This is a genomic window from Candidatus Binataceae bacterium (assembly GCA_035500095.1).
Classification (GTDB): domain Bacteria; phylum Desulfobacterota; class Binatia; order Binatales; family Binataceae; genus JAKAVN01.
This window is the reverse complement of record DATJXN010000005.1, coordinates 1-57671: the sequence shown is the minus strand read 5'-3', so window position 1 is coordinate 57671 and position 57671 is coordinate 1. Positions and strand designations below refer to the sequence as shown.

The following is a 57671-nucleotide window of genomic DNA, read 5'->3' as shown; positions in this document are numbered from 1 at the left end:
CTTCGCTTTTCCCTTACCCGTCCGTCTTGCGCGTCTATTCCGCTTCGCCGGCGGCCGCCTGTTGGCTCTTTGCCCCTGGCTCTTTTTCCGCGATTGGCCGCAGCATGTCAATCGCGCGGCGAAGACAAGGCTTTGGAAACCGGATGTGCTATGCATTTTTCGACAACCCTTGCGTATCGCGATGAAAGCGGTACGCAGGAGGAGCTCAGAGGTCGGTCAAATGGACTTCAACTACAGCCCCGACGATGAGACGTTCCGCGTCGAGTTCCGCGCCTGGCTCGAAGCAAACCGGCAATACGCAATTCCGCTGCGCGAGGCGCTCGCGGACGAAGCCGACGGCGATTGGGATGCGCGCCTGCGATGGCATCGCAAGCTCAACGAGGGCGGATGGATCGGTCTTAACTGGCCCAGAGAGTACGGCGGCCGCGGCGCCACCCTGATGCAGAACCTCATCTATGAGCAGGAGCTCGAACGCGCGGGCACCATCGTGCCTTTCGTCGGCTTCGGCGTCTCGCTGCTCGGCCCCACGCTAATTCATTGGGGCACCGAGGAGCAGAAGCGCCGCCACGTGCCGAAAATTCTCACCGCCGAGGAGATCTGGTGTCAGGGCTACTCGGAGCCCAACTCGGGCTCAGACCTGGCCTCGGTGCAGACGCGCGCGGTGGAGGACGGCGACTACTTCATCGTCAACGGATCGAAAATCTGGACCTCCGCGGCGCATCACGCCGACTGGATATTTCTGCTCACCCGCACCGACCCCGCGGCGCCCAAACACAAGGGCATCACCTACCTGCTGGTCGATATGAAGACGCCCGGAGTGGAAGTGCGGCCGCTGGTCCAGATGACCGGCGCGCGCGGCTTCAACCAGGTTTTCTTCGAGGATGTCCGCGTGCCCAAGACGAATATCGTCGGACAGAAGAACCAGGGATGGCACGTCGCGATCACCACACTGATGTTCGAGCGATCGGGCAGTCATGACCGCGGGATGATGCGGCAGGTGCATGAGTTGGCTGCGCTCGCGAAGCAGCTGGTGCGCAACGGGCGGAGCGCATGGGACGACACCGGCGTGCGGCAGCGAATCGCGCAGTTTGCGATGGAGGTCGAAGCGATAAAGTACACGGCCTTTCGCAACCTGACACGCCAGCTCAAGGGTCTGCCGCCGGGGCCCGAGGGCTCGCTGATGAAGCTCTGCGCGACCGAACTGGGATTGAGGATTGCGATGTTCGCGATGGAGCTTTTGGGGCCGTACAGCCAGCTCGAGAACGGCGCGGTGTTCGCAATTGACCACGGCGTGTGGTCGCATCGGATGCTGGCGGCCCGCGGGCCGACGATCTACGCTGGAACCAACCAGATTCAGCACAACATCATCGGCGAACGCGTACTCGGCCTGCCCAAAGGATAGGTCGCGTAGCGCTCGCGCAGCATCCGCGGCGAGCGCGATCGGACCCGGGTTCGCAGCGGTTCGGCCTTCTCCGCCGCGGATTACCTCGCGGTCTAGCTCTGGCGCGCGCGAGGCGCATCGGCTCTAGCGCGCGCGAGGCGCACCGGGGCCAGCGCCCGACGCCACGTGCTGCTGGAGCGCGCGGACGCTGATGCCCAGCTTGCGCGCGGCCGCGGCCCGGTCACCGCCGCAGACCATCAGCGCCTCCAACACCATCTCCCGCCGCATCCGGAACGGGCTCGACTTCCATATCGACGGCCCGAGCGGAGCGCCCGCCAGTTCAGGGCGAACGTCGGCGGCGTGGATAAGGCGGTTCGCCGCGTCGCGCTGCATGATCGCAAATCGCGTTACCAGGTTGTGCAACTCACGCACATTGCCGGGAAACGAATAGTTGGCGAGCGCCTTGAGCGCCCCGGGCGAGAAGCGCAATTGCGGCGCCGCCAGGCGCAGGAAGCTCTCCGCGAGCATCGCAATATCCCCGCGCCGCTCGCGGAGCGGCGGCACGCCAAGCGTCAACACGGAAAGGCGATCGTAAAGCTCGCGTCTGAACTCGCCGCCGAGCAGCATCGGCGCCAACGGCCGGTTGGTCGCCGAGACCAGGCGCGCACCCGTCCGCAACTGCCCGGCGGAATCATTCGCCTCGGCATTGCCGGCGTGCAGAATCGCGTGCAAGACGCGCGTCTGCGTAGCGCGCGAGAGTTCGGAGACCTGGTCGAGAAAGAGCGTGGCGTCTGCGGTGGCGCACAATTCGCAGAGCCGGCCTTCTTCGTCGAACCTTTCGGTGTCGCGCGGCGCATTCGTCAGGATCGCGCCGTTGAGCGCCGGACAGTTGACGGAAATCAATCCGCCCATGCCCGGCTCGCGGCGTGGATTCAGATGCACCAGCAATTCTTTGCCGGTGCCGGTCTCACCGGTGACCAGAATCGGCGAGTCGACCTGGCCGGCGCGCGCGGCCGCGCGAATGACCGCAAACATTGCCGGATCGGCGGTCAACAGCGGCGGCGAGAGCCCGAAAACCTGCGACACCACAAAGCTCGCCGCAGCCCAGACGCCGGGCCCGTCGAATTCGATCGCCTCCTTCAGATTCCGCGAATCCTGCAGATTCTGCACATCTTTTCCATGCGCCGGGCCGCCAACGCTCTCGATTCGCACGCGTCCTGCAGAGACGCCGGCCTCTCCGGCGGCCAGTTCCATCCGAATCGTCGCGCGATCGCGCTCGCCCGGTTCAAGCAACTCGATACCGAGGCCGGCCAGCAGCGGCTCCATCGACCGCGTCAACGCCGGCGCAACCCATATCCGCTCGGCGCTCGCCCGCGCCTCGCCGGTTGTGGCGATTTCCGTGTTCGCCCGATCTTTCATCCCGTCTTTCATCTCGAATCCCCGCCGAATCCCCGCCGAATCCCCGCAAAGCCTGTCCCGCAAATGCTCCGGGGCAGCGAATCGATAAGCGTGCAAGGCGGATACCAAGCGAGCGGAGCGGTAGAACCCAAACAAGCGGAGCAGGGGTCGCGTTTGCCCTTGCCCGCGACGAAAAGTTGAAACGGCGAAATTACTCATCCGTGCGCTCGGTACGGCAGAAACGACAGGAAGCGAATATTCCGTCGAACCGATCCGATGAACTGATCCGAGACATGTCCAATCCGCTCAATTTCTGTGGCTGCGAAGCGCAGTCCATGCGCATGGATGTCTCTCATCCGATCGGAAAACTCGCTGGCTTTTTTGCGAGCGGATGTTCTACATCCTTGGTTAAGTCCAGACCCGAACCGAAACAGCAGGCGCGTCCGAAAGTCGCCCGTGCAAAGGCAGCGACGCGCCCGCCGAGGCGACAACGATGGCGAATCCGAATCCGAGCGAACCGGTTTACAAGGTCCTGGTGGAAAGGGATCAGGCGATGCGCACGCGCGACGGCGTAACGCTTCGGGCCGACGTATATCGGCCCGACGCGCCGGGCCGCTTTCCCGTGCTGCTGCTGCGGACTCCTTATGACAAGGGCGCGGGGATGGCGCTGACCGAGAAGGATTTTTTCCCGCCGCGCGGCTATGTCGTGGTCGTGCAGGACACCCGAGGACGTCACAGTTCGGAAGGCGAGTTCTACCCGTTCATCCACGAAGCGCACGACGGTTACGACGCCGTCGAGTGGGCGGCGGCGCTGCCCTGGTCGGACGGCAAGGTCGGGATGGTCGGGCAGTCGTATCTTGCGCTGGTGCAGTATTACGCCGCCGTTGTGCGCCCGCCGCATCTCCGCGTCGCCGCGCCCGTCTCGGCCCCAGTCACCTATTTCGAGAATTTCGCCTACCGGCGCGGCGCGCTCGAGCTGGGATGGATGCTCGCGTACTTCATGTTCATGGCGCGCGACACGCTGGCGCGCAAGGGCATCTACGAGCAGCATCGAGCGCGGCTGGACAGCTATGTCTCGCGCCCGGACATCCCGATGGCTCCGCTCAAGCGCGAGGCCTATCACCACCTGCCGGTCCGCGATTGGGGCGAGCGCTTGAAGGACGGCGCTCCGTTTTTCGCCGACTATCTTCGTCATTCGACGGAGGGTCCCTATTGGGCCGCGACCGACTTGCGTCCGCGCTTCGGCGAGTTCGACACGCCGATGCTTCACGTAGGCTCATGGTACGACGCTTTCCAGTACGACACGTTTGCGATGTATCTCGGGATGCGCGACGGCGCGCGCAGCCCAAATACGCGGCGCGCGCAGAAACTGATGATGGGTCCCTGGGCGCATCTGCTGCCTTATTCGATTCCCACCTCGCGCGGCACCGGAGATATCGACTTCGGCCCGGAGGCGGCAATCGAACTGCACGCGTTCCAGTTGCGATGGTTCGATCACTTTCTCAAGGACGCGCAAAACGGAGTGATCGAAGAGCCCCCGGTACGGCTGTTCGTGATGGGCGAGAACCGATGGCGTGACGAAGACGAATGGCCGCTCGCGCGCACGCGATACGCCGAAATGTTCCTGCACAGCGGCGGACATGCCAATACCCTCGCGGGCGATGGAACGCTCGGCTCCGCGCGCCCGGGCGACGAGCCGGCCGACCGATACGTCTATGACCCCGCCGATCCGGTCCCGACGCGCGGCGGTACGACGCTGGGACTTAAGGCCGGAGTCTTCGATCAGCGCGAGATCGAGCAGCGCAGCGACGTGCTGGTCTATACCGGCGAGACGCTCGCAAGCGACCTGGAAGTGACGGGGCCGGTGACGATGGTTCTGTACGCGGCGTCGTCAGCGCCGGACACCGACTTCACGGCCAAGCTCTGCGACGTGCGTCCGGACGGCTATGTGCAGAATATCGTCGAGGGCGTGGTGCGCGCGCGGTTTCGCGACTCGCTCTCTGCACCATCGCCGATCGTGCCCGAGCGGGTGTACGAATACCGGCTCGACCTTTGGGCCACGAGCCATCTGTTCAAGGCCGGGCACCGCCTGCGGCTCGAGGTTTCGTCGAGCAACTTTCCCCGCTACGACCGAAATCCCAACACCGGGCACGAGCTTTTTGCCGACGCCGCGCTCGAGCGAGCGCATCAGGCAGTCTTCCACGACCGCCGCTACGGCTCGCGCGTCGTACTGCCGGTGATTCCTCGCTGAGAGCGTGCGTCTGCAACCAAATCGATGACCTGGGCGGGTGCGGGGGCGATTTTCCTCGCCTTCGCCAAGCCTGATAGTATCTGCAGGAGTTTGCGCGTAAAGCCGGGACTTCGAAGACTTCGCGAAGCTTGGACTACGGACTGCGAGGATAGACTTAATTTGACCGCACACAGCCTGTCGGGCCGACCGTGCTCGCCCGCTCACAATCACGGCAAGCCGATCCCGTTCGCCCTCGATCGAATCGCCCGCCCCGCCGGTCGATCGTTTTGCGTCGCGGCTCGCGCCGCCGCGGTCCTGCTCGCGATCGCCGCCAGCTTGGTCGGGTGCTCGAAATCGGACTCTCAGGGGGCAGGCGGCGGTTTCATGAGCGGGCCCGTCCCGGTACTCATCGCACAGGCAATGCTCAAAACCGTCCCGGTCCAGCTCCATGCGATCGGCACGGTCGAGGCCTACTCGACCGTCTCGGTGCGCTCGCAGGTGGACGGCAAGATCGCAGAGGCTCATTTCCACGAAGGCCAGGACGTGAAAAAGGGCGACCTACTGGTCACGATCGACCCCCGGCCGTTCCAAGCCGCGCTCCGTCAGGCCGAGGCTAATCTCGCCCGCGACCGCGCGCAGATGGCGCAGGCCGCCAACGACGAGAAGCGCTTCGCCTACCTCCTCGAGCAGGGCGTAGGCTCGCGCGAGCAATCTGACCAGGCCCATGCCACCGCGCAGGCCTTGCGGGCGACCGTGATGGCCGACGAAGCCGCCGTCCAGACGGCGAAGATCAACCTCGATTACACTGAAATCCGCTCACCGATCGACGGACGCACCGGCAACCTGATGCTGCATCCGGGCAACCTGGTCAAGGCCAACGACGCGACCGGCGCGATCGTGACGATCAATCAGATCAAACCCATCTACGTCGATTTCAACGTGCCCGAGAAGGATCTCGACGAGGTGCGCCGCGACATGAACGGGCATCAGCTTGCCGTGCTCGCGCGGCCGCGCAGCCGCGAACTCGAGCCCGCGCCCGAGAACGGCACGCTCAGCTTTATCGACAACACCGTCAACGCCACCACCGGCACGTTCGAGCTCAAGGGCTTGTTCGCGAACGCCGAAGAACGGCTCTGGCCCGGCCAGTACGTGGACGTCACTTTGACTCTCAGCGAGCTCCCGGACACAATTCTGGTGCCGTCGCAGGCGGTGCAGACAAGTCAGGACGGATCGTTCGTGTTCGTGGTCGAACGCGATATGTCAGCCAAGGCGCGGCCGGTGATCGTGGGCGATTCACTCGACGGCAAAACTGTGATCAAGAGCGGTCTGAAAGCCGGGGAGACGGTGGTCACCGACGGCCAACTGCGCCTCTTTCCCGGCGCCAAGGTGAAGGTCAAACAGGGACTCGATCAACCGGCGCAGCAGGTGCCTTCGTGAACCTGGCCGAAGGCTTCATCCGCCGCCCGGTGATGACGACGCTGATTTCGCTGGCGATCGTCTTCTTCGGACTGATGGCTTACCGGCAATTGCCGGTGAGCGATCTGCCCAACGTTGACTTCCCCACCATCGTGGTCAATGCCTCTCTGTCCGGCGCCAGCCCCGAGACGATGGCTTCGTCGATCGCAACGCCGCTCGAGCGCCAGTTCTCGACCATCGCCGGGCTCGACCAGATGTCCTCGACCAGCATGCAGGGCCAGACCAGCATCACGCTCCAGTTCACGCTCGATCGCAGCATCGACGCCGCCGCGCAGGACGTGCAGGCGGCGATCACCGCGGCACTCTCCCTGCTGCCGCAGGGGATGCCGAGTCCGCCGTCGTACGAGAAGGTCAACCCGGCCGACAAGGCCGTGCTCTATCTGGGGCTCAGCTCGCCGACCCTTCCGCTCTCGCAGGTGGACGAGTACGCCGAAACCTACCTCGCCGAACGCATTTCGATGATCAGCGGCGTGGCGCAGGTAGTGGTTTACGGATCGCAGAAATACGCGGTGCGCATCCAGGTCGATCCGCAAGCGCTCGCCTATCGCGGAATCGGCATCGACGAAGTTGCGCAGGCGGTCGAGAACGCCAACGTCAACCTGCCGACCGGCACGCTCTACGGCACGCATGAAGCGGTGACCGTCCATGCCAACGGCCAGCTTACCAACGCGGCCGCCTACCGGCCGGTAATCGTCGCCTACCGCAACGGCGCACCCGTGCGGCTCGAGGAAGTGGGCCGCGTGCTCGACGGCGTCGAGAACGACAAGGTGGCCGGATGGGTCGGCGACCAGCGCGCGGTGGTGCTCGCGATCCAGCGCCAGCCGGGGACGAACACGGTCGAGGTGGTCAACGCGATCTATCGCCTCTTGCCCTCGTTCCGCGAGCAGTTGCCGGCTTCGGTCAGCATCACCAACCTCTACTCGCGCGCGGATTCGATCGAGGCTTCGGTCTCCGACGTCCAGTTCACGCTGCTGCTGACCGTGTTCCTGGTCGTGATGGTGATTTTCCTGTTCCTGCGCAATCTCTCCGCTACCGTTATCCCCAGCGCCGCGCTGCCGATGTCGATTATCGGGACCTTCGCGGTGATGTGGGCGCTCAACTACACGGTGGACAATCTCTCGCTGCTAGCGATCACGCTGTCGGTCGGCTTCGTGGTTGACGACGCGATCGTGATGCTCGAAAACATCGTGCGCCACATGGAGATGGGCAAGAGCGTGATGGAGGCGGCGCTCGACGGCTCGCGCGAGATCGCGTTCACGATTCTCTCGATGACCTTTTCGCTGGCCGCGGTTTTCATCCCGGTGCTCTTTCTCGGCGGGATCATGGGCCGTCTGCTGCATGAGTTCGCGGTCACCATCGCGGCCGCCATCCTGGTCTCGGGCTTCGTCTCGCTGAGCCTCACGCCGATGCTGTGCAGCCGCTTCCTGCGCCCGCACGTGGGCGAGCGCCACGGCCGCCTCTACATGACGATCGAACGCGGCTTCGACCGCATACTCGAGGGCTACCGCCGCAGCCTGACCGTGGTGATGCGCCACCGCCGGGCGACACTCGCGCTGGCAGTCGGACTGCTGATGGGGACGCTCTATCTGCTCGCCGTGATCCCCAAGGGCTTTCTGCCCAGCGAGGATCAGGGCCAGGTGCTGATGTTCACCAAGGCGGCGCAGGGAATTTCATACGACGCGATGGTGAAGCATCAGGAGGCGCTCGCCGACATCATCCGCCGCGATCCCAACGTCACCACCTACTTCTCCAGCGCCGGCGCGACCGGTTTCAGCGGCGCCGGCAACACCGGCATCCTGTTCGCGCATCTGAAGCCGCGCCCCGGGCGCAAGCTGAGCGTGGACCAGGTGATGGACGAGATGCGGCCCAAGCTCGCCGCGGTCCCGGGGATCATCGCGTTTCTGCAGAATCCGCCGCCGATCCAGATCGGCGCCAAGTTCACCGAAGCCACCTACCAGCTTACGCTGCAAAGTCCCAACACCGATGAATTGTACAAGTACGCGCAGATCCTCGAGCACAAGATGCACGGGATGCGCGAGCTGACCGACATAACCAGCGATCTCCAGATCTCCAATCCTCAGGTCAACGTCGTAATCGACCGCGATAAGGCCCACTCGCTCGGCATCTCGGCCCAATCGATCGAGGACGCGCTGGACAGCGCCTATGGCGAACGCCAGATCTCGACCATCTACGCGCCCAACAACGAATACCACGTGATCCTGGAAGTCGAGCCGCAGTACATGGCCAATCCGGCGACGCTCGCGCTGCTTTACGTGCGCGCGCAAAACGGCGCCCTGGTCCCGCTCGATACCGTCGCGCGCCTGCAGCGCACGCTGGGGCCGCTTGCGATCAACCACTCGGGCCAGCTCACCTCTGTCACCATCTCGTTCAACGTCGCGCCCGGCGTCTCGCTGGGCAAAGCGCTCGCCGACGTCAAGGGACTCGCCACTGACACCGTGCCGGCGAGCATCAGCACCGGCTTCCAGGGCACTGCCGAGGAATTCCAGTCCTCGATGCGCAACCTCGGACTCCTTCTGGTGATGGCGATCCTCGTCATCTACATCGTGCTCGGCGTGCTCTACGAAAGCTTCATCCATCCGGTGACGATCCTCTCGGGATTGCCCGCGGCCGGCTTCGGCGCGCTGCTCACGCTGATGATCTTTCACATGGACCTCGACCTGCTCGCCTTCGTCGGCATCATCATGCTGGTCGGCCTGGTCAAGAAAAACGCCATCATGATGATCGACTTCGCGCTCGACGCCCAGCGCACCGAGGGCAAGAGCCCGGCCGAGGCGATCTTCGAGGGCAGCATCGTCCGCTTCCGGCCAATCATGATGACCACGATGGCGGCGCTGATGGGCACGCTGCCGATCGCGCTCGGGATCGGCGCGGGCGCCGACTCGCGCCGGCCGCTCGGCGTGGCGGTGGTGGGCGGGCTCTTCTTCTCGCAGCTGCTCACGCTGTACATCACGCCCGTCATCTACACCTACATGGAGTCGTTCCACGACTGGGTCACGTCATTGCGGCGCCGGCGCCGCGGCGAGACCGAACCTCATCTGCTGCCGGGCGGCAGGCGTACCGAAGAAGCGCCGCCGCGCCGGCGCGCCGCGTCCTAGCGCGCGCCGTCCGCCTCCACCGCGCTCTTTTTTGCCGGGCGCAAGTGCGCGATAAGTAGGGCCAGTCGCAATGGACGCCCGCGAAGGAGGCCACCGATGGCGCGGCTCAGTTCTCTCCCGTTCGAAAGGATCGATCCGGAGCTTCAAGCCGTGATGCACGAGTACGACGTGGAACTCGGCGGCTCCGGATTCGTGCAGGTCCTGGCCCACGCACCCGAGGTCTTCAAGGACTTCATCAAATTCTACTTCCCCCTGGTGAGCACGACGCGCGGCGCAGTCAACATGAAGCTGATCGAGCTCGCGCGGCTGAAGGTCGCGGAAAAGAACGAGTGCGCGTTGTGAATGGGCGCCCGATTTGCCTTGGCAAGGCAACAAGGACTGACCGAGGAACTGATCGCCGAGCTGCCCAATTTCGAAAGCAGCCGCAAATTGACTGACCAGGAAAAAGCGGCGATTCGCTTCGCCACAATATTAGCCGGCGACCATCGGCAGGCCTCGCAGGAGACCTTCGATGGCTTGCGCAAGCACTTTACCGAAGGCGAGATCATAGACCTGGGCTTCAGAATCGTGACCTTCGTCGGCTACGGACGGCTGATTCATGCGCTGGGGCTGGAGATCGGCAAAACTTGTCCAGTTTGGGAAGGCCAGTCCGATTTAGGAAGATCTGCCGGTTTGAGGAGGCCGGCCAGGCCCCCGAAGCTCTTTTTTGCTGCGCGCAAGTGCGCGATAAATAAGCGCGGCCAAAAGGCTCGCGGCGGGGGGCTTTGCGGGAGGTCCTTGTCATGGCGGTTCCGGCATATCCGCTCTTTATCGACGGCCAGGCGGTCGATACTTCCGACCATTACGACCTGCGCTATCCCTTCAACGGCGAGGTCGTCGGCACGGTCGCCCGCGCCGGCGAGGCCGAGATCGACGCGGCGATTGCGAGCGCAGCGCGCGCCTATGCGGAAACGCGCCGGATGGGACGCGGGCGGCGCGCCGACATTCTGAACGCGATGAGCCGCGGCGTGGCCGAGCGTCGCGCAGACTTCGAACGCGCGATCACGCTCGGCACGGGCAAGCCGATCGACTACGCCCGTGCCGAGGTCGGCCGCACGGTGGGCGTGCTTGCGCTCGCCGCCGAAGAGGTCAAACGTTTCGGCGAGAACGCCGAGCCGATCGATTTCGAGGCCGCAAATGCCGGCGCGGTCGGACTGGTCGAGCGTTTCCCGATCGGCCCTATCTCCGCGATCGCGCCGTTCAACTTTCCGCTCAACCTCGTCACGCATAAGGTCGCCCCGGCGATCGCGACCGGCAACACGATCGTGGTCAAGCCGCCGCCGCAGTGTCCGGGGCCGGCCCTGATGCTGGCCGAATTGGCCGCCGGCGCAGGATTGCCCAAGGGCGCGCTCAACGTGGTTTCGGCCGACCCGCCGGTCGCCGAGCGCCTGGCCACCGACGAACGGGTCAAGATGGTCAGTTTCACCGGCAGCGCCAAGGTCGGATGGGCGCTCAAGGCGATTGCCGGGACCAGGCGCGTGGCGCTCGAGCTCGGCGGCAACGGCGCCCTGATCGTCGATGACGGCGCCGACCTGGAATACGCCGCGACGCGCACGGCGCGCGGCGCGTTCGTCAACGCCGGCCAGGTCTGCCTCTCGGTCCAGCGCATCTTCGTCCATCGCAACGTCTATTTCGCGTTCCTCAAGCACCTGATCGATGCGACCGAGCGGCTCGGCGTTGGCGATCCGATGGACGAGCGGACGGTGGTCGGCCCACTCGTCTCGAGCGCGGCGGCCGACCGCGTGATGGAATGGATCGGCGAGGCCAAGGCGGCCGGCGCCGGAATCCTGACCGGCGACCGGCGCGTCGACAACGTGATCGCGCCGACGCTGGTCGAGCTTTCCGAGCCGAAGCTCCATCGGCTGCGCGTCTGGTGCGAAGAGATCTTCGGACCGGTCGCGACGGTCGAGCCGATCAATTCATTCGCCGAGGGAATCGCGCTGACCAACGATTCGCCCTACGGCCTGCAGTCGGGCGTCTTCACGCCCAATCTCGAACACGCCTTCAAGGCGTTTCGCGAGATCGAGGCCGGCGCCGTGATCGTCGGCGACACCGGCGTCTTCCGCGTGGACACCTATCCGTTCGGCGGCGTGAAGGGCTCGGGGCTGGGCCGCGAGGGCGTGCGCTGGGCGATGGAGTCGATGACCGAGCCGCGGATGCTGGTGCTGAGCCTGCGCGGCCGCTCCTGAAGCCTCCGCGCGGCAAACCGGGCAAGCTCACCCCTAACCCCTCTCCCTGAAAGGAGGAGGGAACCCTATGTTTCGGGCGGCGAGCCGCTTGCGGCATTTTGCGCCGCCCGCCTCGCGGCTTTTTGCGCCGATCGATGATTCTGTGCGAGTATTTTCGGCGGATTCCGCACGAGTATCGCGTTGGAATAGCGAGGCCCCATGGATTTCAAGTTCAGCGCAGACGACGAGGCTTTCCGCGCGGAGCTCAGGACCTGGCTCGAGGCCAATCTGCCGCGGCGCGAGCGCAGCGAGGACGCCGAAGAGCCCTTCGCCGAAGGAAACGAGAGCAACTGGGAACGCCGGCTTAAGTGGCACAAGCAGATGCACGCCGGCGGCTGGGTCGGCATCAGCTGGCCGAAGGAATACGGCGGCCGCGGCGCCACGCTTACCCAGCAGCTGGTTTATGGCGAAGAGATGAGCCGCGCGCACGCGCCGGCGCTGGTCAACCAGCTCGGCACGATGCTGGTCGGCCCGACGCTCATCCAGTGGGGCACCGAGGAGCAAAAAAAACGCCACGTGCCGAAGATCCTCGCGGCCGAAGAGATCTGGTGCCAGGGATACTCCGAACCCAACTCCGGCTCGGACGTCGCCTCGCTGCAGACCCGCGCGGTCGAGGACGGCGACTACTTCGTCATCAACGGGCAGAAGGTCTGGACCTCCGACGCGCATCACGCCGACATGTGTATCCTGCTCGTGCGCACCGCTCCCGACGCGCCCAAGCACAAAGGCATCAGCTACATCCTGGTGGACATGCACAGCTCCGGTATCACGGTACGCCCGCTGACCCAGATCACGGGCGAGCGCGGCTTTAACGAGGTCTTCTTCGAGGACGTGCGCGTCCCACGCAAGAATATCGTCGGCGAGAAGAACCAGGGATGGCAGGTCGCGATCACGACGCTGATGTTCGAGCGCACCGGCGTCGGCGACCCCAACATGAACACCAACCAGGTGCTGGAGCTGGCGCGCCTCGCGCAGGCAATGCCCCGCGGCAGCGGCAGCGCATGGGACGACACGGGCGTGCGCCAGCGGATCGCGCAATTCGCGGCCGAAGCGGCGGCGCTCAAGTACACCGGCTATCGCCAGATCACGCGCCGGCTCAAGGGACGCCCGCCGGGACCCGAGGGTTCAGTGATGAAACTCGGCTCGAGCGAACTTCATCTGCGGATGACCAAGTTCGCGATGGAGCTGCTCGGACCCTACAGCCAGCTCGAGCACAAGGCGCCTTTCGCGCTCGGGCGCGGCGTCTGGAGCTACCGGATGCTCGGCGCTCGCGCCTACACGATCGCCGGCGGGACCAGCGAGATCCAGCACAACATCATCGGCGAGCGCGTGCTCGGCCTGCCCAAGGGCTGAGCGCGGCGGGCGCCCGCGAAAAAGCAAGGCAAAAAACTAGATACGATGGATTTCAAGCTCAGCGCGGAGGACGAAGCGTTTCGTAAGGAGCTGCGCTCGTGGCTCGAGGCGAATCTGCCCGCCGGCGAACGGCGCAACCGATTCTCGCTCGAATTCATGCACAGCGAGGCCGGCGACGAATGGACGCGGCGCGTCGCCTGGCACAAGAAGATGCACGCGGCCGGATGGGTCGCGGTGCACTGGCCGAAAGAGTATGGCGGACGCGGCGCGACGCTCACCCAGCAGATGATCTACCAGGAGGAGCTCGAGCGGGCACGCGGACCGATGCTGGTCAACGCCCAGGGAATCGGCCTCGTCGGACCGACCCTGATGCTCTGGGGCACCGAGGAGCAGCGCCGCCGCTACATGTCGCCGATGCTCGCGGCGGAAGAAATCTGGTGCCAGGGATACTCGGAGCCCGGCTCGGGCTCCGACCTCGCCTCGTTGCAGACCCGCGCCGTCGAGGACGGCGACGACTTCATCGTCAACGGGCAGAAGGTCTGGACCTCCGACGCGCACCACGCCGATATGTGTTTTCTGCTCGTGCGCACGGACCCCGACGCGCCCAAGCACAAGGGCATCAGCTACCTCCTCGTGGACATGCACAGCCCGGGCATCACCGTGCGTCCGCTGACCCAGATGACGCGCGACACCGGCTTCAACGAGGTCTTCTTCGAGGACGTGCGCGTGCCCAAGAGGAACGTGGTCGGCGAGAAGAACAACGGATGGCTGGTCGCGCTGACGACGCTGATGTACGAACGGCGCTATCGCGGCCTGGACAACAGCATCGGCGAGCTGGCGGAACTGGCAAAAACGGTGAGGCGCAATGGCCGCGCCGCATGGGAGGACGAGGACGTCCGCCAGCAGGTCGCCAAATTCGCCTGCGATGTCAGCGCTCTCAGGCTGCTCAACCTGCGCCAGTTGACGCGCCAGTTGAAGGGCCTGCCGCCCGGGCCGGAGAGCTCGATCGTCAAGGTCGTGACGACCGAAGTAAACCTCGCGATAAACACCTTCGCGACCGAGCTGCTCGGCGCGTACGGCCAGATCGAACTCGACGCGCCGTTCGCGATCGCCGAGGGGCGATGGCTCTACCGGCTGCTCGCCTCGCGCGGGCTCACGATCGCGGCCGGCTCGAGCGAGATCCAGCGCAACATCATCGGCGAGCGCGTATTGGGATTGCCCAAGGGCAGCTAGAGCTTCACTACGCCGCGGTCAGGGCCTCGACCTCGTCGATCGTTTTCGGAATCGCCGCGGTAAGAACTTCATGGCCGTCCGCCGTCACCAGAACGTCGTCTTCGATCCTGATACCGACGCCGCGCATCGCCTCGGGTGCGCTCTCGTCGTCGGGCGCGATGTAGATTCCCGGCTCGACCGTCAGCACCATCGAGGGCTCCAGCGCGCGCGACTCTCCGCCGACGCGGTAGAGGCCCACGTCATGCACGTCCATCCCGAGCCAGTGGCTGGTGCGATGCATATAGTAGCGGCGGTAGGCGGCCGTCGCGAGCGCGTCGTCGAGCGGACCCTTGATGAGCCCCAGGTCGATCATGCCCTCGACCAGCACGCGGAGCGCCGCTTCATGCACGTCGTCGAAGCGCGCGCCCGGCTTTACCGCGTCGATTCCGCGGAGCTGCGCGGCGAGCACGACCGAGTAGAGCGCGCGCTGCGCGGAATTGAAGCGCGCGCCGACCGGGAAGGTGCGGGTCACGTCGGAGGCGTAAAAATCGACCTCGCATCCTGCGTCGATCAGCAGCAGGTCGCCGCCGAGCATGCAACGATCGTTGTTTATGTAATGAAGCGTAGCGGCGTTGGGGCCCGAGGCGATGATCGACGGGTAGCTCGGCCCGGCCGCGCCGCGCGAGCGAAACGTGTAGTCGACCAGCGCCTCGACTTCCCATTCCATCATGCCGCCCCGCGCCCGGCGCATCGCCTCCTTGTGTGCCTCGCCTGAAATCGCGATCGCGCGACGCATCGCGTCGAGCTCCTCGGGCCGCTTCTTAAGGCGCGCCTCATGAATCAGCTCGCGCGGATCGAGCATCGCCACCGGTCCAGAGCCGGTGCGCGGGCGCATTGCCTGCGCCCCCCGCATCAGCTCGAGCACGCGCGCATTCATCCGCTCGTTGATGCCGAGCGGGTAGTACACGCGCTCGACGCCTTCGAGGTAACGCGGCAGTACGCGGTCGAGCTCGTCGATGACGTAGGCCTTGTCGGCGCCGTACTCGAGCATCGCGCCCTCGATTCCGGCGCGCCGTCCGGTCCAGGTTTCGCGCTCGCGGTCGCGCGGCCGCACGAACATCACGACCTCGCCATCCTTGTGACCGGGCGCGAACAACGCCACCGACTCGGGCTCGGCGAATCCGGTCAGGTAGTAGAAATCGCTGTCCTGGCGGAAGATGAATTCGACGTCGTTGGAGCGAATCGCGACCGGCGCGCTCGGGAGAATCGCCACCGCCCCGGCGCCAATTCCGGCCATGAAGCGCGCGCGCCGATCCCTTAAGATTTCCGCCCGGCCGTTTTGATTCGCCGCACTCAAGCCGCCGCCCCTGGTTTTGCGGCGCCGCCTACGGAAGGCCCGCGCCGCCGACCTCGACCTCGGTCGTTTCGATCCGCGAGTTGCGCTTGGCGCGCAGCACTTCAGGATCGATCGATTCGGAGGTCAGCAAAAAGAGCATGCGGCGCGCGGGACCGCCCAGCATGCACGCGATCGGCATCTGCTCGCGCTTGATCCGCTCGGCGACATGCCCGCCCTCTTTCACGCGCAGAAGCTCGTGCGTGAACGGCGAGGCCACCCAGATCGCTCCTTCAGCGTCGAGCGCGATTCCGTCGGGCACGCCCTCGCCCAGGTCGGCCCACACGCGCCGATTGCTGAGTGAACCGTCGGCGGCGACGTCGAACGCGGTCAGCCGATGGCCCATCGACTCACCCACCACCAGCGTCTTGCCGTCGGGCGTGATCACCGTGCCGTTGGGAAACGCGAGATCGCGCGCGACCACGCGCGCCGCGCCGTCGGGCTCGACCATCACCATTTCCGCCGGCTTCTGCGGTGCGTTGGCGATGATGTCGTAGCCGAAGTTGCCGACATAGGCGCGGCCGCGGCTGTCGACCACCATGTCGTTGCAGTGATGGGATGCAAGCCCGGTCAAGTCGGCGTGCATCTTGAGCCCGCCGGCTTCCTGGCGCAAGAGCTTGCGGTCGGTCATCGAAACCACCAGCATCCGCCCGTCCGGAAGCCATCCCAGGCCCGACGGCCACGCCGCGACCTCGGCGATCGTCGTGTTGTGCCCCTGCAAATCGACCGCATTCACCGTATGGGCGTGCATGTCGGAGTAGTAGAGCTTGTTGTCGTGCCATCGCGGCCCTTCACCGAAGGCCAGGTTGTCGAGCAGGGTTTTGAACTGTCGCATGGCTCTCCTCCGAATTCGCGCGTTCGCGCGTCGCTTTGGTGGTTGCTATTCCAGCGCGCCGGCCGCCCGCAGCCGCGCGACCTCATCTTCGCTCAAGCCTAGCACTTGCGTGAGGACCTCGTCGGTATGCTGTCCGATAAGCGGCGCCGGGGCGCGCACCGGAGTGCCGGTGCGGCTCATCCGCCACGGCATTCCGCAATGCTGCCGGCGGCCGACTTCCGGATGGTCGAGGTAGACCCAGTAGCCGCGTTCTTTGAGATGCGTGTCCTCGGAGACGAATTTGTTGGGCGCGCATATCGAGGCTGCGACGCCCGCCGCTTGCAGGATCCGCTCCGCGTCGGCGGCGGTGCGCTGCGAGGTCCAGGCGGCAATCTCGGCCTCGAGTTCGTCCTCGTTGCGCTTGCGTGCCGCGGCGGTGGCGAAGCGCGGATCGGACGCCATCGCGGGCTTGCCGATGGCTTCCGCCAGGCGGGCGAACTCCGCGTCGTCGGCGGCCACGATCGACACCCACATGTCGATCATCACGCCGGTGTTCTCGAAGCGATCGCTGGAGGGGAAGACGCCGTGCGGCGCGAGGCAGCGGTCGCGATTTCCGTCGCGCGCCGGTTCGATCCCGTTCATCGTGTAGTCCATGATGCCCTCGGGCAGCAGCCCCATCGCGCATTCCCACTGGCTCATGTCGATGTACTGGCCCTCGCCGGCTTTTTTGCGATGGTACAGAGCGGCGAGGATCGCGAACGCGCCGTGCACGCCGGCGTTGGGATCGGCGTAGCTGAACCCGGCATGCATCGGCGGCCATCCCTTGTATCCGGTCAGCGCGGAAAGCCCCGAAAGCGGCACCTGGGCCGGCCCGTACGCGACGTATTCGTGAAACGGCCCGGTGTCGCCGTAGCCGGAGAGCGAGATCATGATCAGGTCGGGCTTGATTTTGCGCAGCTCCTCGTAGCCCAGGCCCATCTTGTCCATCACGCCCGACGCGAAATTGTTCGTGACGACGTCGCTCTTTTCGACCAGCCGATGCGCGATTTCGAGCGCGCCCGGCTTGGCGTAGTTGAGCGTCAGCGAACGCTTGCCCTGATTGTATTGGTTGAAATACCCGGAGCGGTTGATGCCCGGTTTGCCCTCCGGCCACGGCGGCAAAAGCCGCGTCACGCACGGCCGCGTCCGCGTCTCGATCCGGATAACGTCGGCGCCAAGATGGGCCAGCTGAAGGGTGCAATACGGCCCGGCCCAGACCCAGGTGAAGTCGGCTATTCTCACGCCCTCAAGCGGTAGCTTGGCCATCGTCAGTTCCCGTCCGCCCCCAAGCTCAAATCATGCCGGCGCGGCGGAGCTCTTCCAGACGCGCGGACGTCAAACCCAGGCGCGTGCCGAAAATCTCCTCGTTATGCTGCCCGAGCGTCGGCGCCGGGCGGCGGATCTCCCATGGCGTGCGGCCGTACTTGAGCGGCGCGCCGGGATACTTGTGCGTGCCCGCCACCGGATGCGCAATCTCGACGAAGAAGCCGCGCTGCTTCAGGTGATTCGAACTCAGAAGGTCGCCCATCGTCGAGACCGGCGCAAACGGGATCCGCCGCGCCTGCGCCTTCTTGTAAAGGTCGAGCGCGCTCTGGTCCTTGAGCCAGTCTTCGAGAAAAACCTTGAGCGCGTCCCAGTTGACGCCGCGCTTCAGCCGGTCGGCGAAAATCTCCTCCCCCGCCCATTCCGGATTGCCCATCAGCTCGACGAAGTTGCGCCACTGATGCTCCTCGACGCAGCAGACGAAGATATAGCCGTCGCGGCATTCCATCACTTCGAGCGGCTGGATCGGCTTCTGCCCGAGCCGCGACGCGACCATGTTCATATAGGGCCAGAACTCGAAGAACAGCTCCATCTGCGAGGCGAGCGATTCGTAGATTGAGACGTCGATGTGCTGGCCTTCGCCGTCGCGCATCTGGGCGAACACCGCGCCCATCGTCGCCACCGCCGCGTGTACGCCGCCCTGGAAGCCGGCCTGCTGGCCGAAGGGCTTAAGCGGCGGCATTTCGGGATGCTCGTGGCCGCCGCCGTTGATGTAGCAAAGCCCGCTTGCGCTCCAGAGCGTCAGATCCTCGGCGCGCCAATCGCGCTTGGGACCGGAAAGCCCCCACGGCGTGATCGAGCTCATCACCAGGCGCGGATTGCGGGCGCGCAGGCGCTCGAAGGCGAGCCCGATACGGTCCATATCGGACGGGACGAGGTTGTGAATCAGAACGTCGGCGTCCGCGGCCAGGCGCTCGAGCAGCGCGAAGCCCTCGGGCCGCGAAACGTCGAGCGTGATGCCGAGCTTGTTCGTATTGAGGTAGAGATAGAGACCGCTTTTTTCCGGATGCGCCGCGCCGCCGGGAAACGGGCCGCGCAAACGCGAGCGATCGCCGCCACCCGGCGGTTCGATCTTGATCACCTCGGCGCCCATGTCGGCCATCAGCTTGGCCGCGTAGGGCGCGGCGACCATCTCGCCCAGTTCGACGATTCTAAGTCCTGAAAGCGCTCCGGCCATCCAGACCCACCACCACCCGATTATTCGGGCAACACCTTGCGGAACGGCTTGATCTCGACCCGCTCGAATACGCCTTCGCGAGCATAGGGATCGTTGCGCGCGAACTCGCCCACCGCCGCCTCGCTCTCCATATCGACGATCATCAGGCTGCCGGTGCCGTCGGTGAACGGGCCGCCGATCAGCATTTTGCCGCTTTCGGCGAGCGGTCCGACGTACGCGAGATGACGCGGGCGAACGGCAGGTCTGAGCGCCGCGCCGTTGGGCCCGTCGTGGCCGATGATTACGAACAGCATGCCGGCTCCTCCTGGCTCAGCGCGAAGTTAGCACGCGCGGCGCGCGCCGCCCAAGCGCCCGCTCGCGGGTTTACGCAGCGACACGCGAGAGCACTCCGCCCCGCGTCACTTCGGCGAAATCGCGCCATGGCCCGTGTAGTAAATCATGAAGTAGGCGGCGCCCAGCGCGAACAGCGCCACGGTTGCCGCGACGTCGCTTGCCTCGACCGGATACTCGACGAAGCTGGTGGGCCGACGGCTCATCCCGAAGCCGCGCGCCTCGAGCGCCATCGCCATCGAATTGGCCTTGCGCAGCGCTCCCATAAAGACCGGGATCACCACCGGCACGTAGCGCTTGACCCGCTGCAGCGGGCCGCCGCGGTTGAAGTCGTAGCCGCGCAGGTTCTGCGCCTGGACCACGGTCAGCGCCGAATCGATAAACAGCGGCACCAGGCGGAACGCGAGCGTGATCGCGAAGCCGAGGCGATACGGAACACCCAGGCGCGCGAGGCCGGCCGTGAATTCCTCGACCTTGGTGGTCGAGAGGAACAGCACCGAGGTCGCCAGCAACTCGGCGAGCTTGAGGCCGCGCCCGAGGCCGAAGACCAGCGAGGCGCGGCTCAAATGGATAAGCGGAAGATCGATCAGCGCCGGACCCCGGCGATAGAAGACCATCCAGGCGAGCGTGGTAGTCAGGATCACCAGGATGAAGAGCCATCGCAGGCGGTAGAAGTTCGGCCATGCGCCGGTGAATTCCGCGAGCGCGAGCATCAAGAGACCGAGCGGCAGCAGAGCCAGCGGATGATCGACCCAATAGACCGACCAGAACATCACGAACAGCGCAAAGACCTTGACCGTCGGATGGAGCCGATGGATGAAGGTCGGGCGCTCGATGTAGAGAAAAATCGGCATCAGCCCTGCGCCCTCAGCCATGCGGCAAATTCATCGGGCGTGAGCGCGACCGTGCCGAAGCGGCGCGAGAGTTCGGTTGACTCGGGCGCGCGAAACGAAGAGGAGGCGAGCAGCTCGGCGCGGGTAAAGAATTCGCGCACGCCGCCGTCGTAAAGCTTGCGCCCGCGGCGCATCAGCACCACGCGGCGCGCGTATTCGGCGACCAGCCACGGCGTATGCGTGATCATCACGATCGCGATCCCGTCGCGGTTAAGCTCCGTCACCAGCGCCATCATCCGGCGCTGCTCGCGATAATCCAGCCCGGTCGTCGGTTCGTCGAGGATCAGCAGGCGCGGACGCAGCGCGAGCACGCTCGCCACCGCCAGGCGCTGGCGCTCGCCCTTGCTGAGAAGGAAAGGGTCGAGCGCGCGCGCGTTCTGCAAACCCACGGCGCGAAGGACTTCCTCGCATCGGCGCCGAATCTCGCCCGGCGCCAGATCGAAGTTGCGCGGGCCGAAGGCGACCTCGTCCTCGACGGTCGCGGCGAAAATCTGATGGTCCGGGTTCTGAAACACGTAACCGGCTTCGGCCGCGGTCTCGGCCGGGAGCATCGCCGCGCGGTCGCGCCCGTTAAGCATCACCACGCCGGCGGTGGGACGGAGCAGGCCCACCAGATGCTTGGCGAGCGTGGTTTTGCCCGAACCATTCTGGCCGATGATCGCGACGAACTCGCCCGGCGCGATCCGCAGATCGATCGAATCGAGCACCGGCGGGCCGTCAGGATAGTTGAAACTGAGCGCGCGAACCTCGGCCAGCGGCGCCGCGCCGCCCGCATCCGCCGCGTTCATGGATGGCGGATCCGCCACGGCGCCCGGCAGAGCGGGCGAAGCGCCTAGATGCGGGAGGGCGCGGCGAATCATCGCTTCGGCGTCGTCCAGGCCGGCGGCGTGCGCCGCGATTCCCGCTTTCACGAGCACGCGGTTCAAATCGGGCGGATGAACTCCGCACTCTTCGAGCAGGTCGAGCCGGGTCATCAAGTCGCGCGGGGCGCCCTCGGCGATTGTCTCGCCCTCGCGGAGCAGCACCAGGCGGTCGGCGTCGCGCAGCACCTCGGCCTCATGCTCGATTACGATCAGGCTGAATCCCTGACCGCGAAGGCTCCGAATCAGCGCGAAGACTTCGGCCTTACCCTCGGGGTCGAGGTCGGTGGTCGGTTCGTCGAGCACGATCACCGACGGACGCAGCGCCAGCACCGAGGCGATCGCGAGGCGCTGCTTTTCGCCGCCGGAGAGCGAGGTCGGGTCGCGGCGTTCGAAGCCGGCGAGGCCGACCGCCTCGAGCGCCGGGCGGATGCGGCGCAGCATCTCCTCGCGCTCCATCCCGACCTGTTCCATCGCGAACGCGACCTCGTGCGCGACGTTGGTGGAAAAAAGCTGCGCCTCGAAATCCTGAAAGACCATCCCGACCCGCGGCGCGACTTCGCATACGCGCGTGCTGTCGAGCGGCTGCCCGCCGATCCGCACGACGCCGGTAAACGTCCCGCCTTCGAATTCCGGGACGATACGGTTGAGGCATTTGGCGAGCGTCGATTTGCCGGCGCCGGAAGCGCCCATCACGCCCACCATCTCGCCCGGCCTGGCGATGAAGCTCACGCGGCCGAGCGCTGGACGTTCGCCGCCGGTATAGGTGAAGCTTACGTCCTCGAGTTCGGCGGCGTGCGGAGTAGCCTCGCCGCCGTCGAGACTCACAGCGCCGGCCGCTCCCCAAGCGGAACTCGCATCTTTCACATCAGCCCCACGCCGAACACGGCCAACAGGATGAACGGGCTCACGACGATCGCGATCGCCTTGTCATATGGCGGCTGGGTCATTGCCGCGGACAGGAACCCGGGAGTCCAATAGCCCGTGGAAACTAGGTTGCCCATCAGCCACGCGCCTCCCTCACCTACGACCAGGATCGCGAGGCCCAGGGCGCGCACGCTCCATCGGCGCTCCGTGAATTCGGGCATCACGTCGGTATAAAGCATCCGGCCGCGCGCGACGCGGGGATAGACGGCGCTAAGGATGAGCGGAGAGAGCACCAGCGCCGACGCCATGTTGTTGAACACGATCACGTTGCCAAGGATGCTGAACGGCCGCAGGCCCAGCAGGTTGTCGCCCCATCCGACGATGTCGGCGCAGAGCACGCTCGCGGCAAGGCAGGAGGCCACGTAGATGGCGATCGCGCCAGGCAATCGCGCAACCGGGCTTTGCCGCCCGGCGATCACGTTCCAGACCTTGTACGGGAGATAGCCGTAAAAAAGGTTGGCCACGAAGCCGAAGACGTCACCCGGGCCGACGCCGCCGAAGAAATCGCCGATCATGTTGCCGATCGCCGAACCCCAGCCGGCGGCGGGCCCGAAGAGGAATGAGCAGACGATCGGAATGGCATTAGCGGGGCGCAGTTCGGTCACGCCCGGAATGAGAGGCACCACCTTGAACGGCACCAGCACGGCGGCGTAGAGCGCAGCCGAGATCGCGCACAGCACGACCATCCGCGTATTGCGCCACATGGCGCCGAGCTCTCTCATCGTGCTTTTTTCGCTCTCGCGCTCATCTCGACGCCAAGCAGTATCCTGTCAACGATCCGCCGATCAAGCGGGCCCCATCGGATTTCGCCGACGCCGGACGGCGCTTGCCCCAAGCTCGCGCGGCAGCGAAAATCGAGTCATATTCCGCGAAGCGAAGTCGGGATCTATGCCTATCTACGAATATCAATGCGAGAAATGCCGCAAACGTACCAGCGTGCTCACGATGCGCGTGAGCGAGCGCGTCGAGGCGGTGTGCGAACACTGCGGAAGCAAGCGGATGCGCCGGCTGATGTCGCGCTTCGCGGCGCCGCGCAGCGAAGAGTCGCGGATGGACGCGCTGTCGAATCCCGCAGGCTTCTCCGACGTCGACGAAAACGACCCGCGCAGCGTCGCGCGCGCCCTTAGAAGGATGGGCAAGGAAATGGGCGACGAGATGGGCGGTCCGGAGTTCGACGAGGCGGTGGACCAACTGGAAAGGGGCGGCGGTCTGGACGACGACGGCGGCGGCGACGATGGCGGAGACGATCTGTAGCGCCTGGCCGCGCAAAGCAAAATCGCGCAAAGCAAACCCGCTCAAAGGAAGAGATTGATGGCGAGATTCTTCGCGGCGGCCGAGGCCGATCCGGCGCTGCTCAAGGGCAAAACGATCGCGGTCATCGGTTACGGCAACCAGGGACGCGCGCAGGCGATCAACCTGCGCCGGTTTGACCACCAGGTAATCGTCGGCAACCAGGAAGACCAAAGCTGGCGGCAGGCCCGCGAGGACGGCTTCGAGACGCTCGCGATGGACGCGGCCGCGGCACGCGCGGACGTCGTGATGCTGCTGCTGCCGGACGAGGTCGCGCCGGCCGCCTACCGCGAGCTTATCGCGCCGCATCTTTTGCGCGGCGGCAAGACCCTGGTCTTTGCCAGCGGCTACAACATCACCTACAAGTTCATCGCGCCGCCGCGCGAGTCCGACGTGGTGCTGGTCGCCCCGCGGATGATCGGGCAGGGCGTGCTCGACCTGCCGACGCGCGGCGAGGGTTTCCCGGTGCTGGTCGGCGTCAGCCAGGATTTCAGTGGGCACGCGCTTGCGACCGCACTTGCGATCACCAAGGGCATCGGCGCCTTCCTGCCGCATGGCGCAGTGGTCGAATCGAGCTTTGAAGAGGAGACGCTGGTCGATCTCTTCTCCGAGCACACGTGGGCGGGCGCGATGCTTTTTCTGCTCGACCGCGCGTTCAAGCTGCTGGTCGAGGCGGGCGTGAGCAAGGAGGTCGCGCTGCTCGAGCTTTACGCGTCGGGCGAGCTCGGCGAGATCGGCCGCGCGATGGCGACGCTAGGGGTGTGGAACCAGCTCAAGCTGCACTCACATACGAGCCAGTTCGGACAGCTCACCCACGGCGCCGATAAACTCGCCGCCGTGGACGCGCTGATGCGGAGAGCGATCGACGAGATTCGCGACGGGACTTTCGCGAAAAGATGGGCCGCCGAGCAGGCAGCCGGCTCGCCGCTCTACCATCGCCTGCTCAAGGAGCGGCGCTCGTCGCCGATCGCGACGGCCGAGCAGGAACTTTTCACGCGCCTCGGCCGCCCCTGACGGCGCGGGGACAGACCTGTCGCGTCAGTGGCTGGCGCGACCGCCGCGTCGGCTCACTTCTTCTTTACCGCTTCGACGTCGATCTCGACCGAGACCTTGTCGCCGACTACGGCGCCGCCCGCCTCGATCATCTTGTTCCAGGTAAGCCCGAAGTCCTTGCGGCTGATGGTGGTGGTTGCGGAGGCGCCGGCGCGCGTGTTGCCCCACGGATCCTTGATTGGGGCGCCCGCCACTTCGACCGCGAGCGTGACTTCCCTGGTGACGCCATGGAGCGTCAGGTCGCCGACGACGTTGTACTTGCCCTCGCCCGCCGGTTCGATCTTCTTCGACTTGAAGGTCATCGTCGGGTACTTCGCCACGTCGAGGAAATTGGCGCTTTTCAGATCAGCGTCGCGGTCGAGCGAGCGCGTGTCGATCGACGCGGTATCGATCGTCGCCTCGATCATGACCGAGGCGGGATCGGTGCCGTTGGCGGTGATCGTGCCCGCGACCTTGTCGAACTGGCCCCTGACGCTCGAGATCGTCATGTGCCGCACGGTGAATCCGACCGTGGTGTGGCCGGGATCGATCTGCCAGGTATCCGCCGCCGCGGCGAGCGGCGCGGCGCTCATCAGTACCAGGGCCATCAGGGTTCGCAAGATCCAGTTTTTCATCGGCTCTCCCCATGCCGTGCGCCGCCCGTGGCAGCGTCGGGTTTTTTCGTTCAACTCCGTTGTCGCCGGTAACAGGCTAGTCGGCTTCCAGCAGCACCACGGCCGCCGCCGCCATCCCCTCGCCGCGCCCAAGCGCGCCCAACCCCTCGGGGCTCGAGGCCTTGACGTTGAGCAGCGCGGGGTCCGCGCCGAGCGCGCCGGCCAGACGCTCGCGCATCTCCGCGACGTAGGGCGAAAGCCGCGGGCGCTGCGCGAAGATCGTCAGGTCGGCGTTGACGAGCCTCCATCCGCGCTCGCGCGCGAGCTTAAAGACTTCGGCGAGCAGCCCGATGCTGTCGGCGTTTTTGTAACGCGGGTCGCTGTCGGGGAAGTGGCGGCCCAGGTCACCCTCGCCGAGCGCGCCGAGAATCGCATTGGCGAGCGCATGGGCGGCGACGTCGGCGTCGGAGTGTCCGAGGAGCCCTTCGTCATGGGGCACCGTCACGCCGCCGAGTTTAAGCTCACGGCCGGGCCGCATCGGATGGAAGTCGAAGCCCTGCCCTACCCTAAGCCGCATCGCTTAGACCCCCCTTGATATTCCGCGATAGACGGCGGACAGGCGCGCGGCCCGCCGAAGCGGCGCGCGCGCGTTGACAATACTCAGGAGGGCGGCCAAGCTTTTACGCAGTCCGTTGCTACGGGCGCCAGGAGGAGACGTGGCCGCACCGGCATTCGTTAAAAATCCCAAGTTCATTGGCGGCGCGATCGTCTCCTTGTGGGTCGCCTATGTCGTGTACTGGAACCACCGGCTCAACCCGATCGACATCCAGCTCATCCCTTTCGTCAAACCGACCCAGCTCAAGGTCTCCTCGGTGATTATCGGCGCCGCACTCTTTGGATGCGTCGCCACGCTGGCAGTTCAGTTCCTGTGGCGCAGAGGAGGCTCGAAAAGCGGCTCCGTCGCTTCCACCGCTTCCGCCGACAGCACCAAAACCGTCGCCTGAGCGCCGGCCTTGAGCACGGTCGCGTCCGCCGGGCCGATGAGTAGCGCGTCGGCGCGCGAGAGCGAGCTCAGGATTCCGGAGCCCTGGTTGCCGGTCGGAGTGGCATAGAACTCGCCGCCCTCGCGCCGCAAGCGCACGCGCACGAACTCGGTAAGATCCTTCGCGGTCCTGATATCGACGGCACATCGTACCGCCACGCGCGGCAGGCCGAGGTCGCGCCGCCCGCCCATCTTCAGCAGCGCAGGGCGCGCGTACAGGTAGAAACATACCATCGTCGAGACCGGGTTCCCCGGCAGGCCGAAAATCGGGCGCCCGCCGACGAGGCCGAACTTGAGCGGACGCCCGGGCCGCTGCGCTACACCGTGAAAGATCTGCCGCAGGCCGAGTTCGTCGAGCGCGCCCTTGACGTGGTCGAACTGGCCGACCGATACGCCGCCGGTGGTAAGCACCGCGTCGAAGGCGAACGCCTCGGCAAGACGCGCGCGGATTTCTTCGGGGCGATCGCGCGCGACTTTCAGGATCGCGGTTTGGCCGCCCGCCTCGCGCACCGCGCCCGCCAGCGCGTACGCGCTCGAGTTGACGACTTGCGCGCCGGCCGGACGCTGGTCGACGTCAACCAGTTCGTCGCCCGTCGTCATAATCGCTACCCGCGGCGCGCGGTAAACTTCGATCATCGAGCGGTTGAGGGACGCGAGCATCCCAAGGTCCGCCGCACCGAGCCGCTTGCCCGGTTCCATCACCAACTCGCCCTCGCGCAGGTCTTCGCCGCGCGGGCGGACGAAGGCGTGCGGCTCGGCGGCGGAGAGGATTTCGACCCAGTCGCCGTCGGCGCGCGTCTGCTCGACCGGCACGATCGCGTCGGCGCCTTGGGCAACCGGCGCGCCCGTCATCGTGCGCATCGCGGCGCCCGTCTCGACCCCGGTGGCCGGCATCGCACCCGCGGCCACGGTGCCCAGCACGCGCAGCCGCGCCGGGTTCGACGCGCTCGCACGGGCGACATCAGCGGCCCGCACCGCGTACCCGTCCATCGCTGAATTGTCGAAGCCGGGGATGTCGCGCGGCGAGCGGATTTCCTCGGCGATCACGCGGCCGAGCGCATCGAGGATCGGCACGCGCTCGACGCCAAGCGGCGTCACGTTTTCGAGTACCAGTTGGAGGGCCTGGTCGGCGCTGGTCATTCTGTCGAGCCTTGGGCCTGTGTCGAGCCCCGGCCTGATTTGAACCATAGCCCGCGGCCGATTTGAGCGCCAGCCAAGCTGCCGGACGAAAGCTGACACCGGCGCAACTAAGGGGAATACGAGCAGAAGTCGGACCTAGAAAATCAGGTCGCTCGCGGTATCGCGCGCGTCGGCGCTTTCCTGGAGGGGAAGCCGCAGATCGTAACCCGACCCAGGCGGTACGCGATCGTGCAATATAGCCGGATTGTACTCGCGCAGAACCTTGACCGAGACTCCCGTGCTGCGGGCCGCCGCGGCGAGCGTCGTGCCGCCCTTAACCCTGACCACACGGAACTTCTCCGGCTGGGTGTAACTGACAGGCTCAAGCCCGTAGCGCTCGGGCTGATGGGCGATGATCGCGACCGCCATGAAACGGTCGAGGAGCGAGCGCGTATTATGCGGCAGGTTCGCGGTCAGACGGCTGTAATTGACGCCGCGGAGCGACCAATAGTCGTTCATCGCCGTCTCGCCTCGGTTCCAACCCACCAGCGCCACGCGCCAGTCGCCGACCTCATCGTGCAGCGTGGCGAGATATTGGGCCGCGGCGTGCGTGGATTTGATCGGGTCGCGGCGCTCGTCGATGTAATGGTTTACCCTGAGATTGAACCGTCGCGCCGTCGCGACACTCAGCTGCCATGGGCCGGCGCCTTTGCTGGAAAAGGAGCTTTCAGCGAACGAAAGGTAAACAAGTTCCGGCGGGAGATTGTGGCTCTCGAGCACCTTGACCATCATCGACAGGTACGGACGGCTGCGGCGGAAAGACCCCCTGATGCCCTCGTTATGCTCCGTGTAGGCATCTACGTAGCGCTGGACGGTCTGATTCAGAGCGAGCGGAAAGGGCGCTACTTTATGCGGGCCGCTGCGGACGTAAGGAAGCCCCTGCGCGAGGTCTATTGCCGCGTCCATGTTGACACCGTCGCCGTCCGAGGGCGAAGTAGCCTCTGCGCCCGCGCCTGCCTTTATGGGATTGCTCGATCGACCGACAGGAGCCGTTGCGACCAGACCGAAGTGGTCGCCAGGATTGGATGCGGCGTCGTCCAGGGGCGTAGTCGATCCACAACCGGCAAGGGCTGCGCCCACCAAACAAACCACCGCTAGTCGTATGACAAGATTCCCCCGCATGCCGAACCGTAACTCGACCCGGCCAAACCCTACCGGCCCCGAGGGATCATAATCAACACCACAGAAGCTGGTTTTCTGTAAAAAAAACTAATATTCTTTGTCAGATTCATTAGCTGACGATGTATTCTTATCATCCACGAGGCAGATTCTTAGGCCATCGCATGCTTTGTGATACCTTGCGATTTGGTCACCGGCACGATGCATAAGCCTCCCTCAATTCCCGTGGGTCTTTGGCGGGAAATCGTCGACAGCTTGAGCGACGCTGTCGTCGTCTTTGGTTCGGATCTAGCCCTCATTGCCATGAATCAGGCGGCGGAAACGCTCTTCGGAGTCTCGCACCTCAACGAGGCCGCGGTCGGCGCGATGCTGCGGAGCAACGAGTGGCTCCTGCGGATGGTCGAAAACTGCCTAATCAGCGGGCAAAACGTCGCTGACGCCGATGCAGGACTCAGTCTCGGCTCCCGGTCTGCCTCTGTCGGGGTCGAGGTTTCGCCGCTTCTGGCGGCCGGCGGAACAAGCCGCGGAGCGGTTGTCCTGTTCCACGACCTCGCGCTTCATCGCGGCGCCGCCCAGGCGCTCGGGACGGGTGAACTCGATTTGAAATTATCGCCCGCCGGCCTCGCGCACGAGGTCAAAAACCCGCTGACCGGGATAAAGGGCGCCGCCGAGCTGCTCGCCGGGCGGCTCGGTGCCGACCCCCGCGCCTTGCAGTATTGCGGGCTTATTCTGGAGGGAGTCAACCGGATCACGGCGCTGGTCGAGCAGGTGCTGACGGCAAGCGCCCCACAGCGGCTCAATTTCGAGCCGGTCAATATCCATCGCGTGCTCCACCAGGCGCTCAGGATGGCTGGGCTGCATCCGCATCCGCCCGAGGGAGTGACGATTGAACAACTTTTCGATCCCAGTCTGCCCGAGATCAGCGCCGACGCCGCGGCGCTCGAGCGTACCTTCCTTAATCTCGTGCGCAACGCCGCCGAAGCGATCGGCCCGAGCGGGACGATTCGCCTGCGGACACGGATGGAGACCGAGTTTCGCCTCACCGCAGAGGGACGCCGCCGCCAGTTCCTGCGGGTAGAGGTGTGCGACAGCGGGCGCGGGATGAGCGCGGCCGAACTGGCGCAGCTGTTCACGCCATTCTTCACCACCAAGCCCTCGGGCACCGGGCTTGGACTGGTGCTAAGCCAGCGGATAGTCGCAGCCCACGGCGGCAAACTCTGGGCCGAGGCCGGCGGGGTTTCTCCCCCCGCACGCCCGACGCAGGCTATCCACCTGGCCGAGCCCCATCACGGCCGGCATGCACACCTCGAAGAGCATCGCGTGCGCGGGATGACCTTCAAGGTCACGCTGCCAGTGGGCCCGCGCGATCCAGAACCGTCGGAGGCCGCATGACGCATCGGATAACAGTCGTAGCCGGCGAGGAGCGCATCGAAAGTAAAATCCGCGGCTTTGCTGCCGTTGCCGCATCTACCGATACTGTTACCATGGAACCCAGATGAATCAGATTGAAGCAAATCTCGGCGATGTAGCCGAGTCGCACACGATCCGTGCGCTGATTGCCGACGACGACCCGGCCATCCGGCTCGTCCTGCGCCATCGGCTGGAGGCCGAAGGATGGCAAATCGAAGAGGCCGCCGACAGCGCCGCCGCCCTCGAAGCGCTCACCAGCGAGCGATTCGCCGTCGCCCTGGTCGATATCATCATGCCGGGCATCGGCGGCCTCGAGGTGCTGACGACCGCCCGCGAGCGGGGATGCGCGACGCCGATCGTCGTGATCACCGCGGCTAGCACGATGAACAACGCGATCGAGGCGCTCAAGCGCGGCGCTCGCGATTATCTGACCAAGCCCTTCGAGAACCTCGACCTGGTGGTGACGACCGCCGCGCGCGCGGCCGAAACCGCAGCGCAGGCCTCCGAACTGGAACGGGTCAAGAAAGAGCTCGACCGCAAGCTGGTCGGCGGCGAGATCATCGGCCACAGCGCCGCGATGCAGGAGGTCTACAAGCTCATCGGGCGCGTTGTGAGCAACGACAAGATCGACGTCGTCCTGGTCTGGGGCGAAAGCGGCACCGGCAAGGAGCTGGTGGCGCGCAAGATTCATAATGAGTCGCGCCTGCGCGAGCCCTTCGTCCCGGTCAACTGCTCGGCGATACCCCACGGCCTGGTTGAAAGCGAACTGTTCGGCCACGAGCGTGGCGCGTTCACGGGCGCGAGCGAGCGGCGCGCGGGCAAGTTCGAATTGGCCGGCGCGGGCACGCTCTTCCTGGACGAAATCGGCGATTTGCCGCTCGAGTTGCAGCCCAAGCTGCTCCGCGCGCTCCAGGAGCGCGAATTCATCCGGGTCGGCGGCACCGATACTCAGCGCCTGCAGGCCCGCATTATCGCCGCGACCAACCAGGACCTTGAAACCGCAGTCGCCGCGCGCCGCTTCCGCGAGGACCTCTACTTCCGCCTGCGCGTGATCCTGATCCACCTGCCGCCCCTGCGCCAGCGCCGCGAGGACATCCCCGAGCTGACCGATTTCTTCGTCGCCAAAGCGGTCAGCGAAATGGGCTCGCGCGTGACCGCGGTCAGCCCGGAGGCGCGGGCGAAGCTGCAGGCCTACGACTGGCCTGGCAACGTGCGCGAGCTGGAGAACACGATGCTGCGGGCGGCGCTGCTCGCCTCGGGCAACACCATCCGCGCCGACGATATCTCGCTCGCGCGCGGCCCCGCAAGCGCGGCGGCCGCCGCCGGTATTGAGGGCGCCGCCGGCGATTCGTTTGCCGAACTCATCGGACGCCGCGTCGCGCAGTATCTCGAGAAGTCCAACGACGAGGAACCGCGCGGACTTTACCAGAAGCTGGTGGCCGAAATTGAACGCCCGCTTATCGAACAGGCGATGCGGCGGGCGGACGGCAACCAGGTGCGCGCCGCGCGCATCCTCGGGCTCAACCGCAACACGCTGCGCAAGAAGCTCGTGGACCTCGGAATCGCAACCCGCAAAATGTCCCTGGATTAGGATGTCCCTGGACTAGCCGCGCCGCCTGCGCGGCCTTGCCCGATGAAGTTTCCCTCGCATTTCTATGCGATGGTCGATCCGGCGGGCGGCCACGAGCCGCTTGCGCTCGCGCGCATCCTGCTCGATTCCGGCGCGCGGATGATGCAGTTGCGGTTGAAAAACGCGCCGGGCCGCGAGCTGCTCGCCGCGGCGCGCGCGATCGCCGCGTTGTGCCGCGAGCGCGGCGCGATGCTCATCGTTGACGATCGCTCGGATATCGCGATGCTTTCCGGGGCCGCCGGCGTCCATCTCGGCCAGGAAGACCTGCCGCTGGAGGCCGCGCGCCGCCTCGTCGGCCGCGATCTGCTGGTCGGAATCTCCACTCATAGCGTCAAACAGGCGGTCGCCGCGGAGCGCGGCGGCGCCGACTATATCGGCTTCGGACCGCTTTACGCGGGCGGTCTGCGCAATAACCCCGCGGGCAAGGGACTCGCCATGCTGCGCGAGGTGCGCGCGGCGGTGAAAATCCCGATCGTCGCGATCGGCGGCATCACCGAGGCGACGATGCCCGAGGCGCTCGCCGCGGGCGCGGACGCCTGCGCCATCATCACTGACATCGTACGCGCCGGCGACGTCGCGGCCAAAGTGAAAGCGCTGCTGGCCTTGCATCCCTCGCCCTGAATCGCGCACGCTGGGGCGGAATTCGCCGCGGGTCCTCATCACGGCCCTGGCGAAAGCTTCGGGAGGTTTGAGCGATGGGCAAATTGCAGGACAAGGTCGCGCTTGTCACCGGCTCAAGCTCGGGTATCGGACGCGGCGTCGCGCTCGCCTTCGCGCGCGAGGGCGCCAAGGTCATCATCAACTATCCCGACGAGTCCGAGGCGCAGAACGCGGAGGCGGTGCGCGCCGAAATCGAACGGCTGGGTGCGCAAACGCTCGCCATGCGCGCCGACGTCTCGCTCGAGCACGAAGCGCAGACGCTGGTTGAAACGGTGCAGCGAAATTTCGGCCGCATCGACATCCTGGTCAACAACGCGGGTATCGGCAACGTCGCGCGCGTCGAGGCGATGGCACCGAGCCAGTGGGACCGGATGCTCGCGGTCAACCTGCGCAGCGTCTTCCTGTGCACGCACTTCGTGCTGCCGATCATGTACCGCCAAGACTACGGCAGGATCATCAGCACCGCCTCTCAACTCGCCTACAAAGGCGGCGCGGGACTTGCGCACTACTGCGCGGCCAAGGCCGGGATAATCGCATTTACCCGCTCGCTCTCGCACGAGATCGGCACCAGCAACATCACCGCCAACTGCGTCGCGCCCGGCGCCACGCAGACCCGGATGGTCGAGGGGATCGACAAGGACCTGATGGATTCGATCCTGGCGTCGATCCCGAAACGGCGGCTCGGGACGATCGACGAGATCGTCCCGGCCTACGTCTTCCTCGCCTCCGACGAGGCGCGCCACTTCGTCGGGCAGTGCCTCAGCCCCAACGGCGGCGACGTGATGCTCTAAGGGTTGCCGTCGGCTACGAAACGAACCTGTCCGAAACGCGGGGCGGTTTGACGCACCATCGACGATGTGAAAAGGATCGCCGGTCGAACTTGATTCGCGATCTCAGGTTCGCGCCTTCGCCGATTCGCATTCTCTCGATCTCCTCGGCGTCGAAAATCCGCAGCCCCGGAGGGCGTTCCCATGAAGATACGATCTTTGGCTGGCATGGCCCTCGCACTCGTACTTGCGTCTGTTCCGCTTCGCGCGCAGGCGCAATCCGCGGCGGGCGGGATAGGCTCGGCCGCGATGGGCGCGGCCAAGCAGGCCGGCGAGAATGCCGGGGGGCAAATGCTGCAGAATATGGGTTCCGCGATGATGGCCTCGCCGGCTGCCTCGCCGGCGGCCGCCCCCGCTGCGGTCGCGGCTGGCGCACCTTCGGCGCCGGGCGCTCCCTCGATGCCCAACGCAGTGCCGGGCATTCCCTCGGCACCAAGCGTGCCTTCAGTGCCGGGCGCTTCCTCGATGCCCGGAGTTCCGTCGGTGCCCGGTGCGCCGTCTGTGCCCGGTGTGCCCGCGGTGCCCGGCGCGTCGTCGATGCCCGGCGTGCCCTCGCTGCCCGGAGCTCCCTCAGTGCCCGGCGTGCCCTCGGTGCCCGGCGCTCCCTCTGTGCCTGGAGCTCCGTCAGTGCCGGGTGCGCCGTCAGCACCGGCGATGCCGGTCGCGCCTTCGGGCGGCGGTTACTGACGAAGCGTTGACTCGTCAGGCGAGCGGTGCGAGCCGCTTTCCGATCAGCTCGCGCGCCTCGGCCGCGATCCGCCGCACGATCTCGCCCGCGGGCGCGATATCATTGATGAGCGCGCACGACATCCCGGCGTAAAACACAAACTCGTCAAGCTCGCCCTCGACGTATTCGGCCGCCGGCATCACCGTGTACTTCACCAGTGGCGGCATCGCCATCCCGGCGTGCTTGAGCGTACCCACCACTTTGCCCTCGCCCGGCCGCTTGCCGCTCGCCGGACGTCCCGCCCGCTCCCATTCTTCGTAAACAGCGGTGCGCAGCACGCGATGCGCCGCGTCGGGCCATCCCATGTCGAAGAGCTTGGTATGCACGGTGTCCTCGGCGCGCGCGTTGACGACGCGGTCCTTGTAAACCTGATGGGCCGCCGATTCGCGGGAGGCAAGCAAGCGCGTGCCGAAGACCGCGCCGTCGGCCCCGAGCGCCAGCGCCGCGGCGAGTCCGCGGCCGTCGGCCATGCCGCCCGCGGCGAGCATCGGCAGATCGCCGATCGCGTCGCGCACCTGCGGCACCAGCACCATCGTCGAAGTGAGTCCGCGCACGTGGCCGCCTGACTCCACGCCCTGCGCAATAATCATGTCGGCGCCGGCGCGCTTGGCGGCGGCGGCCTCGTCAGCCGAGCCGCACTGCCAGATGACTTTCTTGCCCGCGGCCTTGTAGCGCCCGATGTACTCGGCGGGCTCGCCCCAGAAGAGCGTCACCGCGTCGACTGGCGCAGCAGCGATCGCCTCGGCCACGCCCGGCCCGATAAATGGAATCAGCTGGTTGCAGGCGAGCGGCATTTTGGTCAACTGCCGCGCCGCGGCGAGTTCGTTGTAAATTCCCTCGGGAGAGAGACCGGCGAGCCCCACGGTGCCCATCCCGCCGGCCTCGGAGACCGCGGCGGCGAGATCGGCGAGCGCGATCGTGCCCATTCCGGCGAGCATGATCGGCAACTCGACGCCGAACAGTTCGCAGAACCTGGTCTTCCACATGGCGTGCGCCTCCCTAGCGCCCCTTAAAGGTGGGCTGGCGCTTTTCCAGAAACGCCTTGACCGCTTCCCGGTGATCTTCGGTGCGTCCGGTAAGCGTCTGGCCGACCGCCTCGCGATCGAGCAGCGTGCGCAAGTCGGCCGTTAGCGCGGCGTTGATGTTGGCTTTCATGTAGCCGTAGGCGATCGCGGGGCCCGAGGCGAGCCGGTTGGCCAGCACCGCGGCTTCAACCATCAGCGACGCCGCCGGCACCACGCGATTGACCAGCCCCAGCGCAAGCGCCTGATTCGCATCGATCGGATCGGCGAGAAAGTAGAATTCCTTGGCGCGCGCGGGGCCGACCAGCCGCGTCATCAGCCAGGTGCCGCCGAAGTCGCCGGAAAACCCCACGCGGGCGAAGGCGGTTACAAGCCGCGCCGAATCGGCGGCGATGCGCAGGTCGCACGCGAGCGCGACGCTGAGCCCCGCGCCGGCCGCCGCCCCGTTAATCGCCGCGATCGTCGGCTTCGGCAGTTCGTGCAGCATCAGGCTCACCTCCTCGGCACGACGCAAACTCGCCATCCGCTGTTCCACCGTGAGGCCGGGGCCGTCACCCTCGTTGCGCTCGCGCATCCGGCTCACGTCGCCGCCGGAGCAGAACCCGCGTCCCGCACCGCTCACGACGACGCATCGTACCTCGGCGTCGTGAGCCGCGCGGCCGAGTTCGTCGAGCAACCCAGCGATCATCTGGTCGCTGAGCGCGTTGAGCTTGTCGGGCTGATTGAGCGTCAGGCTGAGCACGCCGTCGCGGCGTTCGGCCAGCAGATGTTCGTTTGCCATAAAGCTCCTCGTCGATTGGCGGTCGCCTGCGGACATATCCCACGGATCGGCGAGTTCTGGCAAACCGGCGAAGAATGCCCTGGGAGAGAAAGACAGCAAAGATTGGAGGATTTGAGGACGTCAAAGCTAAATATTGCTTAATATAAATTAAAATATCATAAACAAACTGCTGATAGGATATCAGAGGTGACGCTATGCGGCAGATCGTCGAGTTACAAACCCGAACAGGCAGCAAGTTCAGCATCGCCCTGGACAACTGGGGTTCCGGGCTCGACGTGCTTATGCGTCGCTGGATCCTCTTGGACGGCCATTGGAAATGCGCGGACAGCCAGGATTGGGCGGAAGAGTCCGGCCGCAGCGGCGTCCAGATTCTGAATACCAGTTTGCTTGGCGCCAAGTAGAGCCGAGATTCCTTAGCGCAACCGCCACTCCCGCCTCGTGGCGCGGTATGAAACTGGTTTGGGAGGAGTAAGGGACGCAGCTATTTTTTGCGGCGAGTTCCGGTCATGGTCAGGTCGCCGGTCAAAGTCAAACCCGTCGTCTGCGACTCTCTCACGGGCCGAAGGTCCAGCAGCGACACCTTGTACTCGCACTCGAATTCCATGCTGATCTGTTCCTCGGGATTCTTGAACCCGAGCAGGCCGAACAATCCGTCGAACATGCGAGTTTTCGGAACGTACTCCTGCTTGAGGACTACATCGCCGGTCCAATAGTTGATTTTGCCGACGTGCCTGGTTTCAGACCACATCTGGCCGTTGCCGTTGTCCTGAATCCCGAAGTGGCTGCTGGTGTTCGGGAGACCGAAGATCTTCACCGACCCTGGAACGATATGCCTGCGCCGCATCTGACCATTTGGTAGCGAGGCACCCCCCCCGGCACCGTCTACCTCGACAGCACTGCGACTGTCGACAGCCCCGCTAACAACCTCAAATCACATTCCTGAGACCTTCTGTCCGTCAGACCTTCTAGCGATTTTTCTTGGCGTCCGCCCTGACACCATTTTTAGATTTTTAACGTGTCTACACAAGTCCTGAAGTGCCTTTCGTCGGACGCAACCTCGTTTTCTCTTGCAATCGGATCAATAATTTTTTATAGATTTAAATAGCAAGTCATAGCCTGCCAAAGGATGAATGCGGCTTTCGGTTCAGCTCGCTTTACGACGGTTACTTCAGACCCTCCAACCGGTTAGGCGGATTATGCGAAACTCGATCGTCTTGCTCTGCGGTGTCCTGTTCGGACTGGCCTTCAACCTGATGGCAGTCGCCAACCCTCGGCCAAACGTCCGGCTTGGCGAGCCGGTTACGTCACCTGCCCAGATCGAGATCCCCCTCGTATGATCAGGTTTGCGCGGCACTGAAGGTCTTCGTTCGCGCGTCACTTCAAGCGGGCCAGACGGTCGAGCGCAGCAGCGACCGCCTGCGTGCCATCGAGGTCGTGGCCCAGCGCGGCCGCCGCGTTGAACATCGATTGCATCAACGAAAGGCCCGGCAGCGCGAGGCCGCCCTCGCGCGCGGCGTCGGAGACCAGGCGCAGGTCCTTGCGGATAAGCTTTATGAAGAAGCCGGGACGCCAGTCGTGCGCGATTATCTTCGGGCCGAGATTGGCGAGCTGCCATGAGCCGGCGGCGCCTGCGCCGATCGCCTCGAGCACGCGCGCGCGATCCAGCCCGCCGCTCTCCGCGAGCGCGAGCGCTTCTGCCGCTGCTTCGAGGGTCAGCGCAACCGCCACCTGATTGGCGAGCTTGGTCATCTGACCCGCGCCCGCGCCGCCCATGTGCGTAACGCGCCGCCCCAGCTTCTCGAACAACGGAAGCGCCCGCATGTAGGCCGGCTCGGCGCCGCCCACCATGATCGTCAGCGTCCCGTCGATTGCGCCGCTCTCGCCGCCCGAAACCGGGGCGTCGAGATAGTCCACTCCGGCGCGGGCGAGACGCCCGGCGATCGCGCGTTCGGCGGCGGGCGCGACGGTGCTCATATCGATCACCATTTGACCCTTGTGCAGCGCGGGTTCGATCCGCGCGACTACGCTTTCGACTTCGGGCGTGTCGGGCACCATGATGAACACGGCTTCGGCGCCGCCGGCCGCGGTGGCCGGGTCGGCCGCGACGGTCACTTCGGAGCCTTCCGCGGCAAGCGCGACGGCTCTTTTGGCCGTACGGTTGTGCAGCCGCAGGCGATGGCCCGCGCGCATCAGGTTGCGCGCCATCGGCGCGCCCATGATTCCGGTTCCTATCCACGCGATTTCCATCGATGGAGATCTCCCTTGCGATGCGAGGAGCTTCTGAAAGCTGCGAGACCAACCTAACGCGACGGCGTGGCGCGCACAAAGTGCCGGCGCGAAAGCCCGGCGCCGATCGAAATCGCGCCGTGGGCCGCATCCCAGGGGAGCGGCAAAAAAAAGGCCGGGCGACGATTGCGCCCGGCCTTTTGTCGTAAGTGCGGCCTTGTTCTACGCCGCCACCTTGGTCTGTCCGGCCTGGCTCTGCTCCTCCGCGATCGATCCTTGCTTGGAGAGCGCGACGGCGAGCCCAAGCATCAGAATGGAAAAGACCGTGATCGCCACCCGGCTCCAGCTGAAGGCGACCTCGGTTGCGGTAAAAGGTGCGGCGAGTATGCCGACCAGGTTCATCACCTTGATCATCGGGTTGAGCGCCGGGCCGGCGGTATCCTTGAACGGATCGCCGACGGTGTCGCCGACGACGGTCGCCTTGTGGACTTCGGTGCCCTTGCCGCCGAGGAAGCCGTCCTCGACCTTTTTCTTGGCGTTGTCCCAGTTGGCGCCCGCGTTGGCCATGAAGACCGCGAGCAGCTGTCCGGTGAGGATGGTGCCGGCGAGAAAGCCGCCGAGCGCTCCCGCGTCGAGTCCGAATCCGACCATCAGAGGCGCGAACACGGCGAGGATGCCGGGTCCGAGCAGCTCCTTCTGCGCGGTCGCCGTGACGATATCGACGCAGCGCGCGTAATCGGGCTTCTCCTTGTACTCCATGATCCCCGGATGCTCGCGGAACTGGCGGCGAACCTCGAAGACCACCTGGTAGGCCGCGCGGCTGACGGCTTTAATCGCGAACGAGCTGAACAGAAACGGCACCGCGCCGCCGATCATCAGGCCGACGAACACGGTCGGCATGTTGACCTGGACGCCGAGCACGCCGAGATGGGCCTCGTCGATGAAGGAGCGGAACAGCGAAACCGCCGCGATGACCGCGGTCGCGATCGCGAGCCCCTTGGTCAGCGCCTTGGTGGTGTTGCCGATCGCGTCCATCCACGACAGCGTGCGCGAGGCCTCTTCCTGATGGATTCCGCCCATCTCGAAGATGCCATGCGCGTTGTCGGTGATCGGTCCGTAGGTATCCATCGCGAGGATGAAGCCGGTGGTGGTCAGCAGTCCGAGCCCGGTGAGCGCGATGCCGTAAAACTGCAGCGCGAGCGAGCCGTGGAAGATGATCATCGCGCCGACGATGCACAGGACGATCACCATCAGCGCCCACACCGAGGACTCGAGCCCTTCGGCCATCCCCGACAGGATTAGCGTCGCCGGGCCGGTGCGCGCGGCATAGGCGGTTTCCGTAACCGGGCCGCGGTCCGGGTGGGTGAAGTAGTTGGTCAGCCACAGAGTTACGACGGCGAGGATGATGCCGAGGGTGGCGCACCAGGCGAAGCGCCAGTCGGTCGCGCCGGTCTTGGGGTCGGCGAGATAGAACCAGTTGACGATGAAGAAGCCGATGACCGACACGACGGCCGAGGTCATGTAGCCCATGTTGATCGGGCGCATCGGATCGCGCATCTCGCCCTCGGGCACGCGCACCGCAAGGATTCCGATGATCGAGGAGAAGACGCCGACCGCGCGCAGGATGAGCGCGAAGATGATGAGTTTCATCGCAAACGCGCCGGCCATCGCGCCGTACAGGTTGGTGAAATCCTTTTCGCCGAGCGCATAGGCGGCGAGGATGATCGCGGCAACCAGCGTCACTTCGTACGACTCGAACACGTCGGCCGCCATCCCGGCGCAGTCGCCGACGTTGTCGCCCACGTTGTCGGCGATCGTCGCCGCGTTACGCGGGTCGTCCTCGGGAATTCCGGCCTCGACCTTGCCAACCAGGTCGCCGCCGACGTCGGCCGCCTTGGTGTAGATGCCGCCGCCGACGCGCATGAAGAGCGCGGCTAGCGAGCCGCCGAAGCCGAATCCGATCAACACCTTCATCGCGTTTTCCTGGAAGACCAGGAAGATGATGGTCGCGCCGAGCAGGCCGAAGCCGACCGTGAACATGCCCGAGACGCCGCCCGCCTTGAACGCGATCTCCATCGCGTCCTTGAAGCTGGTGAGCGCGGCGTTGGCGCTGCGCACGTTGCCCTTGACCGCGAGCTTCATGCCGACGAAGCCGGCACCGTAGGAGGCGCTGACCCCCATCAGGAAGGCGATCGCGATGCCGAACGAGAGCGACGGATTGTCGGGATAGACGTGCTGGTACATGAAAAAGAGCGCGAGCGCGATTATGACCACGAACCAGATCATGGTTTTGACCTGGCGTCGCAGGTAGGCCATCGCGCCTTCCTCGACCGCGTCGGCGACGTCGGTCATCGACTTGGCGCCGGGACTGGCCTTGAGCACGGTGCGCGCCAGCGACCAGCCGTAGAGCAGGGCAACCACGGCCGAACCTAGCACCGCCCATAAGATGACCAGCTGGTTGCCGGTCAGGTGCGGCAGAACAATATTAGCTTCGCTCATCTGTGTCTGGGTCTCCTGAAAATCTGACGCTTACAGCGCCGCCGCGCCGGTCATCGGCCGGCCCCCAATAGCTGTACCGCGCGAGCGTTGCGGTCTACGGCGCTTAGTTACTTGGATCAACCGATGAAGTCTAGGGATTCGCCGGCTCTGTGTCCAGCCGTCGCGCCGTGCCCCAAGGGAGGAAAAAAAACCTCCGTAATAACGATCCGCGAGCCGGGGAAAATCCGTCGCCCCGGACACGAATCACCGGCACGAATCACCGCCGCGCATTCGGCGTGTGTGCAAAAGCGCGCGCGTCTTTGCACAGCTTCTTTGGACGCGCGGATTGATCGCCCCGTGGCTGGTGTGTTTAGCTGATCATTCCACCAACTATGAATGTCAATCTTGAGAGCCCTTCGGCGCTTCGGCGCAAACTGACCATCGAACTCGAACCGGCCGAGATCAAGACCGAACTCGACCGCGCCTACAACGATTTGCGCCGCAACGTGGTGCTCAAGGGCTTCCGCCCCGGGCGCGCCCCGCGCACGATGCTCGAGCGGCTATTCGGCGACCGGGTCCGCGGCGAGATCGTGCAGAAGCTGATCAAGGAATACACCGACAAGGCGCTGGAGGAACAGAACCTCAAGCCCCTGCTGCCGCCCGAGATCGTCACCGAGGAAAGCGACCTCGCCAAGGCGCTGCGCTTCAGCGCGACTTTCGATCTGCGCCCCGAGATCGTGGTGCGCGACTACCAGGGGCTGCGCGTGCCGCGCTCCCTGGTCGAGGTCAGCGACGAACAGCTGCAGAAGGCGCTCGAGGATCTGCGCGAGCGCTCGGCCACGCTCAAGAAGATCGAGGATCGCACCCGGGTCGAGCGCGGCGACCTCGTGCTCGCCGAAATAGAAGGCTTCGTCGACGGCAAGCCGTTCGAGGGCGCCAAGCTCGGCCAGCGCATCGTCGAGGTTTCTCCCGACCGCCTGGCGCACGGGCTCGACGAGTTGCTGGCGGGCGCGGAGGTTGGCCATCCGGCAAGCGCGACGCGGAGCTATCCCGCCGATTACGCCGAGAAGGATCTCGCCGGCAAGGGCGTCGAGTGGCGCGCCGCGGTCAAGGAAATCTATACCCGGGTGCTGCCCGCGCTCGACGACGAATTCGCCAAGGATCTCGGCGACCTCGCCTCGCTCGACGAGCTACGCGAGAAGGTGCGCGAGCAGCTGATGCAGCGCGCGCGCGAGGAGGCCGACATGCGCGCGCGCCAGGGCCTGCTCGACCTCGTGATCGAGCGCAATCCGATCGAGGTGCCGCAGTCGCTCGACGATCGCGAGCGCGAGCTGATGGAGTCCGAGATGGCGAGCGCGCTGGTGGCCGCGGGAATGTCGCGCGAGGCCGCGGCCGAACGGGTGGGCAACAGCGCCGACGAGATCCGCACGCGCGCCCGCAAGCGCGCGCTTAGCTCGCTCATCGTCGACGCGATTGCCGAGCAGGAAAAAATCGAGGTGAGCGACGACGAACTCGCCGCGCGCGTGGCGCATATCGTGACTCGCAGCGCCGGGCGCGAGCGCGATCATGTGGCCGAGCACTACCGCAGCGAAGAGCATCGCGCGCAGCTCAAGCAATCGATGCGCCGCGAGAAGACGCTCGACGTCCTGCTCGAGCGCGCGCAGTCCGAGAGCGCAGAGGCGGCGAGCGAGCCGCCCGCCGACACGCAGTGATGGCCGCACGCGGCAGATTTCAGGTTGCCGCGCTATCCCAAACTGGATAGAATTTTACTGGAGTGCCTGCACGGATAAATTATCACCGGTCGCTCCAGGCCGGGGTTCTATGAGCAGTCTGGTTCCGATCGTCGTCGAACAGACCGGGCGCGGCGAACGCTCCTACGACATCTACTCTCGCCTGCTCAAGGACCGCATCGTTTTCCTCGGCACCGAGGTCAACGACGACGTCGCCAACCTGATCACCGCGCAGTTCCTGTTCCTCGAGTCCGAGGATCCTGAAAAGGAGATCAGCTTCTACATCAACTCTCCGGGCGGATCGGTCACCGCGGGGCTGGCGATCTACGACACGATGCTGTTCATCAAGCCGCCGGTCTCGACGCTCTGCCTCGGGCAGGCGGCGAGCATGGGCGCGGTGCTGCTGACGGCGGGGCAGAAGGGGCGGCGCTACGCGCTGCCGCACTCCCGGGTCATGCTGCATCAGCCGCTCGGCGGTGCGCAGGGGCAGGCGGTCGACCTCGACATCCAGGCGCGCGAGATTTTGCGCATGCGCGAGGAGATCAACAACATCTTCGTTCGCCACACCGGGCAAAAGCTCGCCCGCATCGAGAAGGACACCGATCGCGACCTGTTCATGTCACCCGAGCAGGCGGTTGAATACGGACTGATCGATGAGGTAATCGTTAGGCGGGGATCCTCCAAGTGAAGGGCGGCGGGAGGCATTAATGGCCAAGCACGACGACCGCTCGGGCAACCTGGTCTGCTCGTTCTGCGGCAAGAGCCAGGATGAAGTCCGCAAGCTGATTGCGGGTCCGACGGTTTATATCTGCGACGAGTGCATCGACCTCTGCAACGACATCATCGCGGAGGAGACTGACAGCGAAGAGGCGTTCAGCCAGACCTCGGCGGTCCCTAAGCCGGCCGAGATCAAGCGCGTGCTGGACCAGTACGTGATCGGGCAGGAGCGGGCAAAGAAGATCCTGTCGGTTGCGGTGCACAACCACTATAAGCGCATCGATTCGCAGATGGTGACCGGCGAGGTCGAGCTGCAGAAATCGAACATCCTGTTGATCGGCCCGACCGGCGTCGGCAAGACCCTGCTCGCGCAGACGCTCGCGCGCTTTCTGCAGGTGCCCTTCACCATCGCCGACGCGACCTCGCTGACCGAGGCCGGCTACGTCGGCGAGGACGTCGAGAACATCATCCTGTCGCTGCTGCAGAATGCCGATTACGACATTGAGCGCTGCCAGCGCGGCATCGTCTATATCGACGAGATCGACAAGATCGCGCGCAAGGGCGACAACCCCTCGATCACGCGCGACGTCTCGGGCGAAGGTGTGCAGCAGGCGCTGCTCAAGATCGTCGAGGGCACGATGGCATCGGTGCCGCCCAAGGGCGGCCGCAAGCATCCGCAGCAGGAGTTCCTCCAGGTCGACACCACCAACATCCTGTTCATCTGCGGCGGCGCGTTCGTCGGCCTCGACGACATCATCCGCCGCCGGATCGCGGGCAAGACGATGGGCTTCCGCGCCGACCTCTCCCATCGCGATCCCAAGACCGTCTCCGAGCTGCTCAACGAGGTGCAGCCCGAAGACCTGCTGAAGTTCGGACTGATTCCGGAGTTCGTCGGGCGCCTGCCGGTGATTGCGACGCTCGGCGAGCTGGACGAGGACGCGCTGGTGCGGATTCTGACCGAGCCCAAGAACGCACTGGTGCGCCAGTATCAGAAATTGTTCGACATGGAGAACGTCCACCTCAAGTTTACCCAGGGAGCGCTGCGCGCGATCGCGCGCGAGGCGCTCAAGCGCAAGTCGGGCGCCCGCGGCCTGCGCGCGATCATGGAAGCGATCATGGTGGACCTGATGTACGAGATCCCCTCACAGCCAAACATCAAGGAGGTTCTGATTTCCGAGGAGGTGGTCACGCAGAAGGAACAGCCGCTGCTGGTCTACCAGAAAACCGCCGAAACCGCTTGAACATCCCGGGAATAGATAACCGATGCTTTTTCGCAACGACAAGGATAAAAAAGACGGCCGCGACGGACATGGCGACATGGTTCCGCTGCTGCCGCTGCGCGAGCTGATTGTCTTCCCGCACCAGGTCTATCCGATATTCGTCGGCCGCCAGAAGTCGATTAAGGCTCTGGAAGCCGCCGAGGCACGCAAGCAGCCGATCCTGCTGGTCGCGCAGAAGGACGCCAAGGTCTCCGACCCCGGCCCGCAGGACATCTACGCGACCGGCACGCTCGGCGTGGTGGTGCAGCTCCTGCGCCTGCCGGACGGCACGGTCAAGGCGCTGCTCGAGGGCAAGCGCCGCGCGCGGATCGTGCGCTATGCGGCCGAGGAAGATTATTTCCAGGTCGAAGTCGAGCCGATCGAAGAGATTTACGACCGCACCACCGAGCTCGAAGCGCTGATCCGTTCGGTCAACGCCACCTTCGACAACTACGTGCGGCTCAACAAGAAGATTCCGCCGGAGATGGTCACCTCGATCGCCGCAGTCGACGATCCGGCCTATCTCGCCGACAAGCTGGTCGAGCATCTGGGCATCAAGCTCGAGGACAAGCAGGCGCTGCTCGAGTGCGCCAATCCGGCCGAGCGCCTGGAGAAGATCCTCGGCTACATGCGTTCGGAACTGGAAATCCTGGAGGTCGAAAAGCGCATCCGCTCCCGGGTCAAGAAGCAGATGGAGAAGACCCAGAAGGAGTACTACCTCAACGAGCAGATGCGGGCGATTCAGAAGGAATTGGGCGAGAAAGACGAATTCAAGAACGAGATCCAGGAACTCGAGGAGAAGCTGCGGCAGAAGAAGATGCCGGCCGAGGCGCGCGAGAAGTGCGAGCGCGAGATCAAGAAGCTCAAGATGATGTCGCCGATGTCGGCCGAGGCGACCGTGGTCCGCAACTATCTCGACTGGTTCCTCGCCCTGCCCTGGTTCGAGTACACCGAGGATAAGCTCGACATCACGGAAGCCGAGCGCGTGCTCGAGGAAGACCACTACGGGCTCGAGAAGGTCAAGCAGCGCATCCTCGAATACCTCGCGGTGCAGACCCTGGTGGGCCAGATGAAGGGTCCGATCCTGTGCCTGGTCGGGCCTCCGGGTGTGGGCAAGACCTCGCTCGGCAAATCGATCGCGCGCGCGACCGGACGCAAGTTCGTGCGCGTCTCGCTGGGTGGCGTGCGCGACGAGGCGGAAATCCGCGGCCATCGCCGCACCTATATCGGCGCACTCCCCGGCAAGATCATCCAGTCGATGCGCAAGGCCACCTCGGGCAATCCGGTGATGCTGCTCGACGAGGTCGACAAGATGTCGACCGACTTTCGCGGCGATCCGTCCTCGGCCCTGCTCGAGGTGCTCGACCCCGAACAGAACTGCACCTTCAACGATCACTATCTGGATTGCGATTACGATCTGTCCAAGGTGATGTTCGTCACCACGGCCAACACGCTCGAGCGCATCCCGCGCCCGCTGCAGGACCGGATGGAGATCATCCGCATTCCGGGCTACACCGAGACCGAGAAGCTCAACATCGCCAAGCGTTACCTCGTGCGCAAGCAGCGCGAGGCCAACGGCCTCAAGGAGGAGAACATCGAGTTCTCCGACCAGGCGATCCTGCAGATCGTCCGGCTCTACACGCGCGAGGCCGGAGTGCGTAACCTCGAGCGCGAAATCGCTTCGATCTGCCGCAAGGTCGCGGTCGAAGTGGTCAAGACCGACCGCAACGCGCACGTGCGCGTCTCCGCCTCGAGCCTGGCCAAGCATCTCGGACCGCCGCGCTTTCGCTACGGGATGGCCGAGAGCGAGCCGCAGATCGGCGTCGCCACGGGGCTTGCCTGGACCGAGATGGGCGGCGAGCTGCTGGGCGTCGAGGTCACGATCGTGCCGGGCCGCGGCAAGCTGACCGTGACCGGACAGCTCGGCGAGGTGATGCAGGAGAGCGCGCAGGCGGCGATGTCGTACGTGCGCTCCCGTGCCGCGGCGCTCGGCCTCGCGCCGAACTTCTATCAGAAGATCGACATCCACATTCACATCCCCGAGGGTGCGACGCCCAAGGACGGCCCCTCGGCCGGCATCACGCTCGCCACCGCTCTCGCCTCGGCCCTCTGCCGCGTCCCGGTGCGCAACGACCTCGCGATGACCGGCGAGATAACGCTGCGCGGGCGCGTGCTGCCAATAGGCGGGCTCAAGGAGAAGATCCTCGCGGCCCATCGCGGCGGCGTGAAGAACGTGCTCATTCCCAAGGAGAACGCCAAGGACATCGAGGACATCCCGGCGCCGATCCTGAAGAACGTCACGCTTATCCAGGTCGAACACATGGACGAGGTTCTGCGCCACGCCCTGGTGCTGCAGGACCCGGAAGCGTTCTTCAAGGCCAAGCCGGGCGCGCTGGATTATACGGCTGTCGCCGACAGCGCCGACAGCAAGGAAGAGCTGGTGGACGACGACGAGGCGGACGACACGACGATTCCGCCCCCTCCCACCAACCTCTCCTGAGGGCTTGGCGAAACGCGGCCGGAATAATACAAGGTAGATTGCCGCGCGCGGGGCGCATCGCGCCGGCGCGCAGCTTTAATCAGGCAAATCCAGGTGTCACGGGGAACGGGACGGATAAATGACAAAGGCCGAACTAATCGAGGGACTGGCCAACAAGCTCAACCTCAACAAGGCTGAAGCCGAGAAAGCGATCAATGTCCTGCTCGACGACATCGTCGCCGCGCTTAAGCAGGGCGAGCGGGTGAACATCTCGGGCTTCGGGACGTTTTCGGTATCGGAGCGGGCCTCTCGCACCGGGCGCAATCCGAAGACCGGCGAGGCGATCCAGATTTCGGCGAGCCGCTCGGCCAAGTTTCGCGCGGGCAAGCAGCTGAAGGACTCGCTCAACGACGCCGCTCCGGACGGCGGCTCGCAGCCGAGCGCGCCGTCGGCCTGAGCCCGCGGCGCGCGGCGAAGCGATAGTGGCGGCAGACGCCGCGCCCGCGCCGGGCGCGGCGTTCGCTTGTCTGCGAGGGCGGTTAGCTCAGCGGTAGAGCATCGGCCTTACAAGCCGAGGGTCGCAGGTTCGAAACCTGCACCGCCCACCAATGAAATCAGCTAGTTAGCAAGGGTTTGATTCTCGATTTCCGATGACTGTGCCCAATTTTGTGCCCCATCAGCCTGAATTTCGAGGGGTTCAAGCGTTCTAATTGCTTCTTCCTTTGCGCGAGTCCGTATATGGCTATACCGCTCCAGCATCCTCCGACTCACGTGCCCTGCGAGCGCTCGAATTGTTTCTTCACTGACATTGGGATTCTCGGCTAACCGCGTGATGAATGTGTGTCTGAGATCATGCCATCGGTAATCGACAGCGGCGAGCCGACGCACTCGCTCCCAGGTTTTCTTCCACTCTCCAATCGGCTTGTCGAGTTGCACGTCCCAAATCCGAGCAGTTCGATCCTTCCCGCCTAGGCCGACCTTATGGCGCGGGAATACAAAACTGTCCTGCGTCGCTTCCGGGAAGCGCGCAAGCCAAAGCGTAAGAGCGGCACAGACGCGCCGCGTGAGTGGGACCATGCGGCCAGTCCCAGCTTCGGTCTTAGACCTTGGGACGGTCAGCGATCCTGCAACGATCACACCGTCGCGCCATTCGAGTGACAAGTCTTTGCGACGGAGAGAGCGGACTTCAGAGGCACGCAGACCGGTGTCAATTGCCAGGATAAACACAGGCAACATAGCGAGCGAGCGGCAGGCAGAGATCGCATGCATGAGTTTAACTTCGTCTTCTCGCCGTATCGAGCGGCCAGCGTCATGACGCTCACGAAGCGATTTCACGCGGTCAGAGAGCGAGCCCCAAAGTCCGCGCGACTTGAGAATTTGGCGCAGCACTCCAATCTCGTAGTTCACCGTGCGCCCTGCCTTGCCTTCCGCTGTGCGCTTGCGTTGAAGTGCGGCGATATCTTGAGGCCCGAGGTCGCAGACAAGCCGTCCACCAAATTCGCAGCAGAGCGTAGTGATGTGATGCTCGAAGCGCTCAACGCTCTTAGGAGCGAGCGTCGCCTTCGTCTTGACCCACTCGCGCGCCGCAACCGAGAATAGCGGCATTCGTTCGCGCTTGTGAATCCGGTTAACCGCCGTCTCAAGCTCGCGTCTACGCGCTCGCTCAGCGTCTCGGGCAAGCGTTTTTGAGTTGGTGTTGGCCGACTCACGGATCACCTGGCCCTCGAAGCGGAACTTGAACCACCACACGTGCCTCTGCATCTGCAGAATCGGCCATGAAGCCTGGGCCCGCCTCTCCTCGAGCTTTAAGGCAAACCTCAGAGGGGACCGGCACTTCGCGAGCCCCCTGAACCGGCAAATGCCTTTCGAAGCGCAGACGTGATAAAAGATGCGGGACATTCGTTTCAGTCGAGCCGACGCCTATGCGCTGCTCAAGCTGCAACTTCGAGAACGCCGCGGGCAAGAAGTTCTGCGTTCGGTGCGGTAGCGCGCTCACTCCCCGCTGCCCGAAGTGCGGCTCTGACAACCCGCTCGACGCCAGTTTCTGTGGCGATTGCGGCGCGGCGTTCGTCGGCACGGTTTCTCCAGACGCGTCCAGAGCTTCCGCGGCTGGTCAGACTGCACAAGGGATTCGGGTCACACCGGAACAAGCCGATCCTTCGCTCGCACTTGAAGGCGAGCGCAAGACCGTGACCGCGCTGTTCGCCGACATCAAGGGGTCGACCGAGCTGGAGCGCGATCTCGACCCCGAAGAGGCGCGCGCGATCGTCGATCCCATCTGATGATGGCGGCGGTGCATCGGTACGGCGGCTACGTCGCGCAATCGACCGGCGACGGCATCTTCGCGCTGTTCGGCGCACCCGTCGCGCACGAGGACCATCCGCAGCGCGCGCTTTATGCGGCGCTGGCGATGCAGGAGGAGTTGCGGCGCTATGCCGAGCGGCTGCGGGGTGAGGGCAAGCCTGCAGTCGAAGCGCGGGTGGGCCTCAATACGGGCGAGGTGGTGGTGCGGACAATCGAGACCGGCGGCCATACCGAATACACGCCGATAGGCCACGTCACGAATCTGGCCGCGCGAATGCAGACGGCGGCGCCGAGCGGATCAATCGCGGCCAGCGAAGCCACGCGCCGGCTGGGCGAGGGCTACTTCGAGTTTCGGGCGCTGGGGCCAACCCCGATTAAGGGACTCGACGCGCCGGTGGAAGTGTACGAGGTGGTGCGTGCGGGGCCGCTGCGCGCGCACTTCGAGCTCGCGGTGCGGCGCGGGCTCACGCACTTCGTCGGCCGCGCGCGCGAGCTCGGCGAGTTGAGGCGCGTGCTGGAACTGGCGATGAGCGGGCATGGGCGAGCCGTCGCCATCGTGGCCGAGGCGGGCGCCGGCAAGTCGCGACTTGTCTAATGAGTTCAAGGCGACGCTTCCGAGCGATTGCAGAGTTTGAGGCCTATTCGGTATCGCACGGCAAGGCATCAGCCTGGCCGCCGGTGTGGTTTTTGTTGCGTTCTATACCGCACAGCTGACGACCACCTTGATCGTCGAGCGGATTCGCGGCGCTATCGAGGGACGGACGACTTGCCTGGTAAGCAGGTCGGCACGGTAGCGGGCAGCACCTCCGCCGATTATCTTCGAAATGTCAACGCACAGGTCGAAGAGTTCTCTACGTCTGACCAAATGTTTAAAGCACTAAGTGACAAGAAAGTGGATGCCGTGGTATTCGCTACGCCGATACTGCTTTACTACGCAACCAATCAGGGAAAGGGACTGGTGAAGACCGTCGGGCCTGAATTCAACACCGCGCCGGCCGCCATCATGGTGCAGCTGGAGAGCCCATTGCGCAGAAAGATCAATCTCGCGTTGATCGCACTCCGTGAGAACGGCACCTATCAGCGGATCTACAACAAGTGGTTCGGCACCGCCCCTTAGGAAGTGCCAGCTTGAGGTCGCTGCGGTTGCAACTCGTGCCGTACTCCATGGCTGGGCTCCCAAGATTTGGGTCTGCAGGGCGCATACGACCTTGTAAAGCGGTCCGATGGCGCGCCGCAATGGATAATACGCGTGAGCGCAACGTTCCTCTTTCCTGGCGCGCGCTGGATGAACGGCGGGCGTGTAATGGACCGCGCCAGCCGCTGGACAAAATCGGTGAGCGCGAATAGATCTACCCCGGCACCGCCTTTGTTTAGTTTCCCTGCCACCGATCTTGGAAATCCGGAAACGCGACCGTCAGACCGGAGTTGATCGTTGTCTGCGGCGCGATCGGGGCGTATTGCCGGTACGCCATCCAGTGTAATACGAAGCGTAAGCCTTCAGGACACCGCGCAAGTGCGCCTCGCCGAGCACGATCAGGTGGTCGAGACATTCGCGACGTATCGATCCGACGAGTCGTTCGACGTGGCGAGCCGGGCAGCCCATGGGAGAACGGCTACTGTGGATCGTTCAACGGCAAGCGGCGCGGGTGACGATACCGGATGGATCGGAATGTATATTCAACGGTCGGCCCAGGGGCAATGCGATCGAGGCCGGCTAGCTATGTCTGCAAGGCGTGATCGAAGCGGCATCTGGCGAGCCGCCGCAACTATTCGGCGGTGATTCCGGAAATCAGACAGACAGACCGTAGACGCGGCGGACGTTGTCGCCCAAGACGTCACGCCGGCGCTGTGGATCGGCGATCCTGGCGCCGAATTTCTCCAACTCCTCGATATAGTTGCCGGTATGGTCCGGATGCGGGAAGTCGGTCGCCCAGAAAAAGCGATCGCTGCCGCACAGATCGACCATCGCGGGCAGTGACTTTTCGTCCGGATCGGCGGATACCCAGACGTTGCGCTTGAAATAGAAGCTTGGCCTTTCCTTCAGCGGGACGTCGCGTCCAATGACGCTGTCGTAGACCGCGTCCATCCGGTCGAGCCAGTATTGAATCCAGCCGGCACCGACTTCAAGAATCACGATCTTGAGCTTCGGGAACCTGTCGAAGGTGCCATATTGCATGAAGCTCGCGAGTGCGTGGCGGATCGCGTCGGACGCGGTGACGTTGAGGAACCAATGCTGCTTGCGCACATACTCTTTATCGTAACGGCCCGGCCAGCACCATTGCGGCTCGAGCGAGACGTGGATGCCGAGCGGAACGTCAAGTTCCTGCGCCTTGGCGAAAAGCACGTCGTTGTCGGTATGTGCGTGGGGCTTGCGATTCATCGTGAACTGCACAACCCAGCCGCCCTTGTGGCCGTCCTTGACGGCGCGTTCGAGTTCGTTGGCGGCCGCCTTTGGATCACCCAATGACAAGTGGGCCACCGGAATGAGACGTCCGCCGCTGTCAGTACACCAATCCGTAACCCAGCGGTTGTACGCCCGGCACATCGCCTGCGCATAATCCACGTCGTCGCACTCGGTTTCCCACGTCAGCTCGAGGCTCGGGTAAATGATGGCGGCGTCGAGGCCCTCAAGATCCAGTCGTTCGACACGCTCCTTGGCGTCGGCGGCGCCAAGCGGAAGCCGCTCGCCATATTTTATCCGCGGATCGAATTCACCTTTTTCACGCGTCACCTGACCCATCTGCGCAACCGCGCCGAAGTTGCCGCCCCGGCTGACGCGCGAAGGCACGCCGTTGATTTCGAGATACTCAAGTCCATCCTTGTCTTGCTTCATGCGGACCGCATTAGCCCGGTACTTAGCCTCGCAGTACTCCTCCCAGCATTTGACCGATTCCAGGATGTGACCGTCGGCGTCTATGGCGCCAGGATATTTGAGCTTGTTAATTTTCCCTTCGACGCGTGCCATTTTGAGCCTACCTTGCTTCGATTCGAGCTTTCGTAAGCTGGTCAGCCCGAGTATTTACAGGCTGGGCAGGCGCGTCAAGGTTTTCATGCGCACTCGCCGTGGCCGTGAGGGTTCAGCTTCCTACTCTCGAGTCGGGCAAGAGGACGCCAAGCCAGTGCGATCTCAGAATTTGCCATGCGTCACGTGGCGTGGCGGAGACCTTGGCGACGCCGGGTTCCCGACTCAACTAATCAAGCCCCATCTCACGTAGGTTATCCGAGTGTAGTAGGCCAGAGATGCCTTGGGCGGGTTGTCGTGGTTGAACTTGTCGATTGCGGCCATTAGGAGAGCCTTTAGCCTCCCCTGTCGATGGACCTCAAGTCGCTATTTCTCACGCTATCCCTGCAGTGTGGTCGCTGCGTTGCAATCCTGACGGGGGAAGGTTCCTCCTTTCCCGGAACCAACCGAACTCCTACCGCAAGCTGCGGGCCATAACCGGAAAAACTTGAGACGGGTGATCATCATCGACAAGTTGCAACCGACTACCAAAGCCTTTTGGATGCCAGACGAGCACCTTCGCTCATAATCCTCAGCTTTTCCCAAGCCACATCTTCGCCCACCATCACGTAGCCAGCAAAGGTGCTGAAGCCGCAATCGGTACTCGCGATCACGCGGGAGCGGTCGCCCAACGCTTCCGCGACGCGTTCGATTCGATCCGCGACCACTTCGGGATGCTCCAGATAGTTGTTTGTTACATCGATCACTCCGGGAATGAGTATCATCTCCCGCGGCGGTGGTATTCGACGGAATAGTTTATAGTCGTGCTGATGGTGCGGATTGGCTCCTGCCAGGCTCAGCGCGCCCACTCGGGCTTGATAAAGCAGCGGCAGGAGCGGTTCCAACTCAACATCGTCTATATGCGGACCGTCCCAGTTCCCCCAACACACATGAAGCCGGACTCGATCGGGCGGAATGTTGTTCAAAGCCCGGTTGAGCGCTTCGATGTGAAGCTCGACTCGATCGAGAAAGGCCTCAAGCGGCTGATCGACGAACATGATCTGCCTTTCCAGCGCCAAGTCTGGCGCGTCGAGTTGAAGCACGTGCCCACGGCTGACGATTAACTCGTACTCCTTGCGCAATTCATCGGCGAGCGCGAACAAATAATCACGGTCGCTGGCGTAGGACGGTCTTTCCCGCGAACGTAGTAGAGTGGTCGAGATGATGCCAGGAGTTGCGGCGGTGACGAAGGTCTCGCGGAATTGTGCGGCGCCGGAAGTTGCTAAGGCTTGCGCGAAGGCATCCAACTCCTGACGCGCTGCGGCTTGGCGCGGATCGTATTCGATTCGAGCAATGCACTCCGGTGCCTGATAAACCGTCGCGCTTTTGGCGAGCTTGTTGTCGGAGGCCAGCTTGAGCGCGGCAAAATCCGGAAACTTCGCGAAATCGGTCACGGTGCCGCGGTTTGCCACGCCGCCGAAGCCGCTCATGCGGTCTTTGACATAGAAGGAAAATCCGATCCGCGGAAGCTCACCGTCGCCGGCGATATCGATGCCAGCCCTGTATTGGTGGTCGACCGCCGCTTTGAGGTCCTGCTCGATCTGATGTCTGAAGGCAGCCTCGTCGACGTTCGCACCTTGTTCCTTCGCCAGCAACATCGCCAACAGTCGTGGGCTGCGCGGCAGGCTGCCCACATGTGTGGTCAAGAAGCGCCCTTCGCTGCGGTGCATTGTCTCCTCCCTCTTTGGAACCGGAATTTCCTTATGCACTCAACTTCTGCGCGAAAGACTGTCGATCGGAATTTTCCGGCTCGGAACCCTGTTTAGATTCGGAGGCGATCCCCCCCTTCCCAAGACTCTCTTTTCCTATGCGCCGCTAGTGTGATGTCCCGCAAATAACTTGCATATACGGAAAAGCGTCAAGGTGTCATTCCGAGGGAGTCTGCGACCGAGGAATCCCGGATCTTTATTTGCTTTTCGTGGAAACCGGGATTCCTCGCTGCGCTCGGAATGACAGCCTCGAGATCTTCCGATGAAACTTATTTCCACAACACCAAGGACCGACGATCCGTCGCATTTAGGGGCCGACTGCCATGAACCTTACGCTACGACACCACTGAAAGCGGCCATCCAATGCGTGCGAGCGAAGCTACCACGCTACGCGGGCTCGAATGTCACTGATTTCAGGAATTGTCCTCGGCCCGCAAATGAGCTTCCGCTCTGCGAAAGGCACTCCGTGACGCGGTTAATCTATTGTACCCGGTCACGTTGCAAGCTAATTAGGTCAGACAAGCGATCGCCATTTGACACCGTGACCTTCGGCCTGCGCTGTTTCTGCTCCGCCGACACAACGCTGAGCTGCGCTTCTCACATCGGGTGAGGTCCCTCCATCCCGCTCTGCGGCGCTACTGAGTGGATCGATTTTTTCCACCAAGCGGACACGATTCGCGCTTGCGATCCTCATTCGGCACCAGATATTTGAAGATTCGCGAAACGACAGGGGACACTTTGATCACCCCTTTTGCGTACACATACCTTGAAACCACTCGGACCAGGCGATTTATCGAATGGGCCAACGGTGGCATTGGCCTCAGTACATCAACGACCAGAACGACCCGTTCTTCGGCCGATTTGTTGAGAACCTCATGATCGTAGGTATCGTCGAACAATATGGCCCCACCTTCCTGCCAAACGTACCATTGGTCCTTGACGCGCATCGACGGAGGATCCTTCTGCGGGACCTTTAACCCTAAGTGATAGCGCAGGTAGCCACTGTAGGGCCCAGTGTGAGACGGGATAGATTTCCCAGGATCCAATATCGAAAAGAAGGCTTGAAACAGATCGGGGATTCTCTCCAGCAGTTCACAGGTTTTTGGGCAAAGGGCCCGGTTCGCCGCTGGACGCTCTCCCATTGCATCGAGCAAGAAAATCTTCCAGTTCCTGTGCTTGTCGACCTTTGCTGAAATAGAAAATTGAATGAAGTCAATCTCATGGTAGTTCGGTATCGAACTCTTCGTAGCTAGTATCGCTTCCAATTCTTCCCTGATTACCGCACACTGCTCAGTGATCAGATTCAGAGCAGGGAATGTACGGTCTATGTCAAAGAAAGCGGGTCGGCTCGAGCCACCGGTATAACGGTTGAAAAAAGCGTTAAGCCATACAACAGGCCAGAGCAGTCTAATGACCTTGCCGGGGTGGAACGCGCTGCCTTTGGTTTGCGATCTTGTCGCATCGGAAACAGATCCAGGTAATCCTGGTGTCAAAGCATTTCTCATAAAGAGGCCTCTCAGTTATCTGATCGCGATGTCATGCGAGTGCGCTCTTCGCATAAGCGTCAGCCGACGGATTTTCGCCATTTGGAAGCAGATCTGGCCTTATTCACGCGATCCGACAAAATATGTCCATAATCTCTAATCATAATAAAAATGCTGGCAGCCGTTATAATGAATACGGCATCGATGCTGGTACTCCAAGGCGCAACGCGCAGGAGTTTACAAATGATTGGCCACAAAACTGAACCGATCAACGCAAACACCAGCGACAGGCATAGAACGTTCAGCGAGAAACCTATTATCGTATTCAAGTGAGTTCGTTCCTTTGGAACCGGCGACCTTCGATCAGAAAAGCTGGCTTGAAGACTCGACGGTCGCCGCTGGCCTGCAGGAATGCCTCGAAGCAGAATTGCGCCTTTCTTATGACACCGAAGCTGCTCCTCTGAACCCGGCGCTCCGCGAGCTGCTGAAGTCCATCCCCGATCCGCGAGACGCGCCAGCTTCGACGAAATTGTGCCTGTTAAGATGCGACCACCGGTCTGCGAACTCCCGCAACCATGCTCTGCCGTGAGGCTCGCCGCACGAGCGCGACAGTGCGCTATCTGCTACATCAGTAACCAAAGGGCAAATACTCCGCCAGCAAAAACATTGATCTACACGCTTCAGGTTAAAGACAAAAACCGACCCAACGCCTACGATTTTAGGGCGCTCCATTGAACTGACCGGAGGTCCGATGTGATGACCGGCGACGAGGGCGCTGACCGGAACCTGTCATCAGTGGCGCAGGTTGCCCCAAATTTCAAGGGTCAGCCCGCGTTCTGCCGTCTTGAAGGCACCTGAGCTGCTCTTCAGGGTCGCAGCATGCAATGTGAGCATTGGAGCAGCCGTGGTCATTTTTGTGAGGCTATAAGGCTGTTCCAAATTTAGCTCGTTGGTTCGTGTTTGACGCGCGTGTAACACTGGAAAAGCATCGTCTCATCAAATGGGCCGCTCGAGCTGTCGATACCAACTAGTAGCACAGATGCAAGGAGATCGTCGTGCGAACCCATCTCATTCATCTCATCAACCCGAAAACGGATTCGCTTACGACCCGGCCCCTGTATCTGCGGCGGGCACTATACTCGCCGCTTGCAGGCCTGCTGGCGGTCGCCGCATCCATTTCGCGCGACCAGTATGAAGTGGTTCTCACAGACGAGAACATCGAGCCGATCGACTTCAACTTGAAAGCGGATATGGTTGGAATTTCCGCGATGACGAGTTACGTCAATCGGGGCTATGAAATCGCGGACGAGTTTCGCTCAAGAGGCGTTCCCGTCGTGATGGGCGGCGTGCATCCGAGCTTCATGCCCGCAGAAGCGTTGAGGCATTGCGACGCGGTCGTCGTCGGCGAGGTCGAGCCCGTGATGAATAGACTGCTCGACGATCTGAGGAACAGATCGATGCACGGAATTTACAAATCTGAGTCCTTGCATTCGATGGTGAATATGCCGATGCCGCGCTACGACCTTTTGAAAAGGAATCGCTATCTGAATTGCACGTTTATCCAGACGTCGCGCGGCTGTCATCAGGGTTGTACATTCTGCGCCGAGCCATTGATGAACGGACTCAGGTTTCGATACAGACCGGTTAGCGAGGTGATCAACGAAATCGAGAACTGTGGTTCACGCACCATCTCGATCAACGACGCCGATTTTTTCGGAACTTCAGAACACCCAAAAGCGCTGATGCGCGCATTGAAAGGACGCGGTATCAAATGGCAGGCCGGCGTCACTTCCAAGCTCGCAGGAGACGACGGGATGCTCGAACTGGCTGCCGAAAGCGGCTGCACGATGCTCAGCATAGGCTTCGAGTCAATCTCTCGCGCCACGCTCAAAAGCGTACATAAACACGTCAATCGGCCGGAGACTTTCGCCGCACTCCTGGAGAAGGTGCATTCCTACGGAATAATGGTGTTCGGTCTGTTTATGTTTGGTTTCGACGGCGACGATCCATTGGTGTTCGACGAAACCGTAAAATTCAACATCGCCGCCCAATACGATGCTGCTGCCTACTCCGCGCTCACGCCATATCCAGGGACGCTCACATGGTATGAAATGAAAAAGGCAAATCGCATCATTTCCTTCGACTGGTCGATTTACGATCAGGGCCACGTCGTTTATCGCCCGGCGCAAATGTCCACGGACGACCTGCGAATCGGTCTGCGCAACGCGTACCGCGGTTTTTATTCGACATCTTCAATCGCCGGCCGGTTTCCCTGGCGTGGCAAGAGACATCGCACGCAATGGCTCATCTACAATTCATTTATGCGTAAAGGTTCAGAGGTTCTGGATACTTACACGACCCCTTCTCCGACGCTTGAACCGGATGTTGCTCCGATGCCCCCAATCCTGCCCGCCAAACGTGAATGGCGTGCGGCCGTGCTCGACCAGCAGACCAAGGAAAACTGCGCTCGATAGACTGCCGGAACGCGCGCAAGATGCAGCGGATGCCGCATAGGATCCCGCGACGATTCCGCTGTCCATTTTATAGATCTGTGGACTTGCGCCCCGAACACGGAAATGCCCACTTCGCTGTTGATTTTGAGTGACGGTTCGATAGTCATATAGGCTGCCTGTTTTCGATTATCAACTCCGCGCGCACGATCGATCGAGACATCACGCGCATGAAGCACCGCAGCAAGTCTGGGCAGCGCGCGATAGCCAGCAACTTTGCGGAAGTGGCGCTCGGCTTCGAGCACACCCGCG

General features: G+C 63.9%; 49 protein-coding genes and 1 tRNA gene. 28 read left to right on the top strand and 22 right to left on the bottom strand.

Translation table 11 applies throughout. From position 1 onward, the window contains the following. The first annotated feature begins 220 nt into the window (after window positions 1–220). Entirely contained in the window at window positions 221–1402 is a 1182-nt protein-coding gene (locus tag VMI09_00675) for an acyl-CoA dehydrogenase family protein (protein ID HTQ23178.1), read from the top strand. Between the two features lie 123 nt (window positions 1403–1525). Here the strand turns inward: VMI09_00675 and VMI09_00670 are convergent, their stop codons facing one another. After that, window positions 1526–2800: a sigma 54-interacting transcriptional regulator gene (locus VMI09_00670; protein ID HTQ23177.1), complete on the bottom strand. Its 1275-nt coding sequence runs from the start codon at window positions 2798–2800 to the stop codon at window positions 1526–1528. Window positions 2801–3272: 472 nt separating this feature from the next. Between VMI09_00670 and VMI09_00665 the strand changes: the two genes are divergently transcribed. The 7 genes from VMI09_00665 to VMI09_00635 all read left to right on the top strand — a co-directional run bounded on the left by VMI09_00665 (window position 3273) and on the right by VMI09_00635 (window position 14454). Beyond that, the gene (locus tag VMI09_00665; protein ID HTQ23176.1) at window positions 3273–5030 is read left to right on the top strand and encodes a CocE/NonD family hydrolase; all 1758 of its coding nucleotides are present in this window, start codon (window positions 3273–3275) and stop codon (window positions 5028–5030) included. A 363-nt stretch (window positions 5031–5393) separates the two neighbouring features. Continuing rightward, window positions 5394–6446, top strand: coding sequence for an efflux RND transporter periplasmic adaptor subunit (locus VMI09_00660; protein ID HTQ23175.1), 1053 nt, complete (start codon window positions 5394–5396; stop codon window positions 6444–6446). Further along, on the top strand, window positions 6443–9601 hold the full coding sequence (locus VMI09_00655) for an efflux RND transporter permease subunit (protein ID HTQ23174.1): 3159 nt from the start codon (window positions 6443–6445) through the stop codon (window positions 9599–9601). Before VMI09_00660 ends, VMI09_00655 begins: the two co-directional genes overlap by 4 nt. A gap of 96 nt (window positions 9602–9697) precedes the next feature. Further along, entirely contained in the window at window positions 9698–9943 is a 246-nt protein-coding gene (locus tag VMI09_00650; protein ID HTQ23173.1) for a hypothetical protein, read from the top strand. A 440-nt stretch (window positions 9944–10383) separates the two neighbouring features. After that, window positions 10384–11829, top strand: a complete 1446-nt coding sequence (locus tag VMI09_00645) for an aldehyde dehydrogenase family protein (protein HTQ23172.1) — start codon at window positions 10384–10386, stop codon at window positions 11827–11829. Between the two features lie 198 nt (window positions 11830–12027). Further along, window positions 12028–13221, top strand: coding sequence for an acyl-CoA dehydrogenase family protein (locus tag VMI09_00640; GenBank protein ID HTQ23171.1), 1194 nt, complete (start codon window positions 12028–12030; stop codon window positions 13219–13221). 45 nt (window positions 13222–13266) lie between these two features. Beyond that, the gene (locus VMI09_00635; GenBank protein ID HTQ23170.1) at window positions 13267–14454 is read left to right on the top strand and encodes an acyl-CoA dehydrogenase family protein; all 1188 of its coding nucleotides are present in this window, start codon (window positions 13267–13269) and stop codon (window positions 14452–14454) included. Between the two features lie 7 nt (window positions 14455–14461). On the opposite strand, the gene VMI09_00630 is transcribed toward VMI09_00635, so the two are convergent. From VMI09_00630 to VMI09_00595, 8 genes are all read right to left on the bottom strand, one after another. Next, window positions 14462–15790 (bottom strand): aminopeptidase P N-terminal domain-containing protein, encoded by a 1329-nt coding sequence (locus tag VMI09_00630; GenBank protein ID HTQ23169.1) that lies wholly within the window; start codon window positions 15788–15790, stop codon window positions 14462–14464. A gap of 28 nt (window positions 15791–15818) precedes the next feature. Beyond that, window positions 15819–16661 carry an SMP-30/gluconolactonase/LRE family protein gene (locus VMI09_00625; GenBank protein ID HTQ23168.1) on the bottom strand — a complete coding sequence of 281 codons (843 nt, stop codon included), beginning with the start codon at window positions 16659–16661 and terminating at the stop codon, window positions 15819–15821. Window positions 16662–16706: 45 nt separating this feature from the next. After that, window positions 16707–17945 carry a CoA transferase gene (locus VMI09_00620; GenBank protein ID HTQ23167.1) on the bottom strand — a complete coding sequence of 413 codons (1239 nt, stop codon included), beginning with the start codon at window positions 17943–17945 and terminating at the stop codon, window positions 16707–16709. 25 nt (window positions 17946–17970) lie between these two features. Continuing rightward, window positions 17971–19179: a CoA transferase gene (locus VMI09_00615; GenBank protein HTQ23166.1), complete on the bottom strand. Its 1209-nt coding sequence runs from the start codon at window positions 19177–19179 to the stop codon at window positions 17971–17973. A 20-nt stretch (window positions 19180–19199) separates the two neighbouring features. After that, entirely contained in the window at window positions 19200–19472 is a 273-nt protein-coding gene (locus tag VMI09_00610; protein ID HTQ23165.1) for a YciI family protein, read from the bottom strand. A 105-nt stretch (window positions 19473–19577) separates the two neighbouring features. Further along, window positions 19578–20384 (bottom strand): energy-coupling factor transporter transmembrane component T, encoded by an 807-nt coding sequence (locus VMI09_00605; GenBank protein HTQ23164.1) that lies wholly within the window; start codon window positions 20382–20384, stop codon window positions 19578–19580. Continuing rightward, window positions 20363–22090 (bottom strand): energy-coupling factor transporter ATPase, encoded by a 1728-nt coding sequence (locus tag VMI09_00600; protein HTQ23163.1) that lies wholly within the window; start codon window positions 22088–22090, stop codon window positions 20363–20365. The genes VMI09_00605 and VMI09_00600 overlap by 22 nt, the downstream gene beginning before the upstream one ends. A 35-nt stretch (window positions 22091–22125) precedes the next feature. Then, complete coding sequence (locus VMI09_00595; GenBank protein ID HTQ23162.1) at window positions 22126–22911, bottom strand: QueT transporter family protein; 786 nt, start codon at window positions 22909–22911, stop codon at window positions 22126–22128. Window positions 22912–23077: 166 nt separating this feature from the next. Here VMI09_00595 and VMI09_00590 point away from each other — a divergent pair, with 166 nt between their 5' ends. Together VMI09_00590 and ilvC are read left to right on the top strand one after the other, a co-directional pair. Next, window positions 23078–23443: a zinc ribbon domain-containing protein gene (locus VMI09_00590; GenBank protein ID HTQ23161.1), complete on the top strand. Its 366-nt coding sequence runs from the start codon at window positions 23078–23080 to the stop codon at window positions 23441–23443. Between the two features lie 57 nt (window positions 23444–23500). Beyond that, window positions 23501–24493: a ketol-acid reductoisomerase gene (gene ilvC, locus VMI09_00585; GenBank protein ID HTQ23160.1), complete on the top strand. Its 993-nt coding sequence runs from the start codon at window positions 23501–23503 to the stop codon at window positions 24491–24493. A gap of 53 nt (window positions 24494–24546) precedes the next feature. On the opposite strand, the gene VMI09_00580 is transcribed toward ilvC, so the two are convergent. Beyond that, a complete protein-coding gene (locus VMI09_00580) occupies window positions 24547–25146 on the bottom strand; it encodes a YceI family protein (GenBank protein HTQ23159.1) in 600 nt (199 codons plus the stop codon). A 76-nt stretch (window positions 25147–25222) separates the two neighbouring features. Continuing rightward, window positions 25223–25702 carry a 2-C-methyl-D-erythritol 2,4-cyclodiphosphate synthase gene (ispF, locus tag VMI09_00575; protein ID HTQ23158.1) on the bottom strand — a complete coding sequence of 160 codons (480 nt, stop codon included), beginning with the start codon at window positions 25700–25702 and terminating at the stop codon, window positions 25223–25225. 139 nt (window positions 25703–25841) lie between these two features. Between ispF and VMI09_00570 the strand changes: the two genes are divergently transcribed. Next, complete coding sequence (locus tag VMI09_00570) at window positions 25842–26129, top strand: hypothetical protein (GenBank protein HTQ23157.1); 288 nt, start codon at window positions 25842–25844, stop codon at window positions 26127–26129. Here VMI09_00570 and glp read toward each other — a convergent pair. Further along, entirely contained in the window at window positions 26045–27307 is a 1263-nt protein-coding gene (gene glp, locus VMI09_00565; protein ID HTQ23156.1) for a gephyrin-like molybdotransferase Glp, read from the bottom strand. The two genes, VMI09_00570 and glp, sit on opposite strands and share 85 nt — an antisense overlap. Window positions 27308–27442: 135 nt before the next feature. After that, window positions 27443–28252 carry a lytic transglycosylase domain-containing protein gene (locus VMI09_00560; protein HTQ23155.1) on the bottom strand — a complete coding sequence of 270 codons (810 nt, stop codon included), beginning with the start codon at window positions 28250–28252 and terminating at the stop codon, window positions 27443–27445. Between the two features lie 414 nt (window positions 28253–28666). On the opposite strand from VMI09_00560, the gene VMI09_00555 reads away from it, so the two are divergent. The 5 genes from VMI09_00555 to VMI09_00535 all read left to right on the top strand — a co-directional run bounded on the left by VMI09_00555 (window position 28667) and on the right by VMI09_00535 (window position 33679). Beyond that, complete coding sequence (locus VMI09_00555) at window positions 28667–29857, top strand: ATP-binding protein (protein ID HTQ23154.1); 1191 nt, start codon at window positions 28667–28669, stop codon at window positions 29855–29857. Window positions 29858–29960: 103 nt separating this feature from the next. Next, window positions 29961–31466, top strand: coding sequence for a sigma-54 dependent transcriptional regulator (locus VMI09_00550; GenBank protein HTQ23153.1), 1506 nt, complete (start codon window positions 29961–29963; stop codon window positions 31464–31466). A gap of 42 nt (window positions 31467–31508) precedes the next feature. Then, window positions 31509–32126, top strand: a complete 618-nt coding sequence (gene thiE / locus VMI09_00545) for a thiamine phosphate synthase (protein ID HTQ23152.1) — start codon at window positions 31509–31511, stop codon at window positions 32124–32126. A 74-nt stretch (window positions 32127–32200) separates the two neighbouring features. Further along, a complete protein-coding gene (locus VMI09_00540) occupies window positions 32201–32956 on the top strand; it encodes an SDR family NAD(P)-dependent oxidoreductase (protein HTQ23151.1) in 756 nt (251 codons plus the stop codon). Between the two features lie 204 nt (window positions 32957–33160). Continuing rightward, a complete protein-coding gene (locus VMI09_00535; protein HTQ23150.1) occupies window positions 33161–33679 on the top strand; it encodes a hypothetical protein in 519 nt (172 codons plus the stop codon). 15 nt (window positions 33680–33694) lie between these two features. On the opposite strand, the gene VMI09_00530 is transcribed toward VMI09_00535, so the two are convergent. Further along, on the bottom strand, window positions 33695–34705 hold the full coding sequence (locus tag VMI09_00530) for a nitronate monooxygenase (protein HTQ23149.1): 1011 nt from the start codon (window positions 34703–34705) through the stop codon (window positions 33695–33697). A 13-nt stretch (window positions 34706–34718) separates the two neighbouring features. Further along, the gene (locus VMI09_00525) at window positions 34719–35522 is read right to left on the bottom strand and encodes an enoyl-CoA hydratase (GenBank protein HTQ23148.1); all 804 of its coding nucleotides are present in this window, start codon (window positions 35520–35522) and stop codon (window positions 34719–34721) included. A gap of 194 nt (window positions 35523–35716) precedes the next feature. On the opposite strand from VMI09_00525, the gene VMI09_00520 reads away from it, so the two are divergent. Further along, the gene (locus VMI09_00520) at window positions 35717–35923 is read left to right on the top strand and encodes a hypothetical protein (GenBank protein HTQ23147.1); all 207 of its coding nucleotides are present in this window, start codon (window positions 35717–35719) and stop codon (window positions 35921–35923) included. An 80-nt stretch (window positions 35924–36003) separates the two neighbouring features. Here VMI09_00520 and VMI09_00515 read toward each other — a convergent pair whose 3' ends face one another. The 3 genes from VMI09_00515 to VMI09_00505 all read right to left on the bottom strand — a co-directional run bounded on the left by VMI09_00515 (window position 36004) and on the right by VMI09_00505 (window position 40247). After that, on the bottom strand, window positions 36004–36336 hold the full coding sequence (locus VMI09_00515; protein ID HTQ23146.1) for a hypothetical protein: 333 nt from the start codon (window positions 36334–36336) through the stop codon (window positions 36004–36006). Window positions 36337–36896: 560 nt separating this feature from the next. After that, window positions 36897–37769 (bottom strand): NAD(P)-dependent oxidoreductase, encoded by an 873-nt coding sequence (locus VMI09_00510; protein HTQ23145.1) that lies wholly within the window; start codon window positions 37767–37769, stop codon window positions 36897–36899. A 201-nt stretch (window positions 37770–37970) separates the two neighbouring features. Continuing rightward, the gene (locus VMI09_00505) at window positions 37971–40247 is read right to left on the bottom strand and encodes a sodium-translocating pyrophosphatase (protein ID HTQ23144.1); all 2277 of its coding nucleotides are present in this window, start codon (window positions 40245–40247) and stop codon (window positions 37971–37973) included. 371 nt (window positions 40248–40618) lie between these two features. On the opposite strand from VMI09_00505, the gene tig reads away from it, so the two are divergent. From tig to VMI09_00475, 6 genes are all read left to right on the top strand, one after another. Next, window positions 40619–41938 carry a trigger factor gene (tig, locus tag VMI09_00500; GenBank protein ID HTQ23143.1) on the top strand — a complete coding sequence of 440 codons (1320 nt, stop codon included), beginning with the start codon at window positions 40619–40621 and terminating at the stop codon, window positions 41936–41938. Between the two features lie 109 nt (window positions 41939–42047). Next, window positions 42048–42644 carry an ATP-dependent Clp endopeptidase proteolytic subunit ClpP gene (gene clpP, locus VMI09_00495; protein HTQ23142.1) on the top strand — a complete coding sequence of 199 codons (597 nt, stop codon included), beginning with the start codon at window positions 42048–42050 and terminating at the stop codon, window positions 42642–42644. Between the two features lie 19 nt (window positions 42645–42663). Beyond that, window positions 42664–43914, top strand: a complete 1251-nt coding sequence (clpX, locus tag VMI09_00490) for an ATP-dependent Clp protease ATP-binding subunit ClpX (protein HTQ23141.1) — start codon at window positions 42664–42666, stop codon at window positions 43912–43914. 22 nt (window positions 43915–43936) lie between these two features. Then, complete coding sequence (lon, locus tag VMI09_00485) at window positions 43937–46432, top strand: endopeptidase La (GenBank protein ID HTQ23140.1); 2496 nt, start codon at window positions 43937–43939, stop codon at window positions 46430–46432. A 118-nt stretch (window positions 46433–46550) separates the two neighbouring features. Continuing rightward, a complete protein-coding gene (locus VMI09_00480; protein ID HTQ23139.1) occupies window positions 46551–46868 on the top strand; it encodes an HU family DNA-binding protein in 318 nt (105 codons plus the stop codon). A gap of 76 nt (window positions 46869–46944) precedes the next feature. Continuing rightward, window positions 46945–47019 (top strand) — tRNA-Val (locus tag VMI09_00475). 10 nt (window positions 47020–47029) lie between these two features. Here VMI09_00475 and VMI09_00470 read toward each other — a convergent pair. After that, window positions 47030–48160 carry a site-specific integrase gene (locus tag VMI09_00470; GenBank protein ID HTQ23138.1) on the bottom strand — a complete coding sequence of 377 codons (1131 nt, stop codon included), beginning with the start codon at window positions 48158–48160 and terminating at the stop codon, window positions 47030–47032. 173 nt (window positions 48161–48333) lie between these two features. Between VMI09_00470 and VMI09_00465 the strand changes: the two genes are divergently transcribed. From VMI09_00465 to VMI09_00455, 3 genes are read left to right on the top strand one after another with little or no spacing between them, the layout of a single operon-like run. Next, on the top strand, window positions 48334–48693 hold the full coding sequence (locus tag VMI09_00465) for a zinc ribbon domain-containing protein (GenBank protein ID HTQ23137.1): 360 nt from the start codon (window positions 48334–48336) through the stop codon (window positions 48691–48693). Beyond that, complete coding sequence (locus VMI09_00460; GenBank protein HTQ23136.1) at window positions 48693–49310, top strand: adenylate/guanylate cyclase domain-containing protein; 618 nt, start codon at window positions 48693–48695, stop codon at window positions 49308–49310. Before VMI09_00465 ends, VMI09_00460 begins: the two co-directional genes overlap by 1 nt. A gap of 27 nt (window positions 49311–49337) precedes the next feature. After that, on the top strand, window positions 49338–49832 hold the full coding sequence (locus VMI09_00455) for a transporter substrate-binding domain-containing protein (protein HTQ23135.1): 495 nt from the start codon (window positions 49338–49340) through the stop codon (window positions 49830–49832). A gap of 672 nt (window positions 49833–50504) precedes the next feature. Here VMI09_00455 and VMI09_00450 read toward each other — a convergent pair. From VMI09_00450 to VMI09_00440, 3 genes are all read right to left on the bottom strand, one after another. Beyond that, complete coding sequence (locus VMI09_00450; GenBank protein ID HTQ23134.1) at window positions 50505–51680, bottom strand: amidohydrolase family protein; 1176 nt, start codon at window positions 51678–51680, stop codon at window positions 50505–50507. Window positions 51681–52201: 521 nt separating this feature from the next. Continuing rightward, window positions 52202–53386 (bottom strand): cobalamin-independent methionine synthase II family protein, encoded by a 1185-nt coding sequence (locus tag VMI09_00445; protein HTQ23133.1) that lies wholly within the window; start codon window positions 53384–53386, stop codon window positions 52202–52204. Window positions 53387–54060: 674 nt separating this feature from the next. Continuing rightward, window positions 54061–54930 (bottom strand): aspartyl/asparaginyl beta-hydroxylase domain-containing protein, encoded by an 870-nt coding sequence (locus tag VMI09_00440; protein ID HTQ23132.1) that lies wholly within the window; start codon window positions 54928–54930, stop codon window positions 54061–54063. A gap of 226 nt (window positions 54931–55156) precedes the next feature. Here VMI09_00440 and VMI09_00435 point away from each other — a divergent pair, with 226 nt between their 5' ends. Both VMI09_00435 and VMI09_00430 read left to right on the top strand, forming a co-directional pair. Further along, window positions 55157–55498, top strand: a complete 342-nt coding sequence (locus tag VMI09_00435; protein HTQ23131.1) for a hypothetical protein — start codon at window positions 55157–55159, stop codon at window positions 55496–55498. A gap of 466 nt (window positions 55499–55964) precedes the next feature. Then, entirely contained in the window at window positions 55965–57383 is a 1419-nt protein-coding gene (locus tag VMI09_00430; GenBank protein ID HTQ23130.1) for a radical SAM protein, read from the top strand. Window positions 57384–57671: the final 288 nt, after the last annotated feature.

What these genes read in the sequence shown, in the direction of transcription:
- VMI09_00640 (HTQ23171.1), top strand. Translation starts at nt 12,028, where the DNA reads ATGGATTTCAAGTTCAGCGCAGACGACGAGGCTTTCCGCGCGGAGCTC.
- VMI09_00650 (HTQ23173.1), top strand. Translation starts at nt 9,698, where the DNA reads ATGGCGCGGCTCAGTTCTCTCCCGTTCGAAAGGATCGATCCGGAGCTT.
- VMI09_00520 (HTQ23147.1), top strand. Translation starts at nt 35,717, where the DNA reads ATGCGGCAGATCGTCGAGTTACAAACCCGAACAGGCAGCAAGTTCAGC.
- VMI09_00635 (HTQ23170.1), top strand. Translation starts at nt 13,267, where the DNA reads ATGGATTTCAAGCTCAGCGCGGAGGACGAAGCGTTTCGTAAGGAGCTG.
- VMI09_00445 (HTQ23133.1), bottom strand. Translation starts at nt 53,386, where the DNA reads ATGCACCGCAGCGAAGGGCGCTTCTTGACCACACATGTGGGCAGCCTG.
- VMI09_00530 (HTQ23149.1), bottom strand. Translation starts at nt 34,705, where the DNA reads ATGTGGAAGACCAGGTTCTGCGAACTGTTCGGCGTCGAGTTGCCGATC.
- VMI09_00625 (HTQ23168.1), bottom strand. Translation starts at nt 16,661, where the DNA reads ATGCGACAGTTCAAAACCCTGCTCGACAACCTGGCCTTCGGTGAAGGG.
- VMI09_00450 (HTQ23134.1), bottom strand. Translation starts at nt 51,680, where the DNA reads ATGGCACGCGTCGAAGGGAAAATTAACAAGCTCAAATATCCTGGCGCC.
- VMI09_00665 (HTQ23176.1), top strand. Translation starts at nt 3,273, where the DNA reads ATGGCGAATCCGAATCCGAGCGAACCGGTTTACAAGGTCCTGGTGGAA.
- ilvC (HTQ23160.1), top strand. Translation starts at nt 23,501, where the DNA reads ATGGCGAGATTCTTCGCGGCGGCCGAGGCCGATCCGGCGCTGCTCAAG.
- thiE (HTQ23152.1), top strand. Translation starts at nt 31,509, where the DNA reads ATGAAGTTTCCCTCGCATTTCTATGCGATGGTCGATCCGGCGGGCGGC.
- VMI09_00550 (HTQ23153.1), top strand. Translation starts at nt 29,961, where the DNA reads ATGAATCAGATTGAAGCAAATCTCGGCGATGTAGCCGAGTCGCACACG.
- VMI09_00510 (HTQ23145.1), bottom strand. Translation starts at nt 37,769, where the DNA reads ATGGAAATCGCGTGGATAGGAACCGGAATCATGGGCGCGCCGATGGCG.
- VMI09_00525 (HTQ23148.1), bottom strand. Translation starts at nt 35,522, where the DNA reads ATGGCAAACGAACATCTGCTGGCCGAACGCCGCGACGGCGTGCTCAGC.
- VMI09_00595 (HTQ23162.1), bottom strand. Translation starts at nt 22,911, where the DNA reads ATGAGAGAGCTCGGCGCCATGTGGCGCAATACGCGGATGGTCGTGCTG.
- VMI09_00535 (HTQ23150.1), top strand. Translation starts at nt 33,161, where the DNA reads ATGGCCCTCGCACTCGTACTTGCGTCTGTTCCGCTTCGCGCGCAGGCG.
- VMI09_00440 (HTQ23132.1), bottom strand. Translation starts at nt 54,930, where the DNA reads ATGAGAAATGCTTTGACACCAGGATTACCTGGATCTGTTTCCGATGCG.
- VMI09_00590 (HTQ23161.1), top strand. Translation starts at nt 23,078, where the DNA reads ATGCCTATCTACGAATATCAATGCGAGAAATGCCGCAAACGTACCAGC.
- tig (HTQ23143.1), top strand. Translation starts at nt 40,619, where the DNA reads ATGAATGTCAATCTTGAGAGCCCTTCGGCGCTTCGGCGCAAACTGACC.
- VMI09_00460 (HTQ23136.1), top strand. Translation starts at nt 48,693, where the DNA reads ATGATGGCGGCGGTGCATCGGTACGGCGGCTACGTCGCGCAATCGACC.
- VMI09_00620 (HTQ23167.1), bottom strand. Translation starts at nt 17,945, where the DNA reads ATGGCCAAGCTACCGCTTGAGGGCGTGAGAATAGCCGACTTCACCTGG.
- VMI09_00675 (HTQ23178.1), top strand. Translation starts at nt 221, where the DNA reads ATGGACTTCAACTACAGCCCCGACGATGAGACGTTCCGCGTCGAGTTC.
- glp (HTQ23156.1), bottom strand. Translation starts at nt 27,307, where the DNA reads ATGACCAGCGCCGACCAGGCCCTCCAACTGGTACTCGAAAACGTGACG.
- VMI09_00505 (HTQ23144.1), bottom strand. Translation starts at nt 40,247, where the DNA reads ATGAGCGAAGCTAATATTGTTCTGCCGCACCTGACCGGCAACCAGCTG.
- VMI09_00560 (HTQ23155.1), bottom strand. Translation starts at nt 28,252, where the DNA reads ATGGACGCGGCAATAGACCTCGCGCAGGGGCTTCCTTACGTCCGCAGC.
- VMI09_00480 (HTQ23139.1), top strand. Translation starts at nt 46,551, where the DNA reads ATGACAAAGGCCGAACTAATCGAGGGACTGGCCAACAAGCTCAACCTC.
- VMI09_00615 (HTQ23166.1), bottom strand. Translation starts at nt 19,179, where the DNA reads ATGGCCGGAGCGCTTTCAGGACTTAGAATCGTCGAACTGGGCGAGATG.
- VMI09_00660 (HTQ23175.1), top strand. Translation starts at nt 5,394, where the DNA reads ATGAGCGGGCCCGTCCCGGTACTCATCGCACAGGCAATGCTCAAAACC.
- VMI09_00610 (HTQ23165.1), bottom strand. Translation starts at nt 19,472, where the DNA reads ATGCTGTTCGTAATCATCGGCCACGACGGGCCCAACGGCGCGGCGCTC.
- lon (HTQ23140.1), top strand. Translation starts at nt 43,937, where the DNA reads ATGCTTTTTCGCAACGACAAGGATAAAAAAGACGGCCGCGACGGACAT.
- VMI09_00580 (HTQ23159.1), bottom strand. Translation starts at nt 25,146, where the DNA reads ATGAAAAACTGGATCTTGCGAACCCTGATGGCCCTGGTACTGATGAGC.
- VMI09_00605 (HTQ23164.1), bottom strand. Translation starts at nt 20,384, where the DNA reads ATGGCTGAGGGCGCAGGGCTGATGCCGATTTTTCTCTACATCGAGCGC.
- VMI09_00670 (HTQ23177.1), bottom strand. Translation starts at nt 2,800, where the DNA reads ATGAAAGATCGGGCGAACACGGAAATCGCCACAACCGGCGAGGCGCGG.
- VMI09_00645 (HTQ23172.1), top strand. Translation starts at nt 10,384, where the DNA reads ATGGCGGTTCCGGCATATCCGCTCTTTATCGACGGCCAGGCGGTCGAT.
- VMI09_00465 (HTQ23137.1), top strand. Translation starts at nt 48,334, where the DNA reads ATGCGCTGCTCAAGCTGCAACTTCGAGAACGCCGCGGGCAAGAAGTTC.
- ispF (HTQ23158.1), bottom strand. Translation starts at nt 25,702, where the DNA reads ATGCGGCTTAGGGTAGGGCAGGGCTTCGACTTCCATCCGATGCGGCCC.
- VMI09_00555 (HTQ23154.1), top strand. Translation starts at nt 28,667, where the DNA reads ATGCATAAGCCTCCCTCAATTCCCGTGGGTCTTTGGCGGGAAATCGTC.
- clpP (HTQ23142.1), top strand. Translation starts at nt 42,048, where the DNA reads ATGAGCAGTCTGGTTCCGATCGTCGTCGAACAGACCGGGCGCGGCGAA.
- VMI09_00540 (HTQ23151.1), top strand. Translation starts at nt 32,201, where the DNA reads ATGGGCAAATTGCAGGACAAGGTCGCGCTTGTCACCGGCTCAAGCTCG.
- clpX (HTQ23141.1), top strand. Translation starts at nt 42,664, where the DNA reads ATGGCCAAGCACGACGACCGCTCGGGCAACCTGGTCTGCTCGTTCTGC.